At 68.8% G+C, this 44,634-nt stretch carries 37 protein-coding genes, 2 tRNA genes and 1 pseudogene; 22 read left to right on the top strand and 18 right to left on the bottom strand.

The window, feature by feature from the left end:
- Positions 1-186: 186 nt before the first annotated feature.
- Positions 187-1,344: a hypothetical protein gene (locus tag ACTIGN_RS26395; RefSeq protein ID WP_439629491.1), complete on the top strand. Its 1,158-nt coding sequence runs from the start codon at positions 187-189 to the stop codon at positions 1,342-1,344.
- Positions 1,341-2,816, top strand: coding sequence for a leucyl aminopeptidase (locus ACTIGN_RS26390; protein ID WP_439629490.1), 1,476 nt, complete (start codon positions 1,341-1,343; stop codon positions 2,814-2,816). The genes ACTIGN_RS26395 and ACTIGN_RS26390 overlap by 4 nt, the downstream gene beginning before the upstream one ends.
- Before the next feature lie 302 nt (positions 2,817-3,118).
- On the opposite strand, the gene ACTIGN_RS26385 is transcribed toward ACTIGN_RS26390, so the two are convergent.
- Positions 3,119-5,116, bottom strand: coding sequence for a hypothetical protein (locus ACTIGN_RS26385; protein WP_439629488.1), 1,998 nt, complete (start codon positions 5,114-5,116; stop codon positions 3,119-3,121).
- A gap of 117 nt (positions 5,117-5,233) precedes the next feature.
- Between ACTIGN_RS26385 and ACTIGN_RS26380 the strand changes: the two genes are divergently transcribed.
- A complete protein-coding gene (locus ACTIGN_RS26380; RefSeq protein ID WP_439629486.1) occupies positions 5,234-6,061 on the top strand; it encodes a hypothetical protein in 828 nt (275 codons plus the stop codon).
- Positions 6,062-6,090: 29 nt separating this feature from the next.
- Here the strand turns inward: ACTIGN_RS26380 and ACTIGN_RS26375 are convergent.
- From ACTIGN_RS26375 to ACTIGN_RS26365, 3 genes are all read right to left on the bottom strand, one after another.
- Positions 6,091-6,161, bottom strand: a tRNA-Cys gene (locus tag ACTIGN_RS26375).
- A 53-nt stretch (positions 6,162-6,214) separates the two neighbouring features.
- A tRNA-Cys gene (locus ACTIGN_RS26370) sits at positions 6,215-6,285 on the bottom strand.
- Positions 6,286-6,339: 54 nt separating this feature from the next.
- Positions 6,340-7,086 (bottom strand): RraA family protein, encoded by a 747-nt coding sequence (locus tag ACTIGN_RS26365; RefSeq protein ID WP_439629484.1) that lies wholly within the window; start codon positions 7,084-7,086, stop codon positions 6,340-6,342.
- A 196-nt stretch (positions 7,087-7,282) separates the two neighbouring features.
- Here ACTIGN_RS26365 and ACTIGN_RS26360 point away from each other — a divergent pair, with 196 nt between their 5' ends.
- The 4 genes from ACTIGN_RS26360 (at position 7,283) to ACTIGN_RS26345 (ending at position 12,660) form a co-directional block, all read left to right on the top strand.
- Complete coding sequence (locus tag ACTIGN_RS26360; RefSeq protein ID WP_439629482.1) at positions 7,283-8,641, top strand: DUF1501 domain-containing protein; 1,359 nt, start codon at positions 7,283-7,285, stop codon at positions 8,639-8,641.
- 792 nt (positions 8,642-9,433) lie between these two features.
- Positions 9,434-9,562 carry a hypothetical protein gene (locus ACTIGN_RS26355; protein ID WP_439629481.1) on the top strand — a complete coding sequence of 43 codons (129 nt, stop codon included), beginning with the start codon at positions 9,434-9,436 and terminating at the stop codon, positions 9,560-9,562.
- 96 nt (positions 9,563-9,658) lie between these two features.
- Positions 9,659-10,237 (top strand): Uma2 family endonuclease, encoded by a 579-nt coding sequence (locus ACTIGN_RS26350; RefSeq protein WP_439629479.1) that lies wholly within the window; start codon positions 9,659-9,661, stop codon positions 10,235-10,237.
- Between the two features lie 161 nt (positions 10,238-10,398).
- A complete protein-coding gene (locus ACTIGN_RS26345; protein WP_439629477.1) occupies positions 10,399-12,660 on the top strand; it encodes a PQQ-dependent sugar dehydrogenase in 2,262 nt (753 codons plus the stop codon).
- 110 nt (positions 12,661-12,770) lie between these two features.
- Here the strand turns inward: ACTIGN_RS26345 and ACTIGN_RS26340 are convergent, their stop codons facing one another.
- On the bottom strand, positions 12,771-13,646 hold the full coding sequence (locus tag ACTIGN_RS26340) for a DUF1559 family PulG-like putative transporter (protein ID WP_439629476.1): 876 nt from the start codon (positions 13,644-13,646) through the stop codon (positions 12,771-12,773).
- 581 nt (positions 13,647-14,227) lie between these two features.
- Positions 14,228-15,085 (bottom strand): DUF1559 domain-containing protein, encoded by an 858-nt coding sequence (locus ACTIGN_RS26335; protein ID WP_439629474.1) that lies wholly within the window; start codon positions 15,083-15,085, stop codon positions 14,228-14,230.
- Between the two features lie 534 nt (positions 15,086-15,619).
- Here ACTIGN_RS26335 and ACTIGN_RS26330 point away from each other — a divergent pair.
- The gene (locus tag ACTIGN_RS26330) at positions 15,620-16,021 is read left to right on the top strand and encodes a hypothetical protein (RefSeq protein ID WP_439629472.1); all 402 of its coding nucleotides are present in this window, start codon (positions 15,620-15,622) and stop codon (positions 16,019-16,021) included.
- Positions 16,022-16,029: 8 nt separating this feature from the next.
- On the opposite strand, the gene ACTIGN_RS26325 is transcribed toward ACTIGN_RS26330, so the two are convergent.
- Positions 16,030-16,944 carry a WD40 repeat domain-containing protein gene (locus ACTIGN_RS26325; protein WP_439629470.1) on the bottom strand — a complete coding sequence of 305 codons (915 nt, stop codon included), beginning with the start codon at positions 16,942-16,944 and terminating at the stop codon, positions 16,030-16,032.
- A gap of 114 nt (positions 16,945-17,058) precedes the next feature.
- Between ACTIGN_RS26325 and ACTIGN_RS26320 the strand changes: the two genes are divergently transcribed.
- Positions 17,059-18,315: a tetratricopeptide repeat protein gene (locus ACTIGN_RS26320; protein ID WP_439629468.1), complete on the top strand. Its 1,257-nt coding sequence runs from the start codon at positions 17,059-17,061 to the stop codon at positions 18,313-18,315.
- A gap of 93 nt (positions 18,316-18,408) precedes the next feature.
- Positions 18,409-20,085 (top strand): methyltransferase regulatory domain-containing protein, encoded by a 1,677-nt coding sequence (locus tag ACTIGN_RS26315; protein ID WP_439629466.1) that lies wholly within the window; start codon positions 18,409-18,411, stop codon positions 20,083-20,085.
- A gap of 204 nt (positions 20,086-20,289) precedes the next feature.
- Here ACTIGN_RS26315 and ACTIGN_RS26310 read toward each other — a convergent pair whose 3' ends face one another.
- The 10 genes and pseudogenes from ACTIGN_RS26310 to ACTIGN_RS26265 all read right to left on the bottom strand — a co-directional run bounded on the left by ACTIGN_RS26310 (position 20,290) and on the right by ACTIGN_RS26265 (position 30,860).
- Complete coding sequence (locus tag ACTIGN_RS26310; RefSeq protein ID WP_439629464.1) at positions 20,290-21,744, bottom strand: FHA domain-containing protein; 1,455 nt, start codon at positions 21,742-21,744, stop codon at positions 20,290-20,292.
- 238 nt (positions 21,745-21,982) lie between these two features.
- On the bottom strand, positions 21,983-22,726 hold the full coding sequence (locus ACTIGN_RS26305) for a YebC/PmpR family DNA-binding transcriptional regulator (RefSeq protein ID WP_439629462.1): 744 nt from the start codon (positions 22,724-22,726) through the stop codon (positions 21,983-21,985).
- A gap of 131 nt (positions 22,727-22,857) precedes the next feature.
- Positions 22,858-25,107, bottom strand: a complete 2,250-nt coding sequence (gene pnp / locus ACTIGN_RS26300) for a polyribonucleotide nucleotidyltransferase (RefSeq protein WP_439629460.1) — start codon at positions 25,105-25,107, stop codon at positions 22,858-22,860.
- Positions 25,108-25,320: 213 nt separating this feature from the next.
- Positions 25,321-25,587: a 30S ribosomal protein S15 gene (rpsO, locus tag ACTIGN_RS26295; protein ID WP_439629458.1), complete on the bottom strand. Its 267-nt coding sequence runs from the start codon at positions 25,585-25,587 to the stop codon at positions 25,321-25,323.
- A 158-nt stretch (positions 25,588-25,745) separates the two neighbouring features.
- A complete protein-coding gene (locus ACTIGN_RS26290; protein WP_439629456.1) occupies positions 25,746-27,758 on the bottom strand; it encodes an NAD(+) synthase in 2,013 nt (670 codons plus the stop codon).
- 31 nt (positions 27,759-27,789) lie between these two features.
- Entirely contained in the window at positions 27,790-28,113 is a 324-nt protein-coding gene (locus tag ACTIGN_RS26285) for a hypothetical protein (protein WP_439629454.1), read from the bottom strand.
- A gap of 37 nt (positions 28,114-28,150) precedes the next feature.
- Positions 28,151-28,789, bottom strand: coding sequence for a WD40 repeat domain-containing protein (locus ACTIGN_RS26280; protein ID WP_439629493.1), 639 nt, complete (start codon positions 28,787-28,789; stop codon positions 28,151-28,153).
- A 249-nt stretch (positions 28,790-29,038) separates the two neighbouring features.
- Positions 29,039-29,134: pseudogene (locus tag ACTIGN_RS26275) on the bottom strand (hypothetical protein); the annotation flags it as partial.
- A gap of 13 nt (positions 29,135-29,147) precedes the next feature.
- Complete coding sequence (locus ACTIGN_RS26270; protein WP_439629452.1) at positions 29,148-30,626, bottom strand: hypothetical protein; 1,479 nt, start codon at positions 30,624-30,626, stop codon at positions 29,148-29,150.
- 6 nt (positions 30,627-30,632) lie between these two features.
- Positions 30,633-30,860, bottom strand: coding sequence for a hypothetical protein (locus tag ACTIGN_RS26265; RefSeq protein WP_439629450.1), 228 nt, complete (start codon positions 30,858-30,860; stop codon positions 30,633-30,635).
- Positions 30,861-31,034: 174 nt separating this feature from the next.
- On the opposite strand from ACTIGN_RS26265, the gene lhgO reads away from it, so the two are divergent.
- Both lhgO and ACTIGN_RS26255 read left to right on the top strand, forming a co-directional pair.
- Complete coding sequence (gene lhgO / locus ACTIGN_RS26260) at positions 31,035-32,231, top strand: L-2-hydroxyglutarate oxidase (protein WP_439629448.1); 1,197 nt, start codon at positions 31,035-31,037, stop codon at positions 32,229-32,231.
- Between the two features lie 306 nt (positions 32,232-32,537).
- On the top strand, positions 32,538-33,647 hold the full coding sequence (locus tag ACTIGN_RS26255) for a hypothetical protein (RefSeq protein WP_439629446.1): 1,110 nt from the start codon (positions 32,538-32,540) through the stop codon (positions 33,645-33,647).
- Here the strand turns inward: ACTIGN_RS26255 and ACTIGN_RS26250 are convergent.
- Positions 33,607-34,020 (bottom strand): hypothetical protein, encoded by a 414-nt coding sequence (locus ACTIGN_RS26250; RefSeq protein ID WP_439629444.1) that lies wholly within the window; start codon positions 34,018-34,020, stop codon positions 33,607-33,609. The genes ACTIGN_RS26255 and ACTIGN_RS26250 overlap by 41 nt on opposite strands.
- A 396-nt stretch (positions 34,021-34,416) precedes the next feature.
- On the opposite strand from ACTIGN_RS26250, the gene ACTIGN_RS26245 reads away from it, so the two are divergent.
- The 10 genes from ACTIGN_RS26245 to ACTIGN_RS26200 all read left to right on the top strand — a co-directional run bounded on the left by ACTIGN_RS26245 (position 34,417) and on the right by ACTIGN_RS26200 (position 44,564).
- Positions 34,417-35,361, top strand: a complete 945-nt coding sequence (locus ACTIGN_RS26245) for a sugar phosphate isomerase/epimerase family protein (protein WP_439629442.1) — start codon at positions 34,417-34,419, stop codon at positions 35,359-35,361.
- 95 nt (positions 35,362-35,456) lie between these two features.
- Positions 35,457-36,131 (top strand): Uma2 family endonuclease, encoded by a 675-nt coding sequence (locus tag ACTIGN_RS26240; RefSeq protein WP_439629440.1) that lies wholly within the window; start codon positions 35,457-35,459, stop codon positions 36,129-36,131.
- Positions 36,132-36,228: 97 nt separating this feature from the next.
- Positions 36,229-36,948 (top strand): esterase family protein, encoded by a 720-nt coding sequence (locus tag ACTIGN_RS26235; protein ID WP_439629438.1) that lies wholly within the window; start codon positions 36,229-36,231, stop codon positions 36,946-36,948.
- An 85-nt stretch (positions 36,949-37,033) separates the two neighbouring features.
- Positions 37,034-37,951 (top strand): ATP-grasp domain-containing protein, encoded by a 918-nt coding sequence (locus ACTIGN_RS26230; RefSeq protein ID WP_439629437.1) that lies wholly within the window; start codon positions 37,034-37,036, stop codon positions 37,949-37,951.
- Between the two features lie 93 nt (positions 37,952-38,044).
- A complete protein-coding gene (locus tag ACTIGN_RS26225) occupies positions 38,045-39,397 on the top strand; it encodes a hypothetical protein (RefSeq protein ID WP_439629435.1) in 1,353 nt (450 codons plus the stop codon).
- 131 nt (positions 39,398-39,528) lie between these two features.
- Positions 39,529-40,638 (top strand): carboxylate-amine ligase, encoded by a 1,110-nt coding sequence (locus ACTIGN_RS26220; protein ID WP_439629433.1) that lies wholly within the window; start codon positions 39,529-39,531, stop codon positions 40,636-40,638.
- Positions 40,639-40,741: 103 nt separating this feature from the next.
- Entirely contained in the window at positions 40,742-41,167 is a 426-nt protein-coding gene (locus ACTIGN_RS26215; protein WP_439629431.1) for a hypothetical protein, read from the top strand.
- Between the two features lie 207 nt (positions 41,168-41,374).
- Complete coding sequence (locus ACTIGN_RS26210; RefSeq protein ID WP_439629429.1) at positions 41,375-42,673, top strand: adenylosuccinate synthetase; 1,299 nt, start codon at positions 41,375-41,377, stop codon at positions 42,671-42,673.
- Positions 42,674-43,033: 360 nt separating this feature from the next.
- On the top strand, positions 43,034-43,564 hold the full coding sequence (locus ACTIGN_RS26205; protein WP_439629427.1) for a carboxypeptidase-like regulatory domain-containing protein: 531 nt from the start codon (positions 43,034-43,036) through the stop codon (positions 43,562-43,564).
- A 46-nt stretch (positions 43,565-43,610) separates the two neighbouring features.
- Complete coding sequence (locus ACTIGN_RS26200) at positions 43,611-44,564, top strand: DUF1559 domain-containing protein (RefSeq protein WP_439629425.1); 954 nt, start codon at positions 43,611-43,613, stop codon at positions 44,562-44,564.
- Positions 44,565-44,634: the final 70 nt, after the last annotated feature.

Raw genomic sequence — 44,634 nt, 5'->3', positions numbered from 1 at the left:
TCGGGGGCTCAATGCTTTCAGTCCCGGAGGGACGACAGTGCGTAGCCCAGGGTGCAAACCCTGGGTCTTGGCGCCAACCCTGGGTCTTGGTGCCAACCCGGCGTCCTGAGTCCCGTCTGGCCTTCCCCGTTGCGCGGCGAATCTGGTATCACTCGGGCGGCCGCCCGCCCGCCAGGAGTTCGCCGCATGGCCCGATTCGCCGCCGCGCTCGTCGCGCTCGTGTCCGTGACCGCCCCGGCGACCGCCTGCACGTTCTGTGCGGGCGAACTCCGCGCGAAGCAGACCCTCCGGATGCACTATGCCGCAGCGAAGGCCGTGCTGCATGGTCAGCTCAAGAACCCGCGGTTCGACCCGAAGACCGACGACGGGTTCACCGACCTCCAGATCGCCGCCGCGCTCAAGGACGACCCGGCCCGCGGCACGCAAGCGGTCGTCACCCTCCGCAGCTACCTCCCGGTCGTGGGCAGCACCCCGTCCGAGTACCTCGTGTTCTGCGGGGTCGCGAACGGCAAACTCGACCCGACGTTCGGTGTGGCGGCCACGCCCGCGATCGTGGAGTACCTGAAGGCCGCCGCGAAGCTGGACGACACCGACGCCCCGGCGAAGCTCGGGTTCTACTTCAAGCACCTCGACTCCCCAGACGCGACCGTTTCCGCCGATGCGTTCTTCGAGCTGGCCCGCGCCGCCGACGCCGACATCATCCGGGCCGCGAAGGAGTTCGAGCCCGCGAAGCTCCGCAAGTTGCTTGCGAGCCCCGACACACCGGCCGAGCGGCTCGGGATCTTCGCGTTCCTGCTCGGCGTGTCGGGCGGCCCGGCCGACGCCGCGTTCCTGGCCGACCTCCTCAAAACCACCGCTACGGAGCGCACAACCGGCGCGTTCGGCGGGCTGCTCGCGGGGTACATTCTTCTTGCGCCGAAGGACGGCTGGGCGCTCGCCGCCGCGGTCCTCGGCGACGCGAAGCAGTCGTACTCGCTGCGGCTCTCGACCATCGTGACGGTGCGGTTCTTCCAGGCCGCCCGCGGGCGCGAGTGCAGGGCCGACGTGCTGAGGTGCTGCGCCGCGCTGCTGCCCCACGGCGACCTCGCGGACCAGGCCATCGAAGACCTGCGCCGCTGGGGCTACTGGGAACTCACGGCCGACGTGCTGGCGCAGTTCCCGAAGCCGACGCACGCCGCGCCGATCGTCCGCCGGTGCATCGTTCGCTATGCTCTCTGTTGCCCCGACGCGACCGCCAAGCAGTTCGTCGCGGCGCTGCGGCAGACGGACCCGAAGCTCGTGAAGCACGTCGAAGAGATGCTGGAACTCTTCGCCCCCGCGACTCCGCCCAAGAAGAACCCGTGATCCACACCCCGAAGACCGCGATCGAAGTTTCCCTCGACGCCCCCGCGGCCGCGGCCGCCGACTGGCTCGTGGTCGGCGTGTGGGCCGGCGACGCGCCCCTCGTCGGTCCGGCACAGGTCGTTGATGCCGCGACCAACGGACTCATCTCGAAGCTCCGCACGGCCGGCGACGTCACCGGCAAGCACCTCGAGCTCACCCCCGTTCTGACGCCGAGCGGAAGCGCGGCGAAGCGGTTGCTCGTCGTCGGGCTCGGCAAGCAGGACGGCGCGACGCGGTCCACGCTCCACGACGCGGCGGCCGCGGCCGCCCGGCACGTCACCGGCAAGAAGGTCGGCACGCTCGCGTTCGCGGTGCCGTCGCCGGAGTTCACGCTGGCCGCGGGCGTCGGTCTCGCCCAGGGGTGCCAGGGACCGGGGGTCCGCAAGACCACGCCGACGCGCCACGCCCCGGACCGGCTCGTGATCGTCGGCGGCGAGGCGACCGCCCTGCCCCGCGTCCACGCCGAGGCCGAGGGCTTGTGGCTCGCCCGCGAGCTGGTGAACGCGCCGCCGTGCGACCTGTACCCCGAGACGTTCGCGGTCGCCGCCGCCGAGTCCGGCCGGAAGCACGGGTTCGACGTCGAAGTGTGGGACGAGGCGCGCATCGCCGCGGAACGCATGGGCTCGCTGCTCGGCGTCGCCCAGGGCTCCGTGCGGCCGGCGCGTCTCGCGCTCCTGCGGTACACCGGCAACCCCGGCGGCCCGACGCTCGCGCTCGTCGGCAAGGGGGTAACGTTCGACAGCGGCGGGCTCTCACTGAAGCCGACCGACGGCATGGTGGACATGAAGGGCGACATGGCCGGGGCCGCGGCCGTGCTCGGCGGGGTCCAGGCGATCGCCGCCCAGAAGCTCAAGGTGAACGTGCTCGGCGTGCTGGCGCTGGTCGAGAACATGCCGAGCGGCGCGGCTGTGAAGCTGGGCGACGTGCTCACCGCCCGCAACGGCAAGACGATCGAGGTGCTGAACACCGACGCCGAGGGCCGGCTCATCCTCGCCGACGCGCTGTGCTACGCCACCGAGCAGACCGAGTACGTCGTGAACTTCGCGACCCTGACCGGCGCGTGCCTCGTCGCTCTCGGCACCGAGACGTCCGGGCTGATGACGAACAACGACGCCTGGGGCGACCAGGTGGCGGCCGCGATCCGGGCCGCGGGCGAGCGGTCGTGGAAGCTGCCGATGGACGCGAGCTACGACGGGCTCATCAAGAGCAAGGTCGCCGACATGCGGAACACCGGCGGCGGGCGGTGGGGCGGCGCGATCGCCGGCGGCAAGTTCCTGGAGCAGTTCGTGGGCACCGCGAAGTGGGTCCACATGGACATCGCCGGCCCCGCCTGGGCCGACAACGACTCCCCGGCACTCGACAGCGGCGGCACCGGGTGCATGGTGCGGAGCATCGTCGAGCTGGCCCGCGGGTTCGGCGAGCGGCCGGTCTGAAGTGCGTTGCCGGGTGGAGGTTCAGGTGGTTCCCCCTCACCCGCCGCGAAGCGCGGCGACCTCTCCCCCGAGACCGGGGTGAGAGGTGTTGCCCCTGGTTCTGGTGGCACAGGCCTCTGGCTTGTGTTCGCTTGCACCGGCCAGAGGCCTGTGCCACCGGACCAGCGAGCCCCACCTCGCCCCGTTCCTACGGGGCGAGGTCGCGACGAGGCTTTGCGAGTCGCGGGTGAGGGTGGCCACCTGAACTCGCGCCCCCTCACATCAACCCGCCCAACTGCTTGAACTGGTGGGCGTGGCGCGAATCACTTCTTCTTCGGGAACTGCCAGTTTTCGTCGAACAGTCCGGCGGCGACGACCTCGAACGCGGCCGGGTCCTTGGCGGTCGGCGTCGGCTTCACGACGGCCCAGTCGCCCAGCCGCGGGTACAGCTGCGCGTTGGTCCCCTTCAGGTCCGCTTCCTTGAAGGTGTGCCCGCTGTTGATGACGACGTAGCTCTCGTTGCGGGCCAAAGGGTTCGGATAGATGAGCACCGGCACATGCGTCTTCGGGTCGTACTCGACACCGTTGACGACGAGCTTCTCCTTCGTCCAAGTGATCGGCAGCTTCGGCAACGCCTTTGCGATGAGCGGGTTCGTGTCCGGTGTGCCGAACAGGACGAGGTTGCCGGCGTTCGCGAGGGCGAACCCATCAGGCTTCGCGGTCGGCAGCGTGCCGCGGAACCACTTGTCCCAGAGCTGCGCGAACTGCTTCTGGGTCGCGGCCGCCCAGCCGTCATCCGACGGCCCGACGACCGTGAACCGCGACACGAAGGCGTCATCAACCGGCCCATTCTGACCGGCTTCCTTGATGCCGGGGAACGGTGTGGCATCGGGCGGCAACACGTCCATCTCGGTCCACTTTCCGTTCAGCTTCTGAAACACAAGTAACGGCATCTGACTACCGACCTTGATGTCTTGCCCGTCGAGTTTAACCGTCGGTGGCATCGCGTCAGTTACGTTGATGAGAATCAACTTGCGGACATTCTCGGTACGGATGTCAAACACGGTTCCATTCAACGTCGCGTCGATTACTGCCTTTTCGTAAGTCCGCTCCAGCGCCCACACACTGACCCAACCGCCGGTGCGGTAAGCTGGAGTATACGTCACGAACCGCACGCGCTTCGGCCGGGTGTCGCGGCCCTTGTCGGCGTACTTGCGGTATTCGGTCTCGGCCTTGTCCTGCCACGGCTTCGGCATCTGGTGTTCCAGGCCGGGCGCGACCAGGTGCGTGAAGTGGTGCGGCTCTTTGAAGTTCTTCAGCGCGTTTTCGATGTTGTCCGCGGCCTTCTTCTGGCCGTCCTTCTCGCCGCTGTACGCGACGACCGGCACGTTGAAGGCGTTCTCGGCGTAGTCCACCGCGTCGTAGATGCGGAGGCACTTCTCCTGGTAGTCCGGGAGTTCCTTCGGCAGGCTCGCGATGTAGCCGTGCGTGGTGGTGAACCCGGCCCCCGGCCCGATCACGCAAAACCGCGCCGGGTGGTGCAGGCCGATGTGCCACGTCCCGGCCCCGCCCATCGAGAAGCCCCGCAGCACGACGCGGTTCGGATCGACGACGTTCGGGGCCGAACCCTGGAACGCTTCTTGCGCCTCGAACACGTCGCGTTCGCCGGCCCAGCGGAAGGCGTTGTTGCCGCGGCCGTAGACTTCGAGCTGGATGTAGCCGAGGTCTTTCGGAGCGGTGCCCTGGTGCGTCGCGATGAACTTCGCCTCGGTCAGCGAGCCGTCGCGACCGTGCAGGACGATGTCAAGTCGCCATTGCTTCTTGGGGTCTTTTCCGAAGTCGTGAGGTAGAAGCACGGCATACGGTTGAATTGACCCATCCACGTCCGAGCGGTAAGCACGCAAAACCCATTTGCCGGGTGCGTTCCGCCATGTGGCTTCCTTACCCTTTCCCAGGGCAAGGATAAGAGCACGAGCGATTCCGTCATCAAGCGTCGTCAGCGCCCACTTCGCGCTCGCGGCCGCGTACCACTCCTCAAAACGCACGATGTTCTCGGCCGCCTTCAGATAGATTTCGACCTCGATCAGCATGTCGTCGGGGAGCTTCTTTGCCTTCAGTCCGGAAATCATCTTGCGGAGGTAATCGGTCTTCTCAGCGATCTGCTTCAGCGTCGCCTCGTCGGGCTTCGTGGCCTTGGGCGGGTCGAACTTCGGTTGCGTCTTTTTCGGATCGGGTTGCTTGGCGTTCTGGCCGGCGGGCGCGGAGGTCGCGGCGACCACGGACGCGGCGGCGATCAACAAACTGGCAGCGAGGCAGCGCATGGAAACGGCTCCGGGAGTGGGTGGCCTGACGGTACCCGCTCCCGGAGCCGGCGACAAGTTGCGGCCCGCTCTTTGCAGGATCGACCGCGTCGACCGCGTCGGCCACGGGGGGCAGCCATGTTCGGACAGGTCCTGAGCAAATTGCGGAAGTCGATCCGCCGCCGCGGCGCGCTCGGCACCGTGCGGCACGCCGCGGCGCGGCTCGCCCGGCCCCTGCTGGCCCTCGCCCCGGGGCAGCGGCGGATGCGGCGGCTGAAGGCGGAGCGGGACCGCGCGTTCGACGAGCGGTACGGGGTGGACACGGGCGGCGTGATCCCGCTCGACCAGCTCGAGATCGAGGGGACGACGTGGGAGCAGGGCGTCCCGTACTGGGGGATCGACCCGGACGAGTTCGCGCGGCTGCTCGCGGCCCTGCCCGCACGGCCCGAGGAGTTCGCGTTCGTGGACTTCGGCTCGGGAAAGGGGCGGGCGGTGCTCCTGGCCGCGGGGCACCCGTTCCGGAGGATCGTTGGCGTCGAGTTCGCCCCCGAACTCGACCGCGTCGCCCGCGAGAACCTGCGGACCTACCGGGGGGAGGTGAAGTGCCGCGACATCGAACTGGTGTGCGGCGACGCGCTGGAGTTCGACCTGCCCCCGGGACCGGTCGTGTGCTACTTCTACAACCCGTTCGAGGGCGAGATCATGGCGGGCGTCGTGGCCCGGATCACCGCCGCGCACCGGGCCGCGCCCCGAGACGTGTACGTCCTGTACGCCAACCCCCGGCACCGCGAGGTCTGGGACCAGTCGGGGTGCTTCGAGCCGGTGACCGTGACGGGCGAGTTCGCGGTCTACCGTGCGGTCGGCAGCACGCCGCTTGCGTCCGCCGGGGCCACCGGTGGTGGGCGGGCGGCGGTTTCGGCCGGGGGCGTCAACGCACAAGCCCCCGGTTCCCCGGGGGCTTGGTGAGCCCGGCAAGTGCCGGGCGTAGAGTTCAGAGGCCTCGCCCGGATTCGAACCGGGGGTGACGGTTTTGCAAACCGTTGCCTTACCACTTGGCGACGAGGCCCGATCAGCGCGGAGCTGACTGCGGGGCACGGGTGGACGATTCGTGAGGGAAGGAGGCCTCGCCCGGATTCGAACCGGGGTTGACGGTTTTGCAAACCGTTGCCTAGCCTCTTGGCGACGAGGCCCTCACCGAACGGGAATGTTATCGGCAGTACGGAGCCCTGTCAATCACACCGGGTTCACCCGAGTTTCGGCATTTTCGCCCGCAGCGTCTTGCCCAGCTCCGCCATCTGCCGCTTCGCCTCGTCGCGGGCCGGGACGTAGCCGGCCGCGGTCACCTTCCCGGCCCGCAGGTAGTTCAGCACCACCGCCTCGGCCGCCATGAAGCCGACGCACCCCTCGATCACCAGTTCCGCCAGCTCGATCGGGATCGTCGTCACGCCGTTGCGGTCGCCGTGCAGCAGGTCGCCGGGGTTCACCCACACGCCGCCGACCCGCACCGGAACTTCGAGTTCCACGATCTGCGTGTACCCGTGCGAGCACATCGTCCCGGAGGTGAAGCACGGGAACTTGAGCGGCTCGACCTGGTCGAGGTCGCGGCCGGACCCGCTCGTGATGAGGCCGACGCACCCGAACGCCTTGTACGTCGTCGCCATGATCTCGCCGAACGTCGCGGCCACGGGCGGGTCGTCGAGGTCCTGGAACACCACGACTTTCGGGAGCGCGTTCTTCGCGATCAACTCGACCTGGTTGCCCAGACCCATGTACGTGTCGCCGCCGCGGGGCGGCGCGCCGGCCCGGAACGTCGCGGTCGTCGCGAACCCGACCATCGGCGGCAGCGCCGGGTAGCACGCCTGGATGCGGGCGTCCATGTACCCGGCGGTGCGGGGCCGGCACTCGAACAGTTCGAGCACGTTGCAGACGGTCGGCGTGTCGAACTTGCGGAGCTGTTCGAGCACGGACGGCGAGAGGTCGGCGGGCGTCATGGGGCACCAGGGGAGCGGGTTCGGCGAGCCGGGAGCGTGAGCGACCGGAGCAGTTCGAATCTTTTGTATTGCGACCGCATCAAACCAGGAGTATCCTCCACTCATCCGCCAAACTGTTGCTGGTCCGCGCCAGGCTCCGCCCACCCTGCCGGTTACCTACCCGCCTCCTCCCTCACCTTCCTGGGAGCGCCCTGTCATGTTGAACATTCCGTTCGGCCGTACCCGCCTCTGCGACGGCATCTCGCGTCGGAACTTCCTGAAGGTCGGCACCTTCGCGTTCGGGGCCGCCAACCTCACGCTCGCTGACATCATGCGTGCGGAGGCGGCCAACCAACTTCCCGGCGCGCCGCTGCGGAGCAGCCACAAGGCGGTCATCAACATCTTCCTCGGCGGCGGCCCGCCCCACCAGGACATGTGGGACCTGAAGCCGGACGCGCCGAAGGAGATCCGCGGCGAGTTCAACCCGATCAACACCAACGTGACCGGCATCCAGATCGGCGAGACGTTCAAGCGCGTCGCGCGGATGGCCGACAAGTTCGCGTTCATCCGCTCCGTGGTCGGCGCTCGCGGCGGCCACGACGCCTTTCAGTGCACCACCGGCTGGCCGCAGCAGTCGCTGGCCCCGATCGGCGGCCGCCCGAGCCTCGGCAGCGCCGTGATGAAGCTCCAGGGGAACGTGGACCCGAGCGTGCCGCCGTTCATCGGCATGGCCGAGAAGACGCAGCACGGCCCGTGGAGCGACCCCGGCCAGACGGGGTTCCTCGGCAGCACGTTCACCCCGTTCCGCCCGTCCGGCCCGGACATGGCGAACATGACCCTCAACGCCGCCAACCGCGACTGCCTGCCGGAGCGCAAGAAGCTCCTCGCCGGGTTCGACGACCTGAAGCGCGAGATGGACGCGGCCGGCGGCCTCCGCGGGGCCGACGCCAGCACCGCACGCGCGTTCGACGTGCTCACGTCGAGCAAGCTCGTCGAGGCGATGGACCTCTCGAAGGAGAGCCAGAAGACCCGCGAGCGGTACGGCGACGGCAAGCCGTACCAGTTCCAGTTCGACGGCGCGCCGACCGTGAACGAGCACCTGCTCATGGCACGGCGGCTGGTCGAAGCGGGTGCCCGCGTCGTCACGCTGAGCTACGGCCGGTGGGACAGCCACGGCAAGAACTTCGACCTCGTCCGCGACCACGGGGCGAAGCTCGACCAGTGCCTCACGGCGCTCGTGGAAGACCTCGACCTCCGCGGGATGCTCGACGACGTCACGGTGATCGCCTGGGGCGAGTTCGGCCGCACCCCGCAGATCAACGCCGGTGCCGGCCGCGACCACTGGCCGGCGGTGAGCTGCGCGATCCTGGCGGGCGGCGGGATGAGGACCGGTCAGGTGATCGGCAGTACGGACCGCACGGGCGGCGCGGCGAAGGACCGGCCGGTGTCGTTCGGCGACATCTTCGCGACGCTGTACCGCAACCTCGGCCTGAACCCCGAGACGACGGCCATCACCGACCCGACCGGCCGCCCGCAGCACCTCACCGACGGCACCGCCCTCCCGGAACTGATCTGACGCGAGCCGGGCGGCGTCAGTCGGCTGTTCCAGTACCCGATGACAAGCGGCCGGCGTGAGCCGGCTGTTTGAGTTGAGGGAGGGACGCGGATGAGCGACAAAATCCGCCTCATGCGAGGGACATGCGCGAAGCATGGTCAGATCTTATTTCAGGTCGCATCCACTGGTCCGACACGGTGCCCAAGTTGTTGGCGTCCTTACAGTGGGCGCGACACACGCGAGATTCTGGATCATGTCGCCTCTTACGGCGCGGCTGATTGGGAAGCCGCGAGAACGGTCATAGAGCTTCAGACATGCGACACCGCCTTCCGTCGCGAGTGGTCGCCCCGTCGCCACCGGCTCGCGTTCTGTGCGCTTGCACGCATGTACTTCGCCAACTCGCGCCAATACTGGCTGTGGCAGGCGGTTGAGACCGGTGAAGTGTGGGCCGATACAGGTTCTCCACCACTGGACGCGAATGACATCTTTCTTCGGTTGGGCGGCACGACACCTGACAATTTACATGCCGGTGAATGGACTTGGTTGGCGGTTCAATGCGTGAGTGGCGCGCACGAAGAAGAGCGCGAGGAATTCGACTGGTCGGATCGGTCGCGAATGTCCACATACCGCTACCCCGATCCGGTGTTTTCGTTGCGCGATGAAGCGGAGACAGCGCTCCAACCGGCACCAGCGATGATCTATCGCGAATTGGTTTCCAATCCCTTCCTTCCTCTGACGTGGAACCCGGAGTGGCTCACGTCAACGGTTCGCGATCTAGCGGCGCACATTTACGAGAGCCGCGAGTTTAGCGCGATGCCGATCCTCGGTGACGCGCTCCAGGACGCGGGGTGCGACCACGACTTGGTCCTCGGCCACTGCCGCGGCGCGAAGCTGCACGCCCGCGGGTGCTGGGTCGTCGACGCGATTCTCGGGAAGACGTGACCGCGGCCCATCGGTTAGAATTGCCGCACCTCGTTCCACCACCGGGCAACGGACGGTCCCATGTCGACGCCAACCACCCCGCCGCGAGTCCCCCGGATGCCCGTTGAGGACGGCGACATCTGGCGGATCTCGGTAGACCGCTACCACCGGATGGTCGCGAGTGGTGTCATCACCCCCGATGATCGTGTCGAACTCCTTGAAGGCGTTTTGGTGAACAAAATGTCCAAGAGCCCGCCCCACCGCATTGCGAACGGCAAGGCGCGCCGCGTTCTCGAAGCACTGCTTCCGACCGGGTGGTACCTCGACACGCAAGAACCGATCTCCCTCGACGACAGCGAACCCGAACCCGATGTGGTGATTGTTCGCGGCCGCACCGAGGACTATGCCACCGCTCACCCCACGCCCGCCGTGATACCGCTCGTCATCGAGGTGGCGGATTCGAGCCTGCGGCGGGACCGCGAGGACAAGCGCCGCATCTACGCCCGCAACGGCATCGCCGTGTACTGGATCGTGAACGTCGCTGACCGCCTCGTGGACGTGTTCTCCGGCCCGAGCGGCCCCGTGCTGACGCCCGACTACGCGACCACGACGACATACCGCCCCGGCGACGCCGTGCCCGTTGTGCTGGCCGGAACCACCGTCGGCAGCGTCAACGTGAGCGACCTGCTGCCGTGAGCGCTGGGAGGCATCTCGAAAGACGCCGGGCAGCGCTCTGGCTCACCACATCACTCGACATCACACGTCCACGCCCCGTTCGCCGGGGAATCTCGTTGAGCGACCCTCGCACCACGGGTAGAGTTCGCGTACCCCGCCCCCTCCCCGCACGGGAACCTCTCATGCGTCACGCCCTCTGGGTCAGCGCCGCGGTCGCGGCCGGCCTCGTCGCCGCGCTCGTGTTGCGCCCCGACACCCAAACCGTCGCCGCCGAGCAGAAACAGCCCGTCCGCAAGGACTCCGGGCTCGACAGGCGCGAGCCGTGGACCGCGTCGAAGGTGAAGGGCTCGCCCGAACCGCCGGACCCGTACACGGTGACCCGCGTGTACCCCAAGCTCAAGCTGTTCGAGCCGCTCGAACTCACCCCCGTGCCCGGCCGGAAGGCGTGGGTCGCGGCCGAGCGGCCCGGCCGGGTCGTGTGGTTCGACGCCGACCCCGCAAAGGCCGACCCGAAGGCGATTATTGACCTCAAGCACGCAATCTACGGCGTCGTCCTGCACCCGAAGTTCGCGGAGAACGGCTACCTGTTCGTGTCGGGCGTGCCCGACGGGAAGACCGAGTCGCTCGACGGCACGCGGGTGGTGCGCTACACCGTGGACCGCGACACGATGATCGCCGACCCCGCGAGCGCGAAGGTGATCTTCGTGTGGCCCAACGGCGGGCACAACGGTGGGTGCCTGCGGTTCGGGCCGGACGGGATGCTGTACATCTCCACCGGCGACGGCAGCGGCATCGCCGACGGCCTGCAATCGGGCCAGGACCTCGGCTCCGTCCTCGGCAAGATCCTGCGCATCGACGTGGACTCGCCCGCGGCCGACAAGAAGTACACCATCCCCGACGACAACCCGTTCGTGAAGACGAAGGGCGCGCGCGGCGAGGTGTGGGCCTACGGCATCCGCCAGAGCTGGAAGATCGGCTTCGACCCGGCGACCGGCGACCTGTGGGCCGGCGAGGTCGGGCAGGACCTGTGGGAGATGGTGAACCGCATCGAGAAGGGCGGCAACTACGGCTGGAGCGTGCAGGAGGGGAGCCACCCGTTCCGGCCCGAGCGGAAGGTCGGCCCGACGCCGATCCTGAAGCCGGTCGTCGAGCACGACCACGCCGCGTTCCGGTCGATCACCGGCGGGTTCGTGTACCACGGCACGAAGCACCCCGAGTTGAAGGGCGCGTACGTCTACGGCGACTACGACACCGGCCGCGTGTGGATGCTGCGGTACGACGCGAGGGCCGGGAAGGTGACCGAGCACCGCGAACTGGCGAAGACCCGGCTCCGCATCGTCGCGTGGGCGCAGGACGCCGAGGGCGAGGTGTACGCGCTCAACTTCATCGACGGCGGCATCTACGAACTCGCGGTCCGGCCGAAGGGCGACCCCGCGGCCGCGACGACCTTCCCCCGCAAGCTCAGCGAGACGGGGCTGTTCGCCGACACCGCAACGCACGCCCCGGAGCGCGGCCTCGTCCCGTACTCGGTGAACGCCGAACTGTGGTCCGACGGCGCGAGCAAGGAGCGGTTCCTCGCGGTCCCCGGCGACGCGAAGATCGAGTACGAAACGGTGACGTACCCGCAACCGGCCCCGGGCTCGGTCCCCGGCTGGCGGTTCCCCGACGGCATGATACTGGTGAAGACGTTCTCTCTCGAAACGGAGCCCGGCAAGAAGCGGCGATTGGAGACGCGCGTCCTCGTCGCGGCCAACGTGGGCGGCACCGAGGAGTACGGCGACCAGGTGTGGAGCGGGTACACGTACATCTGGAACGACGCCCAGACCGACGCCGAACTCGCCGACCTCAAGGGCGCGGACCGTGAGTTCACCGTGAAGACCGCGGCCGGCGAGCGCACTCAGAGGTGGCACTTCCCGAGCCGGGCCGAGTGCACCATGTGCCACACGGTCACGGCGAAGTACGCGCTCGGCGTGAACACGGCCCAGATGAACCGCGACCACAACTACGGCGGCGTGGTCGCCAACCAGCTCGCCACGTTCGAGCACATCGGCCTGTTCGACCGCAAGCTCCCGGCGAAGCCCGAGAAGCTGGAGCGGCTCGCCGACTACCGCGACCCGAGGGCCGACCTGGACGCCCGCGCCCGGGCGTACCTGCACGCGAACTGCAGCCACTGCCACCGCAAGTGGGGCGGCGGCAACGCCGAGTTCCAGTTGCTCTCGACACTCGCGGTGGGCGACCTGGGCGTCCTCGACGTGAAGCCGCAACAGGGCACGTTCGACCTGAAGGACCCGCGGCTGCTCGTCCCCGGCGACCCGGACCGGTCGATGATCGCGCACCGCATGGCCCGCCTCGGCCTGGGCCACATGCCGCACATCGCCTCGAACACCGTGGACGAACCCGCCGTGAAGTTGGTCCGCGAGTGGATCGCCGCCATGAAGAAGTAGGCGCGGGCGCGGGAGCACAATTGCTGGAGCCCCAAAAAACGAAGCAGCCCCGGCGAACCGGGGCTGCTTCTGCGAGATCGCGAAACTGCGGGGATCTGATTCGTTCAGGGTCAGTCGAGGTTCGCGACCCCACCATCACTCGGGTGGAGCAGCTGGGCGAACGGGTTGGCGGCGTTCGACCCGTTCGCGATGGCGGTGTTGGTCCCGGTGCTCTTCGAGTACCGAATGCTCTGGACGCTGCCGTCCATCATCGACATGAGCCCGGCGCCCGGGTACGGGGAGCTCCAGTTGTTCGCCCCGTTGGTGTCGTTCGTGGGGTCCTGGGTGAAGATGCCGCTGGCCCGGGTCGCACCGCCCTGACCGGTCGTGATCGCCTCGTCCCAGTCGCTGCCACTGGTGCGGGTGTAGCGCGGCTGAGAGACCATTTTGCTTCCGATCAGGATCGTGTTCGAGGTTCCGTCCTGGACCTGCTCGAGTCGGATCTTTCTGGTCGAATCACAGCAAGTCCCCACGTCGTTGCCGGTCGCCAGGAAAATGTTGGCGTTCATGGCATAGTCGAGGGACGGACCCTGGCCGTTCCCGGAGGTCATGACCTGCCGGCTGCGGGACGGCTCGAGGAACGTCTTGATCGGGACCTGCAGGGCCGCCGGCGGGGCCGCACCGCCGCTGGTGTCCGCGTAGGTCTTGTAGTACGTGCCCTGCTCGATGTACGGCAGAATCTGGAACGACCACGGGCCTGCGTAGCCGGCGTTCGGGTTAGGGTACTGCGAGTTCCCGGTCCAGGGGAGGTAGCCGACGCTGTCCTGGTGGTTGTGGCACCCGATGGCGAGCTGCTTCAGGTTGTTCGTACTCGACATGCGGGCGGCGGCCTGGCGGACCTTTTGGACCGCGGGCAAAAGTAGACCAATCAGGATAGCGATGATCGCAATGACAACGAGCAGTTCAATCAGCGTGAAGGCCGTTCGGGAGAGTCGATGAGTACGCACAGAGACACCCCACAAATGAGAAGAGAGATGGGAGTTCCAAGGGCGAACGGTCGGACAAAGGGCGAATGGATCGAGGGGCGAACAGCAAATGGTGCGAGGCCTTTAGAAATTGACCCGCAACATCGTCTGACGATTCGAAAGATGGGCGAACAATAGCCACTCTCGGAGCCGAGTGGACTCCTGATATTAAATTATAGTGAGTTGCGCTGCTGAATGCAACGGAATGTTCGTGATTGGCCGGGTGAGTGCAGCGGCTTGAGCGACGAGCACGCATGACACCTGGGGGAGAAGGTCTCAAACCCGCCGGGACCAAGGTGGAATGACACCGGTAGGAGTGACGCAGGCTCGGATCTGCTTGGTTATGGTGGGGCAGCCCTTCGTGCCTGCCTCTGGGAGCGTCGGGAGGCAGGCACGAAGGGCTGCCCTACCAAGGGCACCTGATCCACGCAATTCGGTGCGAGCTCTCCCACTGCGGGCAAGCGGGCACCACGCGGTGCCCCGCTTGTTTTTTATTCCCAGCCCGCGCGGCCCCGGGCGACCACAGCCGGGGGTAAACGTCTCAACGCCGTCTCGGCCGCGAGTCACGGCGCGTTCGAGGGGAGCGCCAGACCGTCGCCCACGTCGCAGAGTTGCTGAACCGTCGCGGTCGTGATTGAAAAGGTGACCGAGCGGATCGACCCGTCGGCGTACGCGACGTTCATCAGCCCGGTGTGGGCCGAACCGAACCCGTGCGTCCCCTCACTGCAACCCGTCTTGAGGTCGGGCTGGGGGTTCGAGGTGATGCTGTTCGTCATCGTCGTCGAGTCCCAGTTGCCCGTGTTACCGAAGTCCACGCCCCACGAGTACCCGGGGCCGTCCGTGTTGTCGTTACCGAGCGTCAACATGCAGAGGTTCTTTTCGCCGACCGCCCAGGTGTTGCTCGTGCCGTCGGAAATGCCGACCAGGGACAAGCGGCTGGAGTTGTACGGGCGAAAGATCCCCTTCCCCTGACTGGTGCCGTTGGACGCGTAGCCGTTGCCGTAGTAATCGATCAGGCCCATCCCCGAGGCGCCGCGCGTCGGCTGGCGCCGCGACGGGCAGTAGTAACTGGGGATCAGGGCGCCGGCGATCACCTGCTGGTTCGTGTTGCTGTAAATGTTCCCCTGCTCCAGGTACGGGAGGATCTGGAACGCCCAACCGCCGCTGTTGGCACTGGTCGGCGCGGGGGGAGACCCGGATACGGCAGTTGACAACCCCGATACGTCCCAGGTCTGGCCGCCGTACGGCAGTTGGTTCGAGCCCCCGCCCGGAAGGGTCTGGTAGACGTCGTGGTATGCGTGGAGGGCGATGCCGATCTGCTTCATATTGTTCGAGCACTTGATACGGGCCGCGGCCTCGCGGACCTTCTGAACGGCCGGGAGCAGGAGGCCGATCAGGATGGCGATGATCGCAATAACCACTAACAGTTCAATCAGCGTGAACGCGGATCGGGGGAGCCGATGGGTACGCACAGTGGCACCATAACAAATGAGAAAGGAGATGGTAACGCGAAGAGCGAACAGAGCGAACAGAGCGAACAGAGCGAACAGAGCGAACAGAGCGAACCCCAACTAGGGCGAGATGGTCGGCAGTCAATCGATGGTGTCACCTGCCGATTTGAATGACGGGTGTCCAGTGATCAATACCGCTGGGGAATCGATTTCTTACAGGAAATAATCCTATAAGGCAATTCCAAACACAGCGTAGTGATCGTGATCGAAGAGCTGATATCAGCCGGCCGAGGGCCGAGGGACGGTAACTGCACGATGCGTGCCGTAGAAAACATGAAGTGAAGACCGCCGGGTCCGACGCGGGCTGATCTCCCACAACCGCGGCCGAGCGGGGCACCACTGCCCCGCTTGTTTTTGCGCCCGCGGCGCCCCTCCCCTTGGCAACCGCCCACGCCGGTGCGAGTCTGGACGCATCCGTCGCCCATGGCCCCCCGGTACCGACCGATGCCGCCGCGTCGACTCCTCCGCCCGCTCGCGTACCTGTGGGCGCTGCCGAACACGGCGCTAGGGCTGCTGTTCCTCCTCCCGGTGCTCGCGACCGGCGGGAGGGTGCGGGCCGAGCGCGGGGCCGTCGAGTTGTACGGCGGGTTCGCGCGGTTCTTCCTGCGGCGCTGCCTGCTGGTGAGGGCGTCGGCGCTGTGCCTGGGCCACGTCATTCTGGGCCAGGACCGGGCGTCCCTGGACCACGCCCGCGACCACGAGCACGTCCACGTCCGCCAGTACGAGCGGTGGGGGCCGCTGATGCTGCCGCTCTACTTCCTGTCGAGCTTCAAGGCGTGGCGGCGCGGCGGGCACTTCTACTTCGACAACCGGTTCGAGCGCGAGGCCTACGGGCTCGACGGGTGAGGGCGCCCTCACCCCTCGGTGTCCCACACGACGACCCTTCCGGTGCCGTCGAGCGCCGCGGCCCGCAGGCCGTCAGGCGCGAACGCCAGCCCGATCACCTCGGCGAGCCCCCACTCGTACCGTCGCACGACGCGGCCGGTCGCGTCCCACTGGAACACGAGCCCCGCCTTGTCTCCGGTCAGCAGGTGCGGGTGCGTCGGCGAACACGCCACGGACAGCACGCTGCGGCGGTGCAGCCCGGACCGCGCGACCCGCCGCCCCCCCTCGGCCGCCCACAACGTCAGCCCCTGGCCGTCCGCGACCGCGAGCAGCGCGCCGTCGTGCGTCAGCGCGAACCCGTTGACCGGCCGCTCGAACTCGATGAACGCGGTCGGCCCCTCGGGAAAACGCCCGTCGCCGATGTCGTAGACGCGGAACGTCAGCCCGCGTTCCTTGAGAGAGGCGTTCCAGTTGCCTCCCGAGACGGCGAGCCGACGGCCGTCGCCGGAGACCGCGAACCGACCCAGGTAGTCGTTTACGTGCGCGAACGCGGCGACGTGCCTCAGCGTGGCGGCGTCGAGGGCGCGGATCTCGGACGCCTTGCCAAAGTTGGGCCCGCCGACACTCAGGTAGAGCGTGCGGCCGTCGGGCGACGCGATCATCCCGCGGGCCGCGCCGCCGACGGGGTGGATCTCGGTCGTCCCGGTCCCCGGGTCGAACACGTGCAGAACCGCCGTCGACGGCAGGTGCGCGAGGGCCGCGCCGCCGCGGACGAACGCCCACACCCACGAGCCGCGGCCCATCTCCGGGAGGTCGCGCTGCGAGCCGGTGGCCGCGTCGAGCACCAGGTACGGGATGCCGCCGACGGCGAGGGTGCGGCCGTCGGGTGCGAACCGCAGCTCGTTGTCGCGGAACACCTCGGCGCGGGCCTGGAACGTCTGCACGGGTTTCTCCGCGAACAAGCCGGCGAGATCGGGTGTCGGGTCTGTCGCGTTCCCGATATCATAACCGGTCGACCGGAGACCGCGGTCCGCCCAAACCCCGACACCCCCACAGCCATGCCCCGCGACCGGAAGACCGAAGACGCGCAGGACCTGTTCACCCGCGGGCACGACGCGTTCAACGCGGGCGAGCACCGCGAGGCGATCGAGTGCTTCTCGCGGGCCATCACCCTGCGGCCCGACGTCGCACTGGCGTACCGGTACCGGGCGTACGCGTACCTGGAACTCGGGGACCGGGTCCGGGCGCTCAACGACCTGGACCACGCCATCCGCCTGAAGCCCGACGACCCGCAGGCGTTCGCGGACCGGGCCGCGGAGCTGTACGCGCAGAAGTCGTTCGACCTGGCCATCGCCGACTGCGACCGGGTGCTGAAGCTGGACCCGGGCCGCGCGCCGATGTACGGGCTCCGCGGCCGGGCGCACGCCGAGCGGGGGGACACGGACAGCGCGCTGCGGGACTACGCCACGGCCCTCGCGAACGACCCCGAGAACAGCGCCCGGTACCTGCTGTGGCGGGCGCAACTGCGGCTCGACTGCGAGGACTACGCCGCGGCCCAGGCCGACGCCTCCGCGGTGGCCGCCGCCGACCCGGCGAACGCCGAGGCGCACTTCACCCGGGGGACGATCGCGCAGCAGGAGGGCGACCACGACGCCGCGGCGGAGGCGTACACGACGTGCCTGGCCCTCCGGCCCGACCACCCGTTCGCCCTGCTCGGGCGGGCGCACTGCCACTTCGTCCGGAAGGACTACGGGGCCGTGACCGCCGACTGCGACCGCGTGGCCGCGCTGATGCCGGGCGTGGTGAAGGCGTACGAGCTGCGGGGCACGGCCCGGAAGGCGCTGGGCGACCTCGACGGGGCCCTGGCCGACTTCAACGAGGCGATCCGGCTCGCTCCGTCGTCGGTGATGCCATACAACTACCGGGCCGGCCTGCACTACGCCCGCCGCGACTACGCCGGGGCCGTCCGGGACCACATGGAGGCGCTCAAGCGCGACCCGCGGCACGCCGGGACGTTCAACCAGCTCGCCTGGGTGTGGAGCACGTGCCCGGACCCGGACGTGCGGAACGGCCAGCGGGCCCGGGAGTGCGCCACCCGCGCGTGCGAGCTGACCGAGTGGGCCGAGCCCGGGTTCCTCGACACGCTCGCGGCCGCGCACGCCGAGTGCGGCGACTTCGACGACGCGGTCAAGTGGCAGGAGAAGGCGATGGGGCTGCTCGACGGCGACCCCGACAGGGAGGCCGACTACCGGTCGCGCCTCGACCAGTACCAGGTCCACAAGCCGGCCCGCGTGGCCGGCGGCCCGAACGTGTGACCCCCGCGGGTCCGAGCGACCACAAACCGCGCCCGGCGCCGACCCGCCGGGCCTCTTTCATTCCCCCAACGACCACGTAGCAGGAACCGAGACATGGCGGACGCACCGCAGGCCACGCAGCAGACCAAGGCGAAGGCCGGCCCGGCCGGTGCCCCCGCCGCGCCCACCCACCGCCTCGCGGCCCCCGCCCCCGCGGCGACCGTCTCGGCCGGCCGGCCGGCCGGGAACCCGTACGACGAGCTGCCGTACGACAGCCACCCGTTCTCGCAGACGCACCCGGCGCGCCTGGCCACGGTCGCCACCCTGTTCGGCCTGACCCCGGCCCCGGTCGAGAAGTGCCGGGTGCTGGAACTCGGGTGCGCCGCGGGCGGCAACATCGCCACCATCGGCGAGATGTACCCCGACAGCGAGCTCGTCGGCGTGGACCTGTCGGCGCGGCAGATCGCCGACGGCCAGCAGGTCGTCAAGGCCGCCGGGCTGACCAACGTGGACCTGCGGCACGCCAGCATCACGGACATCGACGAGAGCTACGGCACGTTCGACTACATCATCTGCCACGGCGTGTTCTCGTGGGTGCCGGACCCGGTCCGCCAGAAGATCCTGGCCGTGTGCGGGGCCAACCTGAAGCCCACCGGGGTGGCGTACGTGTCGTACAACACGTACCCCGGGTGGCACATGCGGGGCATGCTCAGGGACATGATGCGGTTCCACGCCGACCGGTTCACCACCCCGAAGCAGAAGGTCGAGCAGGCCCGGGCCCTCATCGACTTCCTCGCCTCGTCCACCAAGAACGACAGCGGCCCGTACGGGGCCCTGCTCCGCCAGGAGCTGGAGTCGATCCGCCACCAGGCCGACCACTACCTGTACCACGAGCACCTGGAGGAGGTGAACGACCCGGTGTACTTCCACCAGTTCATCGACATGGCCCACAAGCACAACCTGCGGTACCTGGGCGAGGCCCGGCTCCCGACCATGGTGACCACGAACTTCGCCCCGGACGTGCGGAAGGCGATCGCCACCGTCGCCACGGACCAGATCCAGATCGAACAGTACCTCGACTTCGTCCGCAACCGGATGTTCAGGGAGACGCTCCTGGTCCGCCCGTCGGTGAACCCGAACTGGGCGATCCGCCCGGACGCGGTCCGGTCCCTCCAGGTCGGCGTCACCAAGCGGACGGTCGACGACGCGGTGGACCTCAAGTCCACGACCGCCCAGGCCCAGTACAGCAGCGTGTCCGGGATGACGCTGACGACCACGAACCCGGTCCTCAAGGCCGCGATGCGGATCCTCGGGCAGGCGTGGCCCGCGACCATCTCGTTCGAGGACCTGGACCGCGGGATCAGCGAGCTGATCGGCCGCCCGTCGGACAACGGCCAGCAGCTCTCCGTCGCGATCCTCAACACCTACCTGTCGTCGAACCTGATCGAACTCACCACGGTGCCGGTGGCGAAGGTCGGCGTCACCGAGAAGCCGCTGGCGCTCGCGACGGCCCGGGCGCGGCTCGGGGCCGACCAGAACGGGGTGGCCAGCCGCCGCCACGAGTTCATGCGGACCAACGACCTCGACAAGCGGCTCATCCCGCTGCTCGACGGCACCCGGGACCGCGACGCCGTGCTCGACAAGCTCGTCCAGCTCGGCGTCGTCGGCGAGTTGCAGATCCACCGCGACAACCAGCGGCTCACCGACCCGGTCGCCATCCGCGCCGCCCTCTCGGGCGCGCTCGACCAGGCCCTGGAGCGGTACGCGACCGCCTGCCTGCTGAAGGCGTGACCCGAGTGCGGGGGTGCGGCGTGAAGCCAGGACGGGCGACGCTGACCCCTAGCGCGAGCCACAGAGGAGCGCCCGCCACCCCCACCTCGCCCCGTTCCTACGGGGAGAGGTCGCGGCGAGTCTTCGAGTCGCGGGCGAGGGGCCACCACCTGACACTCGCCCCAGTCGCGTCGCCCCGTTCCATTCCGCCGCGCTCCGCACTCTTCACAGCCGGCCGGTCACCGGTTCGACCGCGAACGTGACCGCGTCGGACGTGACGACCGACGGCAGCGGGAGCGCCGCGCGGTCGTTGCACGGGCGGTCATCAATACGGAACGGGCCGCCGGGGACCCGCACCCCGAGCCCGTCCCGGGACCGGTACAGCACCACCGGGGCGGGCAGGTCCGGGACCACAACGTGCGCCCCCGGCCCCGGGCCGATCATCACCTCGTTGGCCATCAGGATCACGCCGTCGACCGCGACGGGGAGCCGGTGGCCGCTCGTCAGTTCCAGCCGGGCCGTGCCGCTCACCGGCACCGGGCGGTGGAACAGGAACTGGCACGTCGCCCCGAGCGTCACCCGGTCGCCCGCGGCCAGCAGCGACCGCGTCGACCGCTGCCCGTTCACCAGCACGCCCTTCCCGCTCTCGATCACGTACCCCTCGCCGTCGCGGGCGAGTTCGGCGTGGAGCCGCGAAACGTCGGCGAACAGCGGCACGTCCACCGGGCCGTCGGCGGTCGCCTGCCCGAACGTGACCCGGCTCGACAGGCACACGAGGTAGCCGCCGACGCCGTCCACCCAGAGCAGGAACCGCTTCGGGAGCGGGGCCGGGGCCCCGGGCGGCGGGGGCGGCGCGAGCACCGGGGCCGTGACCGGGGCCGGCGCGCCCGGGTACGGGAGCGTCGGCGAGTCGCGCCGCGGGTCGGCCTCCGGGGCGAGTTCGACGCGGGAGCTGTCGCCCGGGTCGCCGGGGCCGTCGGCCGGGAACGCGGCGAGCCACGCCCGGCCCCGCAGGGCCTTCGCCTCGCGGTGGTCGGGGGCGGCCGCGAGCACCTCGTCGGCCGCGGCCAGCGTCTCGCGCCACTGCTTCGCCCCGGCCGCGTCGTACAACTGGGCCACGGCGCGCCGGAACCGGTCGTGGCGGGCCTCGACCTCGGCGCGGAACGCTTCGAACCCGGTCGGCGGGCACGGCAGCTTCGGCCCCAGTTTGTCGAGCAGCGCCGCGGCCCGCAGGAACTCCCCGCGGTCGGCCAGTTCCGCCGCCAGCCCCCAGTCCTGGGCGACCGCCTCGTAGTGCCCCAGGTCGGGGTGCCGGACGCCGCGGTCGCGGAGCTTGCCGATGACCGCGACGGTGCGCATCGGGTCGCCGGCTTCGAGCGCCGACTGCGCCTGAACGAGCCCGAGGCGGGTGAGGGACTCGCGGACCGCGGCGACCCTGGCGTCGCCGGGGGCGAGGGCCTCGGCGGCGAGGAGGTCGCGCCACGCGGCGTCGATGTGGTACAGGTCGAGCGACTTTCCGGCCCGCGCGAGGTACGCGGCGACGACCGAGCGGGCGAGGCGGGCGGCCCGGCGGTAACCCGCGGCGACGAGGGGTTCGAGCAGGCGGTGGGCGTCCTCGGGGCGGTGATTGGTCACCGCCTCCTGGGCGTGGCGCAGGGTCACCCACGGGGAATCGGACATGGTCGTTCTGGTCGCGGCGAGCGGGGCGTGAGCCCCCGAGTGGTACCGAATCCGATCGACGGGGATCCGCGTCTGTGTCCCTCTCCCCTTGCGGGAGAGGGTGGCCGCGCTTCGCGGCCGGGTGAGGGGTGCGCGTTCGGAACTCCGTGGCGCGGCCCCCTCACCCGCCGCTCGAAGACTCGCGGCACCCTCTCCCGCCGAGGGGAGAGGGCAACAAGACAGTGCCGCCCGAGCGGGGTCACTCCTCGCCCATCTCCGGGGTGAGGATGGCGTCGGTGTAGACGTTCTGCACGTCGTCGTGGTCGTCGAGCGCGTCCATGAACCGGAGCAGCTTCCGGCCGGTCTCGACGTCGATCTCCTTCTGCATCTTGGCGAGGTACTTCACCTCGGCCTCGGTCGCCTCGACGTTGGCCCTCTTGAGGGCCTCGGCCACGGCCGTGAAGTTCGTCGGCTCGCAGGTGATCTCGAACACGTCGCCCTCGCGCTGCAGGTCCTCCGCGCCGGCGTCGAGGGCCAGCGTCATGAGGGCGTCCTCGTCCGGGTGCTTGGCCGCGTCGACGGCGAAGAACCCCTTGCGGTCGAACATGAACGCGACCGACCCGGGGACGCCGATGGTCGCGTTGCCCCGCTCGAACACCTTGCGGATCTCGCCGTTGGTGCGGTTCCGGTTGTCGGTCATCACCTCGACGAGCACGGCGACGCTGCCGGCGGCGTACCCCTCGTACATGATCTCGTCGTAGCTCGCGCCCTCGAGTTCGCCGGTGCCGCGCTTGATCGCCTTCTCGATGTTCTCCTTGGGCATCGAGACGGACCGGGCCTTGTCGATGGCGTACCGGAGCTTGAGGTTCATGTCCGGGTCTCCGCCCCCGGCCCGGGCCGCGATGATGATGTACCGGCTCAGCTTGCTGAAGAGCTTCCCACGCTTCGCGTCCACCACGGCCTTGTGGCGCATGATGTTCTTGGCGTGACTGTGGCCTGCCATGTCCTGAACCTCGGTCGGTTTCGCGATGTGTCTAGTATAGCAGACGGCCGCGGCGCTGCCGCCGCGGCCCGTATTCACTCGGTGGCACAGGGCAGAGGCCTGTGCCACCAGACTTGAAACCGTTACGTCACTCAGTCCCGGCGGCCGCGGTCGCCGCCGCGCCCGCCCCGGTCCCCGCCGCCGCGCCGGCCGCCGCCGCTGCCGCCGCGGTCCCCGCCCCGGTCGCCCCCGCGGTCCTCGCGGGGGGGCCGCTCGCCGCCGCCCTCGCCGGCCGGCGCGCCGCCCTCGCCCGGGGGCAGCATCGCCTTGCGGGACAGCTTCACGCGGCCCTGGTCGTCGATGGCGATGACCTTCACCTGGACCTTGTCGCCGATCTGTACGACGTCCGACGGGTGCCCGACGTACCCGTTGTCGAGTTCCGAGATGTGGCACAGCCCGTCGCGGCCCGGGGCGATCTCGATGAACGCGCCGAACTCCTTCAGCGTCATGACCTTCCCGTCGTAGATCGCGCCGACCTTGATCTCGGCGCACAGCGCCTCGACCCGCCGCTTGGCCTCCTCGACGCCCTCGGCGTCCAGGCCGGCGATCGACACGGTGCCGTCGTCCTCGACCTCGATCTTCGCGCCGGTCTCCTCCTGGAGGGCGCGGATGTTCTTGCCGCCCGGCCCGATGAGGAGCCCGATCTTGTCGGGGCTGATCTTCGTGGTGAGCATCCGCGGGGCGTACCCGCTGATCTCCTTCCGCGGGGCCGGGAGCGAGGCGAGCATCGTCTTGAGGATCTGGAGCCGCCCCTCGCGGGCCTGCTCCAGCGCCCCGCGGACGACCGCCTCGGAGACCCCGTCGAGCTTGATGTCGAGCTGGATCCCGGTCACGCCCTTCTGGGTGCCGGCGACCTTGAAGTCCATGTCGCCGTAGTGGTCCTCGTCGCCCTGGATGTCGGTGATGAGGACGAACTTGTCGCCCTCCGACACCATGCCGACGGAGATGCCCGCGACCGGCCGCTTGATCGGCACGCCCGCGTCCATCAGCGCCAGGGTGCCGCCGCACACCGACGCCATGCTCGACGACCCGTTCGACTCCAGGATCTCGGACACGAGGCGGATCGTGTACGGGAACCGGGTGGCCGGCGGGATGACCGCCTTCAGCGACCGCTCGGCGAGCATCCCGTGGCCGATCTCGCGGCGGCCCGGGCCGCGGATCGGCTTGCACTCGCCCACCGAGTACGGCGGGAAGTTGTAGTCGAGCATGAACTTCTTCGAGATCTCTTCGCTCAGCCCGTCCACCTTCTGCTCGTCGGCGATGGTGCCGAGGGTGGCGACGACCAGGGCCTGCGTCTCGCCCCGCTGGAACACGGACGTGCCGTGGGTCCGCGGGAGGACGCCGACCTCGCACGAGACGGACCGCAGGTCCTTCGGGCCGCGGCCGTCGATGCGGGTGCCGCCCAGGGTGATCTCGCGGAACACCCGCTCCCGCAGGACCGCGATGGCGGCGCCCACCTGCGACCCGGTGTACTTGGCGTCGGTCGCGCCCTCGGGGGCGTACTGGGCCTTGATCTTCGCCTTGAACTCGTCGAGCGCCGTGTTGCGGGCGTGCTTGCCGCTGGTGAGGTACAGGGACCGGAACTCGGCCCCGAACTTCCCGTACAGCTCCTCGGCGAGCGGGTCGGCCGGCTTGGCGGCCGGGAGCACCTTCGGCCCGAGCCCGGCCGCGGTGCGGAGCTTCTCGATCGCGTCGATGGCGACGGCGCACTGGCGGTGCGCCTCCAGGATGGCGTCGCCGGTCTCCTGCTCGGGCAACTCGCGGGCGAACCCCTCGATCATGCAGACCGCGTCGCGGGTGCCGGCCACGATCAGGTCGAGTTCGCTCTCCTCCATCTGCGTCGAGGTCGGCATCACGACCAGTTGGCCGTTCGCGCGGCCGAGGCGGACGGCCCCGAACGGCTTGAGGAACGGGATGTCGGACAGGTGCAGCGCGGCGCTGGCCCCGATCAGACCGAGGATGTCCGGGTCGTTCTCGCGGTCGGCCGAGATCACGGTCACGTGGACCTGGACCTCGTTGAAGTAGTCGACCGGGAACAGCGGCCGGGCCGGGCGGTCGATCATCCGCGAGGTCAGCGTTTCCTTGGTGCTGGGCCGGGTCTCCCGCTTGATGAACCCGCCGGGGAACTTGCCGGCCGCGTAGGTCCGCTCGCGGTACTCGACCTGGAGCGGGAAGAAGTCGCGGCCGGGGATAACGTTGCCGGCGACCGCGGCGGCGAGCACGACCGTCTCGCCGTACTGGACGACGACCGAGCCGTGGGCCTGTTTCGCGAGCTTACCGGTTTCAAGAATCAGTGTGCCGTTACCGAACGGAACCTCGACGCGGGCATGGTTTGCCGCCACGGGTGTGACCCTTTCTGTGTTTTGGAACGGGCGCGGGGCGAATTGTGGAGGTGCCCGGCGGGCGACGGCGGGGTGCCGTCGGGGTGCGGACGTGGCCAGGGACTGGCCAGCCGCTGCCCGCCAATGACGCCTGCGGCGACCGAGAACCGTCTCGGGCACCGCAGTGGGGGGAAGATGATGGATCGGCCCACGTTGGCAACGTCCCGAGGGAGGTTACTTCCGCAGCCCGAGCTTGCCGATGACCGCGAGGTACCGCTCGCGGTCCGTCTCCCGGAGGTACTTCAGCAAGTCGGACCGCGAGCTGACGAGCTTCAGGAGCCCGCGCCGGCTGGAAAAGTCCTTCTTGTGGGTACGCATGTGCTCCGTCAGCTCGTTGATGCGAGCGGTGAGAATCGCGATCTGCACCTCGGGCGAGCCGCTGTCGGTGTCGCCCCGCCGGAACTGCGTAATGAGCTCGGCCTTCCGCTCCTTCGTGATCATCTTTTCCCGTCTCCGCTAATTCGCCGCGTCGCACTCCTACCATCAGTTACGAAACGACGTCAGTTTTCACGCACAGTTCAGTGATTTACGCAATCTAGTGGCCCCCGACCAGACGACAAGGGGAGAAAAAGGCGCGAACCCCGGTCCGGGCCCCGCCGTCACTCCCCCTTTTCCACCGCGTCGAGCCACACCCGGGCGGCCGCGTCCGACGGCATCCGCCAGTCGCCCCGGGGCGACACGCTCACCGAGCCGACCTTCGGGCCGTCGGGCAGACAGCTCCGCTTGAACTGGTTCGCGAAGAACCGCTTCAGGAACACCCGCAGCCAGTGCCGCACCTCGTCCGCGGGGTACGGCTTCGAGAACGCCGCGTGGCCCGCCAGGTACAGGATCTTCTCGGGGCTCGCGCCGAACCGCAGGACGTGGTACAGGAAGAAGTCCACCAGTTCGTACGGCCCGACGGCCTGCTCGGTGGACTGCGCGATCTGCCCGCTCGCGTCGGCCGGGAGCAACTCGGGCGAGATCTCGGTGTCGACCACGTCGAGGAGCGTGCGGCGGGCGTCGCCGTCGAACTCGTTCTCGGCCGCCCACTTCACGAGGAACTTCACCAGCGTCTTCGGGATGCTGACGTTGACGTTGTACATGCTCATGTGGTCGGCGTTGTACGTGCACCACCCGAGCGCGAGTTCCGACAGGTCGCCGGTGCCGATCACGAACCCGGCGTTCATCAACATGCTCGTCCGCACCCGGGCCTGGACGTTCTCGAAGACGAGGTCGCTGCGGTTCTCCGGCGGCAGGTGCACCAGCTGCTCGGCCAGCGATTCGACCGTCTCGCCGTCGAGCTTGATGCCGAACGGCGCGTGGCCGAGCGCCTTCATCTGCTCGAAGCACATCGACCGGATGTCGCACTCGCGGACCGACACCCCCAGCGCCTTCATGAGTGCGTGCGCGTTGCCCTTGGTGCGGCCGGTGGTGCCGAACCCGGGCATCGTCAGCGCCTTGACCTCGTCGCGGGAGACCCCGAGGTCGTCCATCGTTTTGCAGACGACGAGCAGCGCGAGCGTCGAGTCGAGCCCGCCCGACACGCCGATCGAGACGGCCGGCGTCCCGATGTGCCCGAGCCGCCGGGCCAGCGCCGCGACCTGCGTCTGGAAGATCTCGCGGCACCGGTCGTCGCGGGTCGCCGGGTCGTTGGGCACGAACGGCGCGGCCTCGACCTCGCGCTCGAGCTCCGGCTCGCGGGGCGACAGTTCCAACTCAAATGACAGGTTGCGGAACTTGCCGAAGTTCAGGTCCGGGGCGCGGTTCGCGTCGTGGAAGCTGTTCATCTGCACGCGGTCGTGCTGGAGCCGGTCGAGGTCGAGGTCGGCGACGAGCAGGTGCCCGCCGCGGCGGAACCGCTCGGACTCGGCGAGCACGGCCCCGTTCTCGGCGACGATGCAGTGCCCGCCGAACACGAGGTCGGTCGTCGACTCGCCGACCCCGCACGCCGCGTAGATGTACGCCGACAGGCACCGGCCCGACTGCGCCGCGACGAGCTGCCGCCGGTAGCCGGCCTTGCCGATCAGCTCGTTACTGGCGGACAGGTTCGCGGTCACGGTCGCGCCCATCAGCGCCGCGAGCGAACTCGGCGGCACCGGCATCCACAGGTCCTCGCACACCTCGACCGACAGCACGAACCCCGGCACGTTGCGGCACGCGAAGAGCAGGTTCGTGCCGAACGGGACGCCCTGGCCGGCGACGGTGGCGGCGCTGAACGAGGCGTTGTCGGCCGGGCAGAAGTACCGGGCGTCGTAGAACTCCTTGTAGTTCGGCAGGTAGCTCTTGGGGACGATGCCGAGGATCTTCCCGGCGTGGACGACGGCCCCGGCGTTGAAGAGCTGACCGTCGACCATCAGCGGCAGCCCGACGACGGCGACGCCCTTGAAGATCTTCTCGCTCCGCTCGACCACGCGAACGAGCGCGTCTTCGGCGGCCCGCCACAGGGCCTGCTGGTGGAACAGGTCGTGGCAGGTGTACCCGGTGAGCCCGCACTCGGGGAACACGACGAGGTTGACGCCGCGGTCCTCGGCCTGCTTCATGAGGGCGAGGGTGCGGTCGGCGTTGAACGGGCAGTCGGCGAGCCGGAGTTCCGGACTTGCGGCCGCGACGCGGAGGAAGCCGTGGTGGTTCATGGTGACCGGAGGGCGACCCAGAGGACTGCTGTTAGACAGCGTGGTGACCGAACGCCGCGAGGACTTCGGCCGTTAGCGGGAACGGGTGGTGGGCGACGAACCGAACACCGCCATCATCGAGATCGGCCCAGCAACCCAGTTGTTCGGCGACGAAGGTGAGCCCGCGTGCCTGCTCCAGCGTCACGGACCAACGGCCCCAGTGCTGTGTCCGCCCGGACTCGAGCGCCCGGTGACACAGGCCCGGTATTGCGTCTTCCGTACCGCTGATCCAGCCGGCCGACCAGCACTCCTCGGAGATGGCGCTCATCGCCCCGCCGAGGAGTTGCAGAACGGCGGTTCGCGTCGCGTCGTCCACTGCGTCGCCCCCCCGCTCGCATTCTACTCGCACGCCGTCACCCGCCGACGTCGAGCACGCCGACGTGGCCCTTCGCGCTGCCGAACGCGAGCGTCAGCCCGTCGGGGGCGAACGCGACGGCGTGCAGCTTGCCGACCTTCGGGGCGAACGCCCGCACCTCGCCCCCGCTCGCCACGTCCCACACGCGGACCGTGCCGTCGTGCGCCGCCGAGGCGAGCTGTGCGCCGTCCGGCGAGAAGTCGAGCGTCTGGATTTGGTCGGTGTGGCCGCGGAACCGGCGGACCTTCCCGGGCCTCCGGCGGCCGCGGCCGCGGGGCGGCGGGTCCATGTCCCACACCATGACGACCGACCCGCCGGCCGCTGCGAAGTAAGTGCCGTCGGGCGAGAACGCCAGCCCGCGGACGATGCCCCGCAGGGCGAGTTCGTGGTGGCACCGCGGGCCGTCCCACGTCCAGAACCGCACGCAGGCGTCGGCCCCGCCCGTGGCGAACCCCTCGGGGCTCGCCGCCATCGCCCCGCAGGCGTTCCGGTGGCCCTTGAGCGTCCGCACGATCTCGTGCGTCTTGAGGTCGGCGACGCACACCCGCTCGGGTACGCCGATCTGGCCACCGGCGAACGCGACGTGCTTGCCGTCGCGCGCGATCACGAGCGCGCCGACCCCGCCGAACCCCTGCAACTTCGTGACCTGCCACAGTAACTTGGGGGTTTCTGCTGACCAACACCGTAGGTGCTGGCGCCGCCCACCAGTGATGATGTGCATACCGTCCGGGGTGAACTGCGCGTGAGACAATCCGGCGAAAACCGCCGGAGTGAAGAGCGCTAGTTCAGACGAATAGATCTCATCGGAATCATCCTCGATGGCATCATCGCCGAACGTCCACCACACCGGCGCGGCGGTGTGGAGCGTCGCGGGATCCCAGACCTGGAGAATCCCTAACTCACAGACGGACGCGAGCCGCGATCCGTCCGGCGCGTAGGTCACTACGTTCACGCACTGAGTGTGCGGTTGGATGACGATCACGGCGACCTCGGGGTTACGCCAGCCGCTTCCGCGCCTCGGCGATCTCGGCGGTGCGCATCGCCCGGAAGCGGTTCAGATGGTCGGCGACGAGCGGCGACGGCTCCCACTTCGTGAAGCGGTCCCAGGTGCGATCGGCGCGCGCCGCCTGCTCCTGGAACGATTCGGCGTACACCACCCGCCCCTGATCGACGAGCTTCACGAAGAGTGGTTCGCCGTCGATGCTCTCGGATTTGTCGGCGACGATGATCGTATCGCCCCGGCCGTAGGCGCGGACGTACCCCGGGACCGTCTCCTTCCCCGGCGAGTTCGAGAACTTGATGTTCGGCCGGTCGGCGGTCGCGGTCCGCTTGAACGCGGCGCTCACGGTGTCGCGGTGGACCAGCTTCCACCAGTACCCGCCGGCCCCGGGGAACAGTATGGTCGGCTCGGTGCCGGTCTGCCGGCGGAACGTGTCGTACACCGCCCGCACCGCGTCCGGGGTCACCTCGTCCTCGAACACGATGACCCGCGGCGGGATGCCGAGTTGCGTCATCTTCTGGAAGTACAGCACGCACTGTGCGGCGATGTCGCCGCTGTCGACGCGGACGCCGACGCGGTCCGTCTCGGGGTGGTTCTTGATGACCCGCAGCGCGTTCTGGAGCCCGACCGTTTCGGCGTCCACGAGGTCGCACAGCAGCGACGCGCTGCCCATCTTCGTGACGAACCGGTCCATCATCTCGTACTCGGCGGCCGCCAGCGTCTTGTCGAACGACTGGGCGGCGCACATCATCTCGTGGCCGATGGTGCCGATCGACCGGAACAGCTCGGGGTACAGGAACTCGGCGGTGTCGTTCGAGGTGAGTTGTGGGAGCGCCGCCGCGCCGGCCCCGCCGACGAACCGGGCCAGGAGCAGGATCAGGTTGCACACCTCGACCGGTGCGGACCGCAGGCCGAACTCGGCGTCCCGCGGCGTGGCGAGGTGCATGAGGCGGGCCTTCGTGGCCTGGATGACGGGCGCGAAGTACCGGCACATCGCGGGTTCGAGGTACGAGATCAGCCCGCCCATGCCCTCGAACGCGAGGCACGGGACGCCGGCAACGAACGTCTGCCCGCCGGGGAACCCCCACACGTCGACCGGCAGCGTCACGTCCCCGCCCGACTGCTTCGCGAGCACCGCGTCCCACAGTTCCGCGGGGTACGCCTTGGTCGCGGAGTGGTGCGCGTACCACTCGAGTGACAGCGCGATGTCACTCGCCTTGAGCGGCCGGTGGAACCACTGGGCGAGCATCGCCTCGTGCCCGGCCATGACGAGCCGGTTGCCGGCCCCGGGTTCGGGGAGCCCCTTGCGGAACGTGAGCGAGTAGCACGCCGGCTCGACCGCGACGTCGGGCACGGCGGCCCACATGGTCCGCTTGTACGTGTCGGTCGCGCCGGTCCACCCGCCGAGCAGGAACAGCTTGGCGAACAGTTCCTCGCGCATGGAACGGCGCTTGGCCGCGAACGGGTCCGACATGGGCGATCACTCGGTGAGGAGGAGCCACGCGGCCCCGTAGAGGAGTGCGAACCCGGCGAGCCCGAGCGCCGCGAGGCACCCGAACTGCCCCGCGGCCGACGGCACGACCTCGCCGGTGACCGCGGCCTCGCGGCGCACGCGGCGGTGCTCGGCCCACGCGACCGCGAGCAGCGCGGCGCACGCGAGCAGGTCGAAGGCCCCAAAGACGACGAGTACCCACATGGCGGTTCGCACGGCGGTATTGTCGCAGGAGCCGAGCGAAGTTCCAACCCAACTCTGTCGAGTCACGGGGCTTGTCCCCGTGGTCTTCGGAGGCACACGGCACCGCCGGGGTAAACCCGGCGGCTCGAAAGACGGCGCGTGCTACCGACTCGTATGATGCCTGCGTCACGTTCCCGAGGAGTGGGCATGGAGTGCGACCTGGCCGTTGTCGGCGGCGGCATCGTCGGGCTGGCGACCGCGTACCGGTTCACGCAGCGGTTCCCCGGCAAGCGCGTCGTCGTGCTGGAGAAGGAACCGCGCGTCGCCGAGCACCAGACCGGCCACAACTCGGGCGTGCTGCACTCGGGCATCTACTACAAGCCCGGCTCGCTGAAGGCGGTGAACTGCCGGGCCGGCAAGCTCGCGATGGAGCGGTTCTGCGCCGAGGAGGGGATCGCCCACGACATCTGCGGCAAGGTGATCGTCGCGGTCGACGACGGCGACCTGCCGGCCCTCCAGCGGATCTACGACCGGGGCGTCGCCAACGGCGTGCGGTGCGAACTCATCGACAAGGCCCGCCTCGCGGACCTCGAACCGCACGCCCGCGGGGTCAAGGCGATCCACGTTCCCGAGGCCGGCATCGTCAACTACCGGCAGGTGTGCGAGCGGCTCTCGGAGAAGGTGCAACTCGCGGGCGGCGAGGTGGTGTTCGGCGCGCTCGTCACGGCCGTACACCACGCGCCGGGCGGCGTCACCGCGGTCACGCCAAGGGGCGCGTTCACCGCGAAGCAGCTCGTGAACTGCGGGGGGCTGCACTCGGATCGGGTTGCGAGGCTCACCGGGCAGAACCCCGGAGCGAAGATCATCCCGTTCCGCGGCGAATACTTTGCGCTCAAGCCGGCGGCGCACAAGCTGTGCCGCAACCTGATCTACCCGACGCCGGACCCGCGGTTCCCGTTCCTCGGTGTCCACTTCACGCGGATGATCGACGGGAGCGTCGAGTGCGGGCCGAACGCGGTGCTGGCGTTCGGCCGCGAGGGGTACAAGTTCTTCGCCCTGAACCCCCGCGACCTGCTCGAAACGCTGGCCTACCCGGGCTTCCTGCGGATGGCGCTCCAGCACTGGAAGATGGGCCTGGGCGAGATGTGGCGGTCGCTGAACAAGGCCGCGTTCGTGCGGGCGCTCCAGCGGCTCGTGCCCGACGTGACGGCCGACGACCTGCTCCCTGCACCCGCCGGCATCCGCGCGCAGGCGGTCGCCAACGACGGCAGCCTCGTGGACGACTTCCTGATTCAAGAGGCGGACCGCGTGGTGAACGTGTGCAACGCGCCGTCGCCGGCTGCCACCGCGGCGCTCCAGGTCGGTGCGACCATCGTGGACCGCCTTGCCGTGCGATTTGAGTAAAGGCAGAAGAGGTTTATCCGCAGATTACGCAGATGGACGCAGATTTTCAGACAGAGGACAGAGGACAGAGGACTGAGGACTGAGCAGCATACCGCCGGTGTCCGACTGATCTCCGAATTCTATCCTCGGGTTTCTTGTCTCTGAAATCTGTGTCTTCTGCGTAATCGGGTTTCTTGTCTCTGAAATCTGTGTCTTCTGCGTAATCTGTGGATCACTCTCTTCTGCTCTGCTGTCTGATAATCTGCGTCCATCTGCGTAATCTGCGGATAAACCTCTTCGTCTTCACTCTCCCAAGAGGATTCTCCCGTGCCGGTGCAACCGCTCGACCTCAGCCGGCTCAAGGTGTTCCCGCTCGCCGAGCGCACGAGCCTGACGCGGGCCGACGACATCCTCATCGACCCCGACGTGCCGCCGAAGCCGTGCTCCGAGCGGAACGCGGCGCTCGTGGCGGAGTGCGCCGCGAAGATCCGGGCGGCCCGCGACCGCGGCGCGTCGGTCATGCTCATCTACGGCGCGCACCTGCTCCGCAACGGCACCGCGGGCATTCTTGAACGCATGATGGCAAACGGCTGGCTCACCCACCTCGCGACGAACGGGGCCGGCACCATCCACGACTGGGAGTACGCCTGGTTCGGGGCCAGCACCGAGAGCGTCGAGATGGGCGTCGCCGGCGGGTGCTTCGGCACCTGGCACGAGACCGCCACGAACATCCACCTCGCGATCATGGCCGGCGCGCTCGACGGGCTCGGCTACGGCCGCGGCCTCGGGCGGCTCATCCTCGAAGACGGCGTCACGCTGCCGAGCGCTGAGGAGTTAGTGAGGTTGATCATTGCCGAGCCGACGCACCCGCTCACAGCGGCGCGTGCGGACTTGCTCCAGGCGATGCGGACGCAGAACTGGCCCGCGGGCCGCGTGAACATCTCGCACCGGTGGAAGCACGCCTCAATCCTGGCGCAGGCGTACCGACACGGCGTGGCGGTCACCGTTCACCCCGGCATTGGCTACGACATCATCGCGAACCACCCGGTGTTCAACGGCGGCGCGATCGGCCGGGCCGCGGAGTGGGACTTCAAGCTCTTCGGCGGGTCGGTGGACGGGCTCGATGGCGGCGTGGTGCTGTCGGTCGGCTCGGCGATCATGGGTCCGCAGGTGTTCGAGAAGAGCATCAGTTGCGTGAACAACCTGCGGCGGCAATCGGGGCGGGAGGTGGTGAAGGGGCACACGATCTACGTCGTCGACTTGCAGGACGGCGGCGGGTGGGACTGGACGGCGGGCGAACCGCCCAAGACCCACGCCGCGTACTACCTCAGGTTCTGCAAGAGCTACTCGCGGATGGGCGGCGCGATGCACTACGCGCAGTGCGACAACGCCGCGTTCACGCACAACCTCTACCACGCCCTGGCCGGGCGAGGGTGACCGCCTCGGCGAGCGTCGCCGCCCCGTCCGAGTGGGCCGCGAGCGTCGCGCCGACGAACCGGGCGAACTGCTCGGCCTGCGGGGTGCGGCCGTCCGCGAGGATCACCACGCCCGGCTTGTGCTTCGCGACCCGCAACTTCGCCGCGATCAGGAACCCCGACTCGCTGCCGAGTTGCGCCGGCAGGACGACCACGGCCGGCTGCCGCAGGAGGAGCGCGCACGTCAGGTTCGTGGTCTCGGAAACGTTCAGCACGTCCCACCCGCGGGCACCGAGGTCGGCGCTGACCGCGTCGGTGCCGGCCCCGCCCACGAACACGACCCGCGGCTTCGCCCCGCACCCGAACATCGCTCCCAAACATCGCTTGTCGCTCATCGCTGCCCCTCCCCTGCCCTCGAACACGGTGCCCATCTGATTACTCATACCGCCCGGAAGAGCGCTTCTGTCGGGTGCCATGCACCGGAGACACGCCGCCCGCCTAGGATGTTCGCTCCCGGGGCCGGAATCTTTGCCGCCCGGGTCGCGAGCGGTACGGTCGGAAGGTTACCCCTCCCGTGATCGCGTGTCCAGGTCGGAAGGCGACGCCGCGGCCCGCTCCTATACTGACACCTCGCGGGGCCGAGCCCGAAATTCGAAATCCGAAGTACGAAGCACGAAACAACGCCACGCACCCCGGGTCTTGTTCGAGTTTCGAATTTCGTGCTTCGGATTTTGCGTCGCGGCACCGTGGCGGCACCAAACTCGTTTGCACCCTCCCCGGAGCGCACCGCAATGGCCAAGGCCCGCATCTCGATCGGCACCTGGGCGTACCTGTTCAACCAGAAGGAGCCGACCAACGACTTCCACACGATCCTCCACAAGCTGCAAGACCTGGGGTACGACGGGGTCGAGCTGGGCAGCTTCGGCCCGCACCCGAGCCCCGCGTCGCACCCGACGAAGGCGAGCCGGGCGAAGCTGAAGAAGGAGATCGTGGACCACGGGCTCGCGCTGTCCGGCATCGCCGTCGACCTGTGGGCGTTCAAGACCCCCGGCACGTCGATCATGGACGAGACCCCGGCCGCGTACCTGACCGCGTTCCTCGGGTGGTGCGCGTTCGCCGCCGACCTCGACGTGAAGACGATCCGCGTCGACAGCGTCATCGCGCCCGACTACTTCGAGAAGGACACCGAGGGCGCGAAGCTCGGGGCCGACGCGGGCATGGACCGGCTCGTGAAGGTGTGGGACAAGGCGAGCAAGATGGCCGCCGACTACGGCATGAACATCTGCTGGGAGTTCGAGCCCGGGTTCGCGTTCAACAAGCCGAGCGAGATCCTCCAGCTCGTGGACCGGGTCCGCGGCAAGGGGAACAACAACTTCGGCGTGCTGTACGACACGTGCCACGCCCACATGTGCGCCGTAGTCGCCGCCAACCAGACCGGCACGAAGGAGACGCTCCCGGGCGGCGAACTCGAGCTGCTGGAGCGGCTCAAGGGGAAGATCACTCACGTCCACGTCATCGACAGCGACGGGAGCCTGAACGAGCACAACACCTCGACGCACAACCCGTTCGGCACCGGCAAGCTGAACTTCGACCAGCTCGCCCCGGCGCTGCGGGCCGCCGGCGTGCCGCACGACTGGTGGTGCGTGGACCTGTGCTTCTGGCCGGACGCCTGGCAGGTGACCGCCGACAGCAAGAAGTACCTCGACAAGCTCCGCGACAAGTACGCCGCCGTGTGAGTGCGGAGTGCGGAGTTCGGAACGCGGAGTGAAAGACCCATCAGCCGGCGAGCGGGGGGCGTCAGCCCCCCGAGTTCTCCAATGAGCTGAGCCCCATGCCCGCGCCAACCAAACGCCAACGTGCCGCACCGGCAACCTTTGCAGAACTCCACGCCAAACTCGGTGGGGTTCCGCTCGACCGCATCTTGATGAACCCGCCGCCTGACACGGCGAGCGAAGCAGACCTACTCGCCGCGTGGCGGACGCCCCCGCACCACCGCTGGGAGCTCGTCGAAGGCACTCTCGTTGAGAAATACGGCAGCTTCCTCGGCGGGGTCACCGTCGGAGCGTTGTGTGGGTTCCTTGGGAACTGGTTGGACGCCACCGATACCGGTGCCGCCTTCATTGGTAACGTCGCGTACCGGCTGCGCCCCGGTCTGATCCGCTCCCCGTCACTCAGCTACATCCCATGGGAGCGGTTCCCGAACGGAGAACTCCCGGACGAGGAAGTCAGCTCGGTCGTGCCGGCGCTTGTGATTGAGGTGCCCAACGAGACGAACACGCCCGAAGAACTGGCGCGCAAGATCGCAGACTATTTCGCCGCGGGCGCCAGGCTCGCGTGGGTCATCGACCCGCGGGCGAAGACCGCAAAGGCGTACACGTCGGTCAAGAAGTTCAAGGAGTTCGACGAGAGCGGCACGCTCGACGGCGGCAAGGTGCTGCCGGGGTTCAAGCTCCCGCTGGCGCAGCTCTTCGCGGTCGGCAAGCCCCGCATGAGGAAGCCGAAGTGACGCCCCGCCGGCCCGCGTCACGTTGCCGAACCGGCCCGGAGTTCGCATAACTCGTTGTACGTACCTCTCTTCGCTACCCTCACAGTTCGGGCCGGGAATGCACCGGGCGCATCACCGCTGGTGGAGTCCGTCACTCCACCGCGACATGGAGCTGCTGGAGTTCGGCCACGGCGGCGCACGGGTGGTCGCGTTCCCCACGTCCCGCGGGCGGTTCTTCGAGTGGGAGAACCGCGGGATGCACCACGCGCTGGCGCACCTGCTCGACCACGGGCACCTGCACCTCACCTGCGTGGACGCCGTGGACGGCGAGAGCTGGTACGCCTACCACGAGCACCCCGGGGCGCGGGCCTGGCGGCACGAGCAGTACACCAACTACGTCGTCCACGAAGTGCTCCCCTGGACCCAGTGGCGGAACCCGCACCCGTACACCGTCCTGACCGGTGCGAGCTTCGGCGCGTTCCACGCCGCGTCCATCGGGCTCCGGTACCCGGACCGGGTCAACCGGGTGCTGGCGATGAGCGGGCTGGTGGACATCAAGTGGTTCCTCAACGGGTTCCACAACGACACCGTGTACGTCCAGAACCCGCCCGACTTCATCCCCAACGAGCACGACCACGGGCGGCTCGAACAGCTCCGCCGGCAGGACGTGATCCTCGCCGTCGGCAACGGGGACCGGCTCCTGCACCAGAACCGCGAGCTGTCCGCTAAACTGTGGGGCAAGGGCGTGGGCAACGCGCTCCGCGAGTGGGACGGGTTCGCGCACGACTGGCCCGTGTGGCACAAGATGGTGCAGATGTACATTGGCGGGCACGACTAACCGGGGACCGGACGTCGGAGATTGGAGATCGGCGAACTCCGCCACCCCAATTCCCAACCCCCGATCCCCAACCCCCAGGTGAACTGTGAAGAAGGTCGGCGTCATCGTCGGGCGCGAGTGGTCGTTCCCCCCGAAGTTCATCGACGAGGTGAACCGGCGGAACAAGGGCGTCGTCGCGGAGTTCGCCAAGCTCGGCGGCACCCGCATGGACGAGAAGGTCGCCTACGACGTGCTCGTGGACCGCATCTCGCACGAGGTGCCGTACTACCGGAGCTACCTCAAGCACGCGGTGCTCGAGGGCGTCACCGTCGTCAACAACCCGTTCATGTGGACGGCCGACGACAAGTTCTTCGGCGCGTCGCTGTGCGCCAAGCTCGGGCTCGCGCACCCGAAGACGGCCGTGCTCCCGAACAAGGACTACGTCCCCGGGATCGTGAAGGCCGAGAGCCTCCGGAACCTCGTGTACCCGATGGACTGGCAGTCCATCGTGGACTACGTCGGGCTCCCGTGCATCCTCAAGGACGCGCACGGGGGCGGGTGGCGCGGCGTGTACGTGTGCCACAGCGTCGAGGAGCTGATCCGGTACTACGACGGCTCCGGGCTGATGACGATGATCGCCCAGGAGTTCATCAAGTGGGACCAGTACGTCCGCGTGATGTGCCTGGGCCAGGACGTCGTGCTGCCGATGCCCTACGACACCCACGACCGCAAGTACATCCCGGACCCGAACTACCTGACCCCGGCCCTGTACAAGCGGGTCGCCGCCGACTCGCTCAAGCTGGTCCAGGCGCTCGGGTACGACATGAACACCGTCGAGTGGGCCATCAAGGACGGCGTCCCGTACGCGATCGACTTCATGAACCCGGCCCCGGACATGGACCTGAACTCGCTCACCCCCGAGTACTTCAACTGGGTGGTCGAGAAGATGGCCGACCTCGTCATCGACCGGGCGCTGAACCCGAAGCCGCAGCTCAAGGAGCTGCGGTGGAGCAAGTTGTTCTGAAGCCGTGGCGAGCGGGGGGCGTGAGCCCCCCGAGGTAGCGCCGGTGCGGTTCACTCGGGGGGCTCACGCCCCCCGCTCGCCAGGACAGTTCTCATGCCCGATCCCATCTCCGCGTACCACGACCTGCTGGCCCGCGGCGCTCTCGCGGCCGACTCGCAGGCCGAACTCGAACAGGCCCAGCAGCGCCGCGGGCTCACGTTCGGCCCCCGGCCGGTCTGCACCGTGCTCCGGCCCCGGTTCCTCACCGTCCCCCAGTACACGTTCCTGCGGGGCGCGGTGAACGCCCTGCTCCCGGCGTTCCGCAAGGTGTACGCCCGCGGGCTCGCCGACCCCGAGTTCCGCAAGCAGTTCCGCCTGCTCCCGTGGGAAGAAGAGCTCCTCGCCATCGAGCCCGGGTTCGACGAGCCGAGCCCGACCAGCCGGTTCGACGCGTTCTTCGTCTCGCAGGAAGAGCTGCTCTTCACCGAGTTCAACACCGAGACCCCGGCCGGGGCCGGGTACACCGACGCGCTCACCGAGGTCTTCTACGGCCTGCCCGTGTTCCTGGAGTTCCAGCGGGACTTCCACGTGTTCCCGCTCCCGGCCAAGCCGGGGGTGCTGCACGCGCTGCTCGGCTCGTTCAAGCAGTGGCAGGGGCACACGTCGGAGCCGCCGCGGGTCGCGATCCTCGACTGGCGCGAGGTGCCCACGTTCAGCGAGTTCGTCCTCTTCGACGACTACTTCAAGGCGATGGGGATCGAGGCCCGGATCATCGACCCCCGCGACTGCGAGTACCGCGACGGCAAGCTCGTCGCCGGCGACTTCCACATCACCCTGATCTACAAGCGGGTGCTCATCACCGAGCTGATCGGGCGCGGCGGGATCGACCACCCGGTCGTGCGGGCGGTCCGGGACCGGGCCGTGTGCATGGTGAACTCGTTCCGCGGCAAGCTGCTGTTCAAGAAGGCGTCGCTCGCGGTCCTCAGCGACGAGGCGAACGCGGCCCTGTTCACGCCGGACGAACTCGACGCGATCCGCAAGCACATCCCGTGGACCCGCGTGCTCGAACAGGGGATGACCGTGGCCCCGAACGGCACCACGATCGAGCTGCTCCTGTGGACGCTCGCGAACAAGGACAACCTCGTCCTGAAGCCGAACGACGACTACGGCGGGCACGGGATCGTGCTCGGGTGGACCGTGGACGACGAGGCGTGGGGCAAGGCCGTCGCCGACGCGCTCGACACCCCGCACGTCGTGCAGTGGAAGGTGCGGCTCGCCAAGGAGCCGTTCCCGAGCTTCGAGAACGGCGCGCTGCACGTCCTGGAGCGGATGCTCGACACGAACCCCTACGTCGCGTTCGGCGCGTTCACCCACGGGTGCCTGACCCGCATCTCGACCGATCCCCTCGTGAACGTCACCGCCGGCGGCGGCAGCACCGTCCCGACGTTCTTGATCGAATCTCGGTGAAGAGTGTCGGGAGTGTTTGAAGTGTTGAGAGTGTTTGGGGAGTATGATTGACGTGACCGGGAATTGTGCCGAGCGGCCTCCCCGCATCCTCTCCGACACGAAACACTCTCAACACTCAAAACACTCCCCCCATGCAAGCTCCGTCGCTCACGCTCGGGATCGAGGAAGAGTACCAGATCATCGACCCGGCGACCGGGGAGCTGAAGTCGTTCATCACGCAGATCCTCGACGAGGGGAAGCTCGTCCTCAAGGAGCAGATCAAGGCCGAGCTGCACCAGTCGATGGTCGAGGTCGGCACCGAGATCTGCCGCACCCCGGCCGACGCGCGGGCCGAGCTGGTGAAGCTGCGGCGGTCGATCACGGGGCTCGCGGGGAAGCACGGGCTGGTGATCGCGGCGGCCGGGTCGCACCCGTTCTCGAACTGGGAGCAGCAGGAGATCACGCCGTTCGAGCGGTACCTCGGGGTCCAGAACGACATGCAGGACCTGGCCCGGCAGCTCCTGATCTTCGGCACCCACGTCCACATCGGGATCGAGGACCGCGAGTTCCTGATCGACGCCATGAACGTCGCCCGGTACTTCGCCCCGCACGTCCTGTGCCTGTCCACGTCGTCCCCGTTCTGGAGCGGGCGGCGGACCGGGTTGAAGTCGTACCGGTCGATCATCTTCCGGCACTTCCCGCGGTCCGGCATCCCGCCCCGGTTCCAGGGCACCGCCGAGTACGACGGCATGGTCGACGCGATGGTCCGCACCGGGTGCGTCCCGGACGGCTCGAAGATCTGGTACGACGTGCGGCCCAACCACCGGTACCCGACGCTCGAGTTCCGCATCTGCGACGTGTGCACCAAGGTAGACGAGGCCGTATGCATCGCCGCGATCTTCCAGGCGATCATCGCCAAGCTGTGGAAGCTCCGGCGCGACAACCTGACGTTCCGCGAGTACCCCACGGAGCTGATCGAGGAGAACAAGTGGCGGGCCGTGCGGTACGGGCTCGAAGGCAAGCTCCTCGACCTCGGCAAGCAGAAGGAGGTCCCGGTCCGCGAGCTGATCCACGAGCTGATCGACTGGTTCCTCCGCGACGTGATCGACGAGCTGGGCACCCGCAAGGAGATCGAGTACGCCTACACGATCATGGCCGGCGGCTCCAGCGCCGACCGGCAGCTCAAGACGTTCGCGGACACCGGCACCACCCGGGCCGTCGTGGACCAGTTGGTGCGGGAGACGCAGGAGGGGATAGAATAGTTTCGAGTTTCGAGTTCAAAGTCTCGTGATTCGTGCCGGGCCGCCCCGCGTTCGGGGGCCGCAACTTTGAACTCCAAACTCGAAACTCGAAACCGGGCCTGCGATGCAAGAGTACTCCCGCGACGGCATCTCGTTCAAGTTCCCGACGAACTGGCGGGCCGAGGCCGAGGACACGGAGGACGGCGGGTGGGCCGTCACCGTCTCCAGCCCGGACACGGCGTTCGCGCTGGTGTCGCTCCGGCCCGACGCCGGGCCCCCCGCGGACCTCGCCGACCAGATCCTCGACGCGCTCAGGGCCGACTACCCGGAACTCGACGCCGAGAACCGCGTCGAAACCGTCGGCGGGGTGATGGCCGTCGGGCACGACATCGACTTCCTGACGCTCGACGCGGCGGTCGCGTGCCGCACCCGGGCGCTCGACACCTTGGCCGGCGCGCTGGTCGTGATGACCCAGGTGAGCGGCTACGACCGGGCCGAAAACGAGCCGGTCCTGCGGGCCGTCGTCGCGTCCGTCACGATCGAGGACTGACGCCAACTTCTTTGCCCTCTCCCCTTGCGGGAGAGGGTGACGCGAGTCTTCGAGCGGCGGGTGAGGGGTAAAGCGATCTGAGTTGCTGACGCTTCACCCCTCACCCGGCCGCGAAGCGCGGCCACCCTCTCCCGCAAGGGGAGAGGGCAAAACATCTGCGACTCTCGTTCAGCTCGATTGGTCTTCGACTTGTGAGGCAGTGGCACCGTGAGGCGAGCCGTCATCACCGTTGGGCTGGGGTTCGGCGACGAGGGCAAGGGGGCCACCGTCGACTTCCTCGCCCGCGACCTCGGGGCCGACCTCGTCGTGCGGTACTGCGGGGGGAGCCAGGCCGGGCACAACGTCGAACTCCCCGACGGCCGCCGGCACACGTTCTCGCAGTTCGGGGCCGGCACGCTCGCTCCGAGCCCCGCCAAGACCTACCTCGGCCCGGCGTGCGTCGTCGACCCGCCCGCGATGCTCCGCGAGGCCCGGCACCTCGCCGAACTCGGGGTCCGCGACCCGCTCCGGCTCGTCACCGTTCACCCCGATTGTCTCGTCGCCACGCCGTGGCTCCGGCTCCTGAACCGCGCCCGCGAGTTGGCCCGCGGCGACGCCCGCCACGGCTCGTGCGGCCAGGGCGTCGGCGAGGCCCGCAGCTACTGGCTCCGGCACGGCCGCGACGCGGTCACCGCCGGCGACCTCCGCGCCCCCGACACCCTCGCGGCCAAGCTCGAACTCCAGCGGCAGCGCGTGCTCCTCGAACTCCAGCCGCTCGTCGAGTCGTGCGACCCGGAACCGCTCCGCGAGCTGGTGTGCGGGGCCGCCGAACTCAGCGGCACCGACGCGGCCCGCGAGGTGGCCGAGTCCGCGTTCCGCGAGGTGACCGTCTCGCCCGACGCGCCCCCGCACCGCACCGCGATCCTCGAAGGCGCGCAGGGCGTGCTCCTCGACGAGTACCGCGGGTTCCACCCGTTCACGACGTGGAGCACGGTCACCGCGCACCACGCCTGGGAGATGGTCGAGCGCCTCGGGTCGGAGGCGGTGTGCGTGCTGGGGCTGACGCGCGCGTACCACACGCGCCACGGGGCCGGGCCGCTGCCGACCCACTCGGCGGAACTCACCGCGAAGCTCCCCGACCCGGGCAACCCGTGGAACGCCTGGCAGGGCGCGCTGCGGTGCGGGTGGCTCGACCTCGTGCTGCTCCGGTACGCGGTCGGCGTCACCGGCCCGCTCGACGGCATCGTCGTGAACCACCTCGACCACGTCGGGGCCGGGTTCCGGTTGTGCGACTCCTACGAGGGCGGCGAACTCGTCCCGTCGGCGTTCCCCGACCTCGCGTGGCAGGCCCGGCTCACGGCGCAGGTGCAGGGCGCGCGGCCCGTGCTCACGCCGGCCGGCCCCGACGACGTGGTGCGGGCGCTGGGCAGCGTCATGGCCCCGGTCGTGATCCGCGGCTCCGGCCCGACGCACCGCGACCGCCAGAACCTCGGCCTGACGTTCCGCAAGCGGCGCGCGTCGACGTAACGAGTGGTCCCCTCGATCCGCGAGCAGTGGGTGCGACTCGCCGGCGTTGGATCGGACGATGACTTTGTCGAAACGCGATCAAAGCCTCCCGTGCGGGTCACAAATCTCGCGCCCGTCATTAAAAACTTCGTCGTTTGCTCAGAATGGCGAATTGCATTGGACGCGGCGACGTCAACACATTAAACTTTGGGCGAAGCCACACCGGCTCTTCATAGTTGCTGCGCCACGTCATACAGACAGACCCGACCCATGCGCCCTCTCCCGGCTGCGTTGGTGACCTTCTCGGTGCTCGCACTCGCGGGGTGCGGTGGCGGACCGGACAAGTCGCCCGTTGCGGCGCGGTCCTACGATTCCGAGGCAATGGCGCGGTCCGCGATGGCCCAGTTCGACAAGAACGTGAACGGTTCCATCGAGGGGCCGGAACTCGACGCCTGCCCCGGCCTGAAGGCACTCGCCGCGAACCTGGATGTCGCGCCCGACGGCAAGCTCACCGCCGACCGCCTCAAGGCGCGGTTCGAGACGTACCGCTCGGTGGGCGCGATGGGGTTCCCGGTCCGCGTGACGCTCGACGGCACCCCGCTGGCCGACGCCGTGGTGGTGCTCACGCCCGAGGAGTTCATGGGCGGGGTGACCGACCCCGCGACCGGGAAGACCGGGCCGGACGGCACGGTCTCGAACTACGCCGTCGGCGGCCGCGAACTGCCGGGCCTCCCGCCCGGCGTGTACCGCATCGCCGTCACGAAGGACGGCGTCGCGGTCCCGGAGCGGTACAACGCGAAAACGGCGCTCGGGTGCGAGGTGTCCGGCGGGGGCCGCGGCGGCAACTCCGGCCTCGACCTGAAGCTCGAAACCAGGTCAAAGCCCAAGACGAAGGACAAGGACAAGAAGTAGTTCGGTCCCATCCGACCCGTTCATTCTCGCCCGCGAGGTCATTCACATGGCGTCTTCTCGACGTTCCAACCGACAGGGGTTCACCCTCATCGAACTGCTGGTGGTGATCGCGATCATCGCGATTCTCATCGGCCTATTGCTGCCCGCCGTGCAGAAGGTCCGCGAGTCGGCCAGCCGACTGAAGTGCAGCAACAACCTGAAGCAGGTCGGCATCGCCATGCACAACTGCCACGACGTCTACGGGCACTTCCCGTCGGGGGGGTGGGGTTGGAACTGGGTCGGCGAGCCGGGCCGCGGGGTCGGCGCGGGGCAGCCCGGCGGGTGGGTGTACAGCATCCTCCCGTACTGCGAGCAGGGGGCGCTGGCCGACCTCGGAGCCGGTGAAGCGTTCGGGTCGGCGGCGCACCTCGCCGCGCACCAGAAGCGGGCTCAGGCCACCCCGCTGATCTTCAACTGCCCCAGCCGCCGCCCGCCGGTGCCGTACGCCGCGTCGTACACGTACCGCAACATGACCTCGCTCCCGGCCGGGGGCCTGGGCCGCACCGACTACGCCGCGTGCTCGGGGACCGGGGCGGTCGAACTCGACGGCGGGCCGTCGGACCTGGCCGGCGGCGACACCCTGGCCGCGAACGTGCTCGACGGCGTGTTCGGCCGCAAGAGCCAAACGCGGATCCTCGACATCACGAAGGGGACGAGCAACCAGCTCCTCGTCGGCGAGAAGTACCTCAACCCCGAGAACTACACCACGGGCGCCGACGGCGGCGACAACGAGTGCATGTACACCGGGCTGAACAACGACGTGTACCGGCACACGAGTGAGGTGCCGATCCAGGACCGCCCGGGGGTCGGCAGCGCGACCCGGTTCGGGAGCATGCACCCGGCCGGCATCACCGTCGTCCAGGCCGACGGCGCGGTCCGCCAAATCTCCTACCAGGTCAACGCCGCCGTGTTCAACGAGTACGGCAAGATCGCCAGCAGCTCGGTGATTAACATCGACTGACGTGAACAGCATGGCTTCGTTTCTTTGTTGGTGGGGCAGGCATTCTTGCCTGCCTCCAGACGCCTTCGGA

Origin of the sequence: Gemmata sp., assembly GCF_051859125.1 — a bacterium.
Lineage (GTDB): Bacteria > Planctomycetota > Planctomycetia > Gemmatales > Gemmataceae > Gemmata.
The sequence above is the reverse complement of the archived record's forward strand: the minus strand, read 5'-3'. Positions and strand labels throughout refer to the sequence as shown.

Bases quoted from the DNA above. Each gene is read 5' to 3' on its own strand.
- ACTIGN_RS26240 (WP_439629440.1), top strand. From the start codon at position 35,457: ATGCCCGCGCCAACCAAACGCCAACGTGCCGCACCGGCAACCTTTGCA.
- ACTIGN_RS26270 (WP_439629452.1), bottom strand. From the start codon at position 30,626: ATGTCGGACCCGTTCGCGGCCAAGCGCCGTTCCATGCGCGAGGAACTG.
- ACTIGN_RS26200 (WP_439629425.1), top strand. From the start codon at position 43,611: ATGGCGTCTTCTCGACGTTCCAACCGACAGGGGTTCACCCTCATCGAA.
- ACTIGN_RS26220 (WP_439629433.1), top strand. From the start codon at position 39,529: ATGCAAGCTCCGTCGCTCACGCTCGGGATCGAGGAAGAGTACCAGATC.
- ACTIGN_RS26385 (WP_439629488.1), bottom strand. From the start codon at position 5,116: ATGCGCTGCCTCGCTGCCAGTTTGTTGATCGCCGCCGCGTCCGTGGTC.
- ACTIGN_RS26290 (WP_439629456.1), bottom strand. From the start codon at position 27,758: ATGAACCACCACGGCTTCCTCCGCGTCGCGGCCGCAAGTCCGGAACTC.
- rpsO (WP_439629458.1), bottom strand. From the start codon at position 25,587: ATGATCACGAAGGAGCGGAAGGCCGAGCTCATTACGCAGTTCCGGCGG.
- ACTIGN_RS26305 (WP_439629462.1), bottom strand. From the start codon at position 22,726: ATGGCAGGCCACAGTCACGCCAAGAACATCATGCGCCACAAGGCCGTG.
- ACTIGN_RS26350 (WP_439629479.1), top strand. From the start codon at position 9,659: ATGCCCGTTGAGGACGGCGACATCTGGCGGATCTCGGTAGACCGCTAC.
- ACTIGN_RS26365 (WP_439629484.1), bottom strand. From the start codon at position 7,086: ATGACGCCCGCCGACCTCTCGCCGTCCGTGCTCGAACAGCTCCGCAAG.
- ACTIGN_RS26225 (WP_439629435.1), top strand. From the start codon at position 38,045: ATGCCCGATCCCATCTCCGCGTACCACGACCTGCTGGCCCGCGGCGCT.
- ACTIGN_RS26315 (WP_439629466.1), top strand. From the start codon at position 18,409: ATGGCGGACGCACCGCAGGCCACGCAGCAGACCAAGGCGAAGGCCGGC.
- ACTIGN_RS26250 (WP_439629444.1), bottom strand. From the start codon at position 34,020: ATGAGCGACAAGCGATGTTTGGGAGCGATGTTCGGGTGCGGGGCGAAG.
- ACTIGN_RS26395 (WP_439629491.1), top strand. From the start codon at position 187: ATGGCCCGATTCGCCGCCGCGCTCGTCGCGCTCGTGTCCGTGACCGCC.
- ACTIGN_RS26380 (WP_439629486.1), top strand. From the start codon at position 5,234: ATGTTCGGACAGGTCCTGAGCAAATTGCGGAAGTCGATCCGCCGCCGC.
- ACTIGN_RS26320 (WP_439629468.1), top strand. From the start codon at position 17,059: ATGCCCCGCGACCGGAAGACCGAAGACGCGCAGGACCTGTTCACCCGC.
- ACTIGN_RS26330 (WP_439629472.1), top strand. From the start codon at position 15,620: ATGCCGCCGCGTCGACTCCTCCGCCCGCTCGCGTACCTGTGGGCGCTG.
- lhgO (WP_439629448.1), top strand. From the start codon at position 31,035: ATGGAGTGCGACCTGGCCGTTGTCGGCGGCGGCATCGTCGGGCTGGCG.
- ACTIGN_RS26235 (WP_439629438.1), top strand. From the start codon at position 36,229: ATGCACCGGGCGCATCACCGCTGGTGGAGTCCGTCACTCCACCGCGAC.
- ACTIGN_RS26245 (WP_439629442.1), top strand. From the start codon at position 34,417: ATGGCCAAGGCCCGCATCTCGATCGGCACCTGGGCGTACCTGTTCAAC.
- ACTIGN_RS26345 (WP_439629477.1), top strand. From the start codon at position 10,399: ATGCGTCACGCCCTCTGGGTCAGCGCCGCGGTCGCGGCCGGCCTCGTC.
- ACTIGN_RS26310 (WP_439629464.1), bottom strand. From the start codon at position 21,744: ATGTCCGATTCCCCGTGGGTGACCCTGCGCCACGCCCAGGAGGCGGTG.
- ACTIGN_RS26205 (WP_439629427.1), top strand. From the start codon at position 43,034: ATGGCGCGGTCCGCGATGGCCCAGTTCGACAAGAACGTGAACGGTTCC.
- ACTIGN_RS26360 (WP_439629482.1), top strand. From the start codon at position 7,283: ATGTTGAACATTCCGTTCGGCCGTACCCGCCTCTGCGACGGCATCTCG.
- ACTIGN_RS26215 (WP_439629431.1), top strand. From the start codon at position 40,742: ATGCAAGAGTACTCCCGCGACGGCATCTCGTTCAAGTTCCCGACGAAC.
- ACTIGN_RS26355 (WP_439629481.1), top strand. From the start codon at position 9,434: ATGCCGATCCTCGGTGACGCGCTCCAGGACGCGGGGTGCGACCACGAC.